Genomic DNA, 56,372 nt, shown 5'->3' on the forward strand with positions numbered 1-56,372 from the left:
CTACTATCCGGCACAGTTTTATTTGCAGGAAAGCGACGATGTAGATTCACAAAATGCAGAAACCAAAAAGCCCCGCTTGCCGGCGGGGCTTTTTGGAAAATCCTGAACAGGCCGTTTGGAAAGGCGGAAACCTGTTCAACACACATAACGTGAGCTGATTATGGCGTTCACTGCGGCTTTGTGCAAGCCGTCAAAAGTGAAGCCTTCAGTTCACCGCTGAACGGTGGACTTATGGAAAAGATTTTTCAGCTGCTGTGCGACCTCGATGACAGCACCCTGCCCCCCCAGTTGACCCCTTGCGTCACACCCTTTCACCGCGTTGGCCAACCAGTTGGCCAAGGCGGTGAAGCATGAGCCACGACAACGCGATCAGTCTTGCCCTCGCGACCTCATCCACGGCCAACACCGATCCGCTGGCCAGCAGCACCCACCTGCCGCCTGCCCGTTTCTTCGAAGACGGCACTGCGCTCAACCGGTTATTGCTGGAAGCGCCGTACATGGCGCGGTGCAGTGACGACAAAACCGCGACTCGCGTCCGTCCTCGTGAATACGCGCTGCGTTATCCCTATATGCAGGTCAATCGCCCCGGCATGGTGTCGTGGCTGGTGTTCGACCTCGACCATGCCAACGCCTTGGCTTGGGACGATGCCGGGTTGCCCGCGCCGAACCTGATGGTGCGCAACCGCAAAAGCGGCCATTCCCAGTTGTTCTATGCCGTGCCGTCCGTATGCACGACAGAGAATGCACGGGCCAAGCCGATTCAGTACATGAAGGCGATCTATGCCGCGTTTGCCGCTCGCCTCGACGCGGACGTGGACTACCACGGTGGCCCCGTGGCCAAAACGCCCGGCCACCCTTGGTGGGAGACGACCGAATTTCACAGCCACGTGTATGAACTGGGCGAACTGGCGAGCGCGGTGGAGTTGACCGTCAAGCCGTGGGCCACCGGCCCCAAGCTGGACCAGGTCAGCCATTCGCGGCACTGCATCCTGTTCGAGCAGCTGCGTTATTTTGCGTACAGCATCGTCAATCGCGAGCGCGAGCTGGGTTCGTTTGAGTCGTTCATGCGCTCGCTCGATGCGTATGCCTACAACCACAACAGCTTTCTAAAACAGGGGTTTTCGGAAAACCTGCCCCTGTCGTCGATACGCGCCACGGTCAAATCCGTAGGCCGCTGGACGTGGGATCGGTACACCGGTGATCGTCGCTGCCATCGAGGCGCAATGCAGCTCGATGGCAGCCTGTCGCTCACCGAGCGGCAGAGCCTGGCGGCCAGGCGCACCCATGAACTACGACACAAAGCCACAGAATCGAAGATACGCGCCGCGTGCCGACAGCTTCAAGACCAGGGCAAGGCGCTGGTACGTTCTGCCATTGCAACACTCGCCGGCGTTTCGGTGAGAACGGTGGCCAGCTACACGCACATCCTCACTGAAGTGGCTCAACCGACCACTGTGAGCGTTCTCAAGGTCAGCCGTAAGGCTGTGCCCATGCAACCTAAGCAAGATCGCTCACCCGCTACCCCACCTGTTCGGGCCCCCGTTGGTCAGCCTGCTGATGGCCGCGCTTCGGGTGTGCAACATGGTGTACATCAGATATCTGCGGTCACGCAGGGGCCGCAAGCTGGAGAGCCCTTAAAAACAGAACATGAGGATGGTTCATGATGGGGAGTGCGCGCATGAATTCAGTGCTGGCAGCGACTGCTTTTCGTGCTGCTGGTCGGCTTGAGTTGACGGGTGATGGCAGCGCGCCGTTAACTGTACGTCTATACAGTTAACTCTGTTTCCAGTTAGGTTCGCCTCATGAACGTCAAAATACTCGGTCGGTTGTGCGAATCCGGTAAGGTCATACCCTTCTACACTTTCAAAATCCCTGCCGGTTTTCCTAATCCTGCAGCGGACCACATCGAGCAAGACTTCTCATTCGACCGGCTGATGGATTTGCGCGCCCCTCACATTTACGTGGCCAAGATCGATGGCGACAGCATGGAGGGTGCAAAGATCTTTCATGACAGCTTGGTGGTTGTAGATCGCTCTCGAAAGCCGTCGAGTGGCAGCATCGTGATCGCGGCACTGAATAATGAGCCTCTGTGCAAAATCCTCATCCTGCAGGGCGACCATGTGGTGCTGAAGTCAGCCAACCCTGCCTATCCGCCTCGGCATATCCTGGAAGGTGAAGAGCTGTCGATATGGGGCGTTGTGCGACATGGCGTTACGAGCTTTGAGTAACAAGCCAACGCCGGTGTTTGGCCTGGTCGATTGCAACTCGTTCTACGCCAGCTGTGAGCGCGTGTTTCGACCTGACTTGGCCAAGGTTCCTATAGTTGTGCTCAGCAACAACGATGGTTGCGTTATTGCCCGCAGCTACGATGCAAAACCGTACGTGAAAATGGGCGCGCCCTATTTCCAGATCAAAGATGTTTTGCGTCGCTATGGAATTCAGTCGTTCAGCAGCAATTTTGGGCTTTAGTAAGTTAAGTGGAATGCTTTTGGGCTACGCTGATTCTGTCGACGTTCTGGGGGATTGCCCATGGCCTCTATTGCCTCTTATGAGCACGTGCTTCACCGCTACCCCAGCGTTCAGCAATGGCTGGCGCTGCTCGGTAACCTGGGAAGAGCACCGGCTACCTTGGATGCCTACGGCAGGGGATTGGCGCATTACTTGCTCCACTGCGAAGCCTCCGGTCTGGAGGCTGAATCCATCACATTTGAGCAAGTCACGCTCTACATCCGTCGGCTACTGCCCGGGCAAGAAAACGCGGTGGCGAATTCGACCTTGCACCAGCGCCTCACCGCGATCCGCCTGTGGTACGACCACCTGGTGTTTCAGGGGCGTTGCGCACAGAATCCGGTACCTCGCGGCCAGCACGGCCGCCTGTGTCAGATCCCTGGACATTCAGGCTTTATGAGAGGGCTGGTGCCTCGCCTGATAAAGCTGCCCGACATCCCCTCGGATGAGCAGTGGCGTTACTTTCTCAGCATCGCGGCCAGGTCGTCTATTCGTGATCGACTTATGCTCTCGTTGGCATACTGCGGTGCGCTCCGTCGTGCCGAACTGGTGGGCCTGAGAATCGAAGACCTGGATCTCGCCCATCGACTCATTTCAGTGCGCGCAGAAACGACCAAAGGCCGACGCAGCCGTGTCGTGTGCTACAGCCCTGACATTGCGCCGATACTTGGAACGCATCTTCATGCCCTTCGTCTGGCCGGTTGGTCGAGAGGAGCCCTGTTTCGATCCGAGTCTGATCGCAATCGAGGTTCGGCACTCACGCGGTGGACGTGGAGTAAAACGGTAGAAAGATGGGCCACGGACTCAAATCTGTCATGCCTGAGTACACACACTTTTCGTCATCTGCGACTCACGCATTTGGCTCGTGCGGGGTGGAAACTGCATGAGTTGATGGCCTATGCAGGTCACCGGGATCCGAAGACCACCTTGATTTATGTGCACCTGTCGGGCGCGGACCTGACTGCAAAAATGGCGCATTCGGTGGGTAGTCTGGACGCCCGACTGTTCGCTGAACTCTTCAAGTCGGAGTAATCGTCACGGGAGCATTATTTACCATGAGCTACGTGCCATTTGATGTGGATCATTATGAGCGTCAAGAGAAACTGTCGGATCTGGAGCGGACTATACTCTCGAATCGTCGGTATCGTTCCGACTGGGCCTATCTACAATCGAGTGTACCCAGACTCGTTATTCCTCTAATTGATCTCGTGGCACACGCTGGCGTTTCAGATCGATTGGCGGTCTCCTCTGTGTCCGTCATTCTCTGGCACGTTAGTAGGACTGATATCCCCTATTGGTCTTGGTCAGAAATGCAGTGGTTGGCTCTCCTCGATACCCAAGCTGGGTCGCGCCCTTATCTGGCAGCGGTCGCATACCACATGGGAGGTTTTCGCACGCCACAGCGCATTACCAAATTTCGCCAATCTGCGATTTATGCATCATTCATTTTCGGGCACAAGATATTCAAGGATGAGCTCACTCGTTTAAGTACGGTTTTGAAATCACTGGGCTACACAGCGCGTCACCTTGAAAAGTTCCTGAGTAGCGTGCTGGGGGCATTGATTTTGGAAAACGGCGACCCTCGGCTTGAGACTTTCACGGAAGGGCTTTTGATTAAAGGCCAAGGCCATCGAAGCGTGGGCATTGCCAGGCTGGTTGGCAAAGTCTCCCACGGTCTAGCTGCACTAGGTATTCTGGATAAACCGTTACGCAAGCGTGGCTATGCTGACTGGCGTGAAAAGAGTATCGAAGGTATTGACCCTGTCTGGGTCAGTTGGTGTCGTCGCTGGCGAGACACCTCAACCTTACGTCCCCGTACACGGGAAAGTAACTACAGCTTCATGTTGAGAACCGGCATCTGGTTGACGCGCGAGCAGCCGTGGGTGAGCTCCCCCGTCGATTGGAACACATCAACCTGCGCGGCCGTCATCGCGGCGATTGACCGGATGACCGTTGGTGAGTGGGCTTTGGAGTCAGCGCTCGGTACGAAGTTGAAAGGACTTGGTCAAGCGATTGCACCGAACTCAAAGCGAGCGTTTCTGCATGCCTTACGCCGTTTTTTCATCGACTTTGAACTGTGGGGCTGGGGACGTCTAAAGTTCAGCCCCCGTCATTACCTGGCCACACCCCGTACTGTGGCGTTCAACTCGGGTATCAATCCACGCGTTATCGACGACTCCAGTTGGCTCAAGCTGGTCTGGGCGAGCCTAAACCTGGAGCGTAAGGATTTGCTCTCGGAAATTCACTACCCCTTGGCGATGGTTCAGGCGGCGGCTGTGGTGTGGACACACACCGGGCTACGCAGTAATGAAATTATGCGGCTGTCCATGGGGTGTGCGCATGCCCAGCTTCATGAGGTGGTACACGAAGACGGAACCACAATTCCACCAGAGACCTTGTGCTACCTCGATATTCCAGCCAGCAAGACATTCAAGGCTTTTGTCAAACCCGTGGCGGTGGTGGTTAAAGAGCGAATCGACGCCTGGCTTAAAGAAAGACCGGTGAACCAGGCACCACTTCTGGATGAACGAACCGGGGAGAAGGTCAGTTACCTGTTTCAGTTTCGGGGCAAGCGCATGGGCGTGGGAGTCATCAACCGTACGATTATCCCGATGCTATGTGCAAAGGCCGGTGTCCCGCTAGACGACAGTCGCGGTCGTATTACCAGCCATCGGGGGCGCGCCTCGGTCGTTACTGCATTGGCGAGTGTTCCGCAGGGCATGTCGCTAATGGAGCTGATGCAGTGGTCTGGGCACAGTTCCCCCAGTTCTACGCTCCATTACATCCGCATCCGCCCCACCAAGCTGGCTGCATCATTTGTCAAAGCTGATCAAATGTCTCACATGGTGTCAGTGCTTATCGACCACGACGTAATCGCACGACGTTCATCTGACCCTTATACCTTTTATGATCTGGGCGATTCGTACTGTTCAAATCCGTTCTGGAGCAGTTGCCCTCATCGAATGGCGTGTGCTGGCTGCGATTTTAATATTCCCAAAGCCAGTGCCAGAGCGCAGGCTCTGGAAAGTAAAGCGTCCATCGGACATTATCTGGAGGCCGTGCCCCTGACGGCCGATGAGCGGGCTATTGTTGAAGGTGACCTGGAAAAATTGGATGGGCTTATACGCAAGCTCGATGATGTGCCGACGCTGGATGGCAGAACGCCCAGTCAAATCGAGGCTAAAAAACACCGATAATCGTGGGCACTCTGATTTGAGTTTTTTAGTCGCCTAGGAAATTATTTAGTTCCCATGACTCACGGTCAGTTAATAACCTCTTGAAATTCAGGTCAACGCTATTTTCGATTTTTACATTATTCAATCCCGATTCGGGAGGTGTGCTTGCCATCATGACGCGTGATTTATGGAAGTCTGCAAAATTGAAGATACTTGTCATATTTTTGCTTTTTAAGTCTACATCTTTAAAGATCACAAATGCAGATTTTATGTCTTTGTTTTTTGTTTCGCTAAGCCACTGGAATTCCTGTTTACAGAAATCAGAACCCAGCCACTCTGGCGTTATGAAGAATGCCATTTTTTTTGCGTGCGCAATTCCGTTTTTGTACCCGACATCCCAAAACGGGTTTTGCATTTTAAATACATCTACATGTTGTAGTTTTTCAAGTTTTGTAAATTTGTTTGATTGCAGGCTGATTGCATCAAGATAATGAGTTGCGGCATCGTGCGGCGAGTTTTCATCCGGATGTTGAGATCTGTATAAATCATGACGAAACTGCATTGCCAACTCGAAGCCTCCTTCCCGAGCTCCAAAAGAGACAATGTTCTTTACGCCATCTGTTAATTTTAGTACATCATGGATTCCGGCTAACTGCTCAAGATTTAAATTTTTCAAGGTGCCAAGTGACTTCTCGAAAAACCATCCACCATCAGGTCTGCCTAAATCACTGAGTCTGTCTGCAACATGTTCTTCAATGTTTTTACTGTCTATATTAGTGGTGGAAGAGGTTCCTGCCGATTTAACTTGGCTGGCCTCTACATTAGTCAGATTGCCATGTTGAGCTCTGTTGAAAGAGCTTAAAGGATTTGCGTGCATGTATGCCTCCAGACGTTGCTTCTAACAACTTAGCTCTTCGTGGCTTTTACCCATGATGTGGTTCCCAAATTGGCGGGAGATCTACTTGAAGGCCTCTCACGTAGAGAATTTTTGTTAGGACGTAAGGGGTTGATTTTCCATTCCACATAAATGGCGACTTAAGCCAGCGCGTGATGACCATCATAGAATCTATGGTGCCTGCTGTTGAGGTTTACAGCATCGATGAGGCTTTTGCAGACCTGACCGGCATCCCAGGCAATCTGACCGAGTTGGGAAGATCGATTCGAGCCAAAGTCCATCGCTGCACAGGTATTCCCGTGGGTGTCGGGATTGCACCGACCAAGACACTGGCCAAGCTGGCCAACTACACGGCAAAGCGTATTCAGGCGCACACAGGTGGGGTCGTGGACATCTGCGACCCTGTAAAACGTGATTGGGTGCTGCGCAATACCTCTGTCGGAGAGGTCTGGGGCATCGGTCGAAAGATGAAAGCGCATCTGGAGGGCATGCGGATCATGTCGGCCAAGGACCTCGCTATGGCGGATCCCTGGATGCTGCGCAAAACGTTTAGCGTTGTGATCGAGAAAACTGCACGGGAGCTTGCAGGCACCGCGTGCCTGGAGCTGGACGAAGTCGAGCCGCCACGGCAGGAGATTTGCTGCAGCAGAATGTTCGGCAAGCGGCTGACCGAGCTGGGGCCGATCAAGGAGGCGGTGGCCACCTACATGATGCGCGCTTCTGAGAAGTTGAGAGCCCAAGGGTCCGTGTGTAAAAAGATCAGGGTGAGCATCCGCACCGGCATGTTCAATCCTGACGAGGCCAAGTACGCGAACGGCGCACTCGTCCAGCTGCCCTACCCCACTAACGATGTCAGGGTGATGACCCAGTTCGCGACGGAGGCGGTTTCGCGGATATTTCGCCCAGGCTTCAGGTACAGCAAAGCCGAAGTGCTGCTGATGGATATCTGCCAACCAGGTGAATTTACCGATGACCTTTTCATGACCAATCAACCGGCGAGTTCAGATCGACTGATGGCCGCTTTGGATTCAATCAACGGCAAGTGGGGACGTGGAACGCTGCGTACAGGCTCAGTACCAGTCACTCCAGATTGGGGCATGCGCCGTGAGCAGATGAGTCAGAGTTACACGACGCGCCTGGATCAGCTATGGGTTGTAAAGGCCAAATGATCAAGCGCGCCAGTGAGGTGATAACTCGTTGGCTTACCTAGCCCGCCAGGTGAAATATGCAATGCCATATCCGCCGAACAGGATGAGAGCCCATCCACCCCACTGAGTATATCCATTTGCCCACCATTCCAAGTCTTGATACTCACTAGGCAGGCCGGGGAAATACAGCGACTTGGTGCCCCAATACTGCATGGCTGGCCACATACCGCTCCAGAGAGTGGAAAATGCCAACGGTAAAAGTGCCCTGAAGCCGAGGAACCCATTTGTCAGCTCGCTCCAGACTGCATAGCCAATCATACCCAGGGCCATTAAAAGCGCTAAAAGTACCCGCCCCCCGGCTGTGATGTCCACGCCCAGGTAGTCTGAAAACGCCTTGGCAACAACGTAACAGACCATGGCAAGGCCCAAGGTAAGTGCAAGTATTTCAGCTCCGCGATTTTGATTTCTATCCATTTGGTTATCCTTTTTCGTTGAAATTATCCAATCTTTGCGCTGATTTTGGTTCACTGGCCCGACGGGGACTCATCAGCTTCTAGGATTTGAGCTTTATCCAAAGAATGCAGGAATGTCAAAAATTCCTGAGCGAGTTTTGTAGCGTCAATTCCCTTTGCACACTTGACCTCAACCCTGTCACCCAGAATACGCAGTGTCCCTATCCCGTCTACTGCACTTTTTTTTGCCTGCTTTGCTTCAGGTCTGCTTAACGAATCAACTTCACGTCTTATCAATTTCAGTGCAGCTTCTTGTGGCAGTCCAGTTGAAGCCATTTTTTCGACCACATTTACTACTAAATCTTCATTGATAGTGGATAGGTCTTTGAAATCTTTAGCGTAATTCGCCGTGATTAGCGCTGGATGCCCGTCCAGTATTGTGCGTATGCTCTCGGGTAATTGTGTCAGCTGCAGGAGACGGCTGATCACTGAATGATTCGTACCTAGTCGCCTTGCTAGAGCACGCATACTCGAATCTTCACCATTTTTGAGAAGACAGTAATAGCTACGAGCTTTCTCATAGTCTGTGAGGTCTTCCTGGTCGTTGTCTGTCAACGCCAAAAGCATTGCGAGATCATCTGACATGGGCTTGACCATAGCTTCTATGGTCATGTTGCCGATGAGTTTAGAAGCTCTCCATCGACGCTCCCCGCCTATCAACTCAAAAAGTCCGTTCGGCAGCGGCCTGACAAGGATTGGCTGTCCCAGACCAATTGTCTGGATTGACGTTCCAAGATCTTCGAGTGCAGCCTGATCGAAAACTAATCTTGGCTGAAATGGTGATTTTACTATCTGGTCAACATTCAGAATATGGATAGCGGTCCTGCTTGAGGCCGCTTCTGAATTCGGCACCTGTAGTTGTGGTGATTCGGAGTCTTGGCTCATTCTTTGAAGCATCGCGGCCCTCCCTGTCGGCTGCGCCGTCGTTGAGTCAGGCGTGGTTATCGGCGTCGGTGCTTTCAGCCCTTTGATGGCTGGGCCGACTTTAGGTTTTCCCGGGAAATCATCGGATTTCATGATTATTTATCCGTTTCTTAGTGGTGCTACTAGCACCAGTCGGTGTTTGTGGTGCTACAAGCATCAGTGAGCGGTGGTGCTAGAAGCACCATGTTTAAAATCAGGCGGCCAAGCTGCGAATCTTCTGCAAGATTTCACCAAAGACAAGCCTTGCAGTGTCGATGGTTTGTGAGTTCGCCCTCTTCCACAACATGAGAGGAATACCATCATCCAGTGACTTCGAATAATCTTCGGAAAAATAGATTTTTTCCTCAGTTACCTGCCCAGGGAAAAGCGTGTTGAGTGATTGAAGATTTGCTAACAACCTAGCGCGCTTGCGAATAAACATCGTAGGAATAGCCATGAGAGCAGGCGCATAGCTGTACTCTTTTGCGAATCGAGCGCACCACTCATGCAACCTTAACAGTGCTCTGAACGAAAATTTGTCCATCCGAACGGGGCACAACAATAGATCGCTAGCTGCAACTGAATTCTTGGTCAATCGAGAGCCAGCAGGCGCGTTGTCAATAATTATCAGGTCATAAACAGAAAGGTCACATCCTGGTACTTTTCCTGCATTTGCGTCTTCGATGAATCGGGCATACCACATATCCGAATTGTTCGAAGCATCGAGCGCAACAGCCAAATCCTCAAGATATGTGTCAGCCGGGATGAGATGAATGCCGTTTTCGCCAAAAGGTTTTTTGATCACATCAGCGAGCACCTTTTCTGAAAAAGGCTTCATTCGAAGCAACGGGCTGAGAAGATTGCCAAAATGTCCATCCACCAGCCGATCTGAAGGAATGTTCATGTCGACGAGATCATCTGGGCTGAGGTCGGGGTCATAACCCAGCATGTTTGAGGTATCACCCTGAGGGTCATTATCGATAATTAGTGTCTTAATCCCTGCAAATTGAGCGCTAATAGCAAGGTTGACCGCGGTAGTGGTCTTGGCAGTCCCGCCCTTTGGCACGAAGGTTGAAGCGACAATTTGACGACCAATTGGTTTGAGATGGCCTAGCGACCGACGCAGCGCGGCGATGTTGAAAAGATCCGAGGCCGTGTAGACCCTGGATGTAGACGACCCACGCTTTATGCGTTTGATGTCCAAGCCGTGTTCTTCTTCAATGGCCATAAGTCGACGCGTAGTCAGACCGAAGCAGCCAGCGGCGTACTGAGGCGTATAAAGAATGGAGTTGAAGTCTACAAAATTCTGCTGTTCAGCTATTTCGTTATCGGCAGGAGTCATGCGCGAGGTCGCCTACTAGATGAGTGAGACTTTCACTATAGTTCGTGATTTTTAATAAATAAAGCCTTTGTTCCGGTATTCATTATTATTTAGCTGTTTTAGCGGAATTTATTTGCTTCTGCCTTTAAATCTAGTGGAATGACAGCGTTCGTGTGATGACCTTAGGGGTCGGATCAAAGACGTTGCTGCGTATTTGGTCCTTGGATCGTGATCCACAGATCTCCTTTAGCAGCCGCGCAAAACCGCTCTTGCCGGTTCCATTCTGTCCGTAGATCACCGAGAGATTGCTTTTGCCGAATGGAAGATTGGCGCCAGCCTTGATTGCGTTCAACCCATGCACATCTAGGATCTCCTCGATCCGAAGCAAAGGTTTATTGGCAACCTGCGATAAAGTGCCAGGAGTAACGATCAGAAATCCTGGATCAGCTTCACCCTTGGCTTCGAGCTTGCAAAGCCTAGCTAGCGTTTTAACTTCATCCGGGTTCAACTGTCGCTTCGAGTCGATGATCATTCGAGCTGCGGTCTGCAACCACTTAGGGCGCGAATTCAGCCATGTCTCGAAATCATCAGCTACTGCCGGTACAGCCTCAATCTTAGTCATGGTGCGCTCATCTCACGGAGGAATTCCTGAGCGTAGGCGCTGAATGGCTGTTTGCCATCATTTGACCGTCACAATTATTGCAAAATGTGGCTGTGAGGCATCTAAGGGGTCGCCTCAGAAAACGGATTTTAAAGTACGTTAAGCTGATTTCAGTCGTCGTAATGGCCGGAATCTTCCTCCACCAACCTTGACGGTGCTGCGCCACAGGTAATCACCAGTTAGGTTGATGTGCTCCCAGCCCAGCGGCGACAGGTACTGCAGCAGCGATTCATCGACAGCGGTGCTATGTCCGCGTAATGCGTTTGCGGACCGCTCCAGGTAAACCGTGTTCCACAGCACTATTGCAGCAGTCACCAAGTTGAGGCCGCTGGCACGGTAGCGTTGCTGTTCGAAGCTACGGTCTCGGATTTCGCCCAGCCGGTTAAAGAAGACAGCCCTGGCCAGCGCATTGCGCGCTTCGCCCTTGTTCAGTCCTGCATTCACACGACGGCGCAGCTCGGCACTTTGTAGCCAGTCCAAAATGAACAGCGTGCGTTCGATGCGACCGATTTCGCGAAGGGCAACGGCTAAGCCGTTCTGCCGAGGATAACTACCCAGCTTGCGCAACATCAGCGAGGCAGTCACGGTACCTTGTTTGATCGAGGTGGCCAGCCTCAGAATTTCATCCCAGTGCGTCCGAATGGCCTTGATATCCAGTTTTTCTTTACTAATCATTGACTTAATCGCGTCATAATCGATATTTCCTTGGGGCACGAACAGCTTGGTATCGCCTAGGTCGCGGATGCGCGGTGCAAAGCGAAAACCCAGTAAATGCATCAGACCGAAGACGTGATCTGTGAAGCCCGCAGTATCCGTGTAGTGCTCCTCAATACGCAGGTCAGATTCGTGATACAGAAGCCCGTCAAGCACATAGGTAGAATCGCGCACGCCAACGTTGACCACCTTCAGGTGATACGGGGCGTACTGGTCAGAAATGTGGGTGTAAAAAGTTCGTCCCGGGCTGCTGCCGTATTTGGGATTGATGTGACCCGTACTCTCGGCTTTGCTGCCAGTTCTGAAATTCTGTCCATCTGACGATGATGTGGTACCGTCACCCCAATGCTTGGAAAAAGGATGTTGGAGCTGCGCGTTTACTAGCTCAGCCAGCGCGGCCGAATAGGTTTCGTCACGGATGTGCCAGGCTTGTAGCCAGGACAGTTTTGCGTAGGTGGTGCCAGGGCAAGACTCGGCCATTTTAGCCAGGCCTAGGTTGATCGCATCAGCCAGGATGGTGGACAACAGTAAGTGCTTATCCTTGGCCAGGTCACCCGATTTCAGATGTGCGAAATGCCGGGTGAATCCTGTCCACTCGTCCACCTCCAACAACAATTCGGTGATCTTGATATGCGGCATAGCCATTGCGGTTTGATCAATCAACGCCTGTGCGGTATCTGGCACTGCCGCATCCAGAGGCGTGATCTTCAAACCAGACTCGGTGATGATGGCATCCGGTAAGTCATTGGCTAGAGCCATGCGGTTCACGGTGGCAAGCTGAGCTTCCAACAGCGTCAACCGGTCGTTCAGGTATTTGTCGCAGTCGGTGGCTACGGCCAGAGGCAATTCATGGGCCAGCTTGAGATGGGCGAATTTCTCGGATGGCATCAGGTAATCCTCGAAGTCCTTGAACTGACGCGATCCCTGCACCCAAATATCTCCAGAGCGCAGCGCGTTCTTTAGTTCCGACATCACGCACAGTTCGTAGTAGCGCCGGTCGATACCGCCGTCGGTTATAACCAGTTTCTTCCAGCGCTTCTTGATGAACCCGATCGGGGCATCGACGGGAACCTTACGGGCGTTGTCAGTGTTCATTGCGCGCAATACCTCAATGCCTTCAAACACGTCCTTGGCTGCGGGCGCAGCCCGCAGCTTGAGTACGTCGAGAAACTGCGGAGCATAGCGGCGCAACGTGGCGTAGCTCTCGCCGATGCGGTGCAGGAAGTCGAAGTCTTCGGGCTGTGCAAGTTTTTGCGCTTCGGTGACACTCTTGGCGAAAGCCTCCCAAGACATGACCGCTTCGATGGCAGCAAACGGATCGCAGCCGTTTTGCTTGGCCTCCAGCAGGGCTTGGCCGATGCGTCCATAAATTCGCACCTTTGCGTTGATCGCTTTTCCGGATGCCTGGAACTGTTTCTGGTGTTTATTCTTGGCTGCGTTAAACAGCTTGCCCAGGATACGATCGTGCAGGTCGATGATTTCGTCAGTGACGGTGGCCATGCCCTCGATGGCCAGTGCCACAAGGGTAGCGTAGCGTCGTTGCAATTCGAACTTGGACAAGTCAGCAGGTGTCATTTGGCCGCCTTCACGGGCAATTTTGAGCAGGCGATTCTGGTGAACCAGCCGCTCAATGCCTGCTGGTAGATCGAGAGCCTGCCATGCTTTGAGGCGCTCGATGTGTTCAAGCATGTGCCGTGAGTTCGGTTTAACTGGCGACTGGCGTAACCAGGCCAACCAGGTGGTCTGGCCTTTGTCTCGGCGTCTAAGGAGGCCATCGAGGCAACGGCGGTGTGTATTCGAAAGAGGCTCGGACAAGGCTTCATAGATCCGCCGATTGGCGCGGGTGATTGCCTCAGCACAAATGCGCTCGATCACACCTGGTGATGGAAGCAATATGTTCTGTCGTCGCAACCCTTCAACCAACTCCGTCGCCAACACGAAGCCTTTGTCGGACTGCCATGCCAGTTCATCCAAACTATGAACGCAGGGACGATAATGTCTTGTTGTGAATGGCTGAAACTCAAAAAGAGCTTGTAATTCCAACAGGTGCTCGCGGCGCGTCTCGGCGCGTTGCCCATAGTCAGCCCATGCTTCAGGCGGCACCTTCAGTTGCGTGGCCACCAAGCGCAGCAATGGCTCGAATGGTTCTTCATCCATAGCAAGTGTTACCCCGGGATAGCGCATGTAACAGAGCTGTACAGCGAAGCCCAGCCGATTTGCAGACCCACGCCGTTGGCGGATGATGGCGAGGTCGGTTTCGCTGAAAGAGTAGTGACGAATCATTTCATCTTGGGAATCTGGCAACGCCAGTAAGCTTTCCCGCTCCGCAAGGGAAAGAATCGAGCGACGTGGCATGCAGTCTCCTTACTCATAAGTTTGTGGACACGGTAAAATGATCCTCCACACACGTCTATAAATTCGTTTGCTTATACTTCGTAGACGGGGTATCTATAAATCGACTTATGAGACATTTCCCATGCGACTTTTTGGTTATGCCCGCGTCTCCACCAGCCAACAGTCCCTTGACGTACAGATAAACGCGCTCAAGGCTGAAAACGTCAGCGCAGCAAGGATTTTTACTGACAAGGTCTCGGGCAGTCATGTGAACCGCGAAGGCCTCAAGCTGCTGCGGCTCAAGGTCGAAGAGGGCGATGTTGTCTTGGTAAAAAAACTTGACCGATTAGGTCGCGATACTGCGGACATGATTCAGCTCATCAAAGAGTTCGACGACATGGGCGTGGCCATCCGTTTTCTGGATGATGGCATCAGTACAGAGGGGACCATGGGAAAAATGGTGGTCACCATCCTGTCTGCGGTGGCTCAGGCCGAGCGCCTGCGCATACTGGAACGTACCAACGAAGGTCGTTTGGAAGCCAAGGCCAAGGGCGTGAAATTTGGCCGTAAACCTAAGGTGAATAAGGCCGATGTCTTCACCCTGCACGATCAGGGTGTCAGTGCGATGGAGATTGCCAGGCAGCTGAAGATCGGTCGTTCGACGGTCTACAAAGCGCTGGCATCGTGAATGAATGGGGCGCTTATTCTTAACGTACGTACTTTAAAATGCGAGTTCAGGTTTCAGACATCTCGTCTCGCCAAGCCTTGAGGAGAGGCGACCTTCACTGCAAGCTCAACCAAAGGTCGGGCTTGTCGAGTAGCGTCCTTGACGCCCTTGGTGCCGAGCGACATTGCGACTCCGACCGCTTCAATATCTACCTGTAGTGCACGCCGCAAATCAGGGGAGGTCAACTTGTCGCTCACTCTGCGGACAAATGCATCATCAAGTACCGATTTTTCTGGTCGATAGCGACCACTTTTGATGGGCGAGACTTGCTCCTGCTGATCCGCCAGGCGTTTCTGCAATCGGGTTGTGACCTGCGTCAAAGCCTTCTCGGCTGTCTCACGCGTAATTTTGCCCGCTTCGGCTGCGGTTGAAAGATTAAACGTATCCGTACGCTCTACAGCATTTCGATTTTTCGCAAACCTACTGTCCTCCGCAAATATGGCTGAACCATTTGACCACGGATCCATGACAATCGTTGAGGTGCCAGACTGGGATTCGTCGGTTTCAGCCCACACATGATCTTCCTCAGTCGATGCAGCCAAGTAGATGTTTTCATATTCAGATCGTCCGTTTTCCTGGGCCAAAGCTCCATAGGCGAAGCTCGCTATACGAGCATGTTCGCCACAGTTGCCCGCGCCGAACACCTGGCCTGACATCGCAACAAGAACATGCCAGTTCATCGGCTCATTCGCAGGCATAGGCTCATGACCGGCGGCCTCGGCATCTTTTCTCAAGCACCTTGCTGCAAGGGTGCGGGCTCCACTTTCCAGATTGGAAAGTTGCGCATCCACATCAATATTGCCTCTTCCAAAGGGCAATGCACGGCGCGCTTCAGCCACAGCCTTGTCTGCCGGGATCAGACTTTTGGTACCTTCCTGATCCACAGGGCGATGGTCCAGCCTTCGCAACAGTAAGTAGCCGGGCAAAGAAGATGGTGTATCAGGCAGCGGTTTCCCAGCAGACGCAACGGGCGGCAACCGTGTTTGTACTGATGAATATGGATAGTTCGCACGCGCCCTATCAGGGCGAGTCTCAGAGCTTTCTGGTGGCAAGCCATAAGAGCCTTGCTGGCTCTGCGGTTGAGTTATTGATGATTGCGCCGCCTTTCCAACGTTTCCATTCGAAATGCCCGGCAAAGGTGGGGTTAGGCCAGCGTTATGTATTTTCATTTTATCTCAACGAATTAAATACTTTCATCATGCTAGCTATGTCGTCATTTGGCCGGGTCAGTTCCCACCAAGCAAGTTCCCTAATCTATGCCATAGCCGCTGAAGCAACATTAATCTGCGCGCAGAGCTTTCACTGATGTGGAAATCCAGCTTTAGCGGCAACAGCGCGGGGAAATTCTGACCATTACGACGAGTGAAATCGCTTAGCGTACTTTAAAATCCGTTTTCTGAGGCGACCCCTGTCAGGCGAGCATGTTGAAGGTTCATGCTCTCACCTCCAGCAGTTGCTCATAAACCGACAGCGGATGCTGCAAGCTCTCGTACGGCAGGACCCGTCCCAGGCGTAGGCCTTGGGCGGGTTGTGGGCGCAGGCTCTGTGTTGGCAGTGGTAATAGTACCTGCTGCTCTTGGGCCAGACGTACCGCCGGTTGAACACCCGTCGTGCCGTGAATCCGCTGATGAGCGACTTCGTCGAGCCATTGGCCGATATGTGCGTTGGCCGTCACCACATCCAGCGTCAGACCCGCACTCTTGAGCGTAGCGGCCAACGGGGTAATGAAACTGCCCTTCAGATACCCGTTGAAGCGCTCAACCTTGCCCTTGGTCTGGGCACGGTAAGGGCGGCAGACCTTGGGAATAAAACCAAACTCATCGGCCAGCGCAGCCAATCGGGGATGCCAACGGTGCTGGCCCTCCCCAAAAGCATCTCGCTCGGTGATGATGGTTCCGGCGTTATCAAACAATGCCTGCTCGGGCACGCCGCCAAAGTAAGCGAACGCCTCCCGAAGCCCTGTCAGCCAGGCTTCGCTGTCCTCTCGCTCGGAGAAACGGACAAAGCTTGCTCGACTAAAACCAAGTGTCGCCACGAACGCCTTAAGCGGCTGACGGCCTCGTCGAATGGTGGTGAAGTCCACCTGTATCTGCTTGCCGGGCAGTGTCTCGAAACGTACCACCGGCTCTTCTGCCTTACGTTTGAAGGGGCGAATATAAGCCTTCAGACGACTGACGCCGCCGCTGTACCCCAATGCCGTGATCTCACGCAGCAGGACGGTCGCCGGAATCCAGTGTGGGCGCGCCGCCTCAATACGCTCGTGCAGGTAGTCCTTGAAGGGGTCGATTTTGCACGGACGTGCGGGTCTCACCTTGTCACTGGGTAGCGACCGGGCCTTTCGCAGGTACTTGCGCACGGTGTTACGCGAAATACCCAGCTCACGGGCGATGAATTTGATGCCATGGCCCTGACGGGCCAACACTTTAATTTCCACAGACTGCTCCTGGGTCAACATATTGGCAGCTCAAAGCCGCCAGTTTTACCCAGGGGGGTCAATTCTAGGTTGGCGTTAGGGGGTCATTTTTACAGTGGCGGTGACACCCAATGACTCAACGAGCTTTTAAAGCTCTGAAGCCTTCTTCATAAAAATGATTGTTGGCTCACGCTGGGCCAACAATAGCGCATCTGGAGGCAATAAATTTATGAGTTTATGAGCTTTTACTTGTTTGAGTTACTGGTATACTCGCTTGAGTAAAAGCACATAAAATCATTTACTCAGGAGGTTTCATGCGAGTCATTGCGGTGTTGAACCAGAAAGGCGGCTCAGGGAAAACGACAATCGCCACGCACCTGACGCGCGCTTTCCAGTTGGATGGGTCCAGTGTGCTGCTGGTGGATTCAGACCCCCAGGGAAGCGCTCGTGATTGGGCAGCGGTGCTTGATGACAACCCTGTGACGGTTGTTGGTATCGACCGCCCTACCATCGACCGCGATCTAAAGGCGATCGGGCACAAAGATATTGTTGTTATCGATGGGGCACCCCAGGCAGCAGACTTGGCTATCTCAGCCATCAAAGCTGCCTCCTTTATTTTGATCCCAGTGCAACCGAGCCCGTATGACATTTGGGCTACAGCAGACCTCGTGGATTTGGTTAAACAGCGCATAGAAGTAACGGATGGTGCCTTGCAGGCAGCATTTGTCGTGTCGCGTGCAATCAAGGGTACGCGGATAGGTGCAGAGATTTCGGAAGCGTTGGCCGGCTATGGCCTCCCTGTACTGGAGTCGCGCATCACTCAGCGTGTGAGCTACCCAGGCACTGCCGCTCAAGGCACGACCATTCTCGATAGCGATCCAGAAAGTGACGGTGCGAAGGAAATTCGCGCGCTGATGACCGAGATAAAACAAAAACTTTTTTGAGCAAAGGAGCTAATGAGTTTATGAGTGAAAAATTAAAAGGTGCTTTGAGTGCCGGCCGGCCAAGCGCGCGAAGCTCGAAGGCAACCACCTTGGCAAGCTTGGCTGATAAGCCTGCGACGGTTCGAGTCAATTTTGACCTGGATCGGGAGCAACACATGAAGCTAAAGCTTTATGCGACGAAGCAGGGAAGGAGTATCAAAGAGGTATTGAGCGATTTTGTGGCCCAACTACCTGATTAGTAAGGGAAGTTCATTTGCTCATTTGAGTTTATGTTTAAAAACTCACTATTTGGTTGAGCGAACGGCAACAGGCCAGAGGTGTGAAAAATTCGAGGGCTGATAGGCTCCATGGCCGAGACGCGTAAAGAAGGGGAGCCCGCAGAATTCGGAAAAAATCGTACGGTAAGCACTTCCGACATGGGACAGGCCCTCGTGCAGCCTGGACTGTGTCCGATTGAAGTACACCTCAACCCGGCGTCAGGCCGCTCACCGGCACCGGGTCAGACTAGGACATTTACTGTATTTCCTGACGGATCGCCGTCAACTTCTAGGACCTCAACCTGACAAAATTCACGCTAGCGTACGATTTTTTCCGTTTTCTCTATTCGCCCCCTCTACACCTTTAAAATCCCCGCCGGTTTTCCTAATCCTGCTGCGGACCACATCGAGCAGGACTTCTCATTCGACCGGTTGATGGATTTACGTGCGCCTCACATCTATGTGGCCAAGATCGATGGCGACAGCATGGAGGGTGCAAAGATTTTTCATGACAGCCTGGTTGTTGTGGATCGATCCAGAAAACCGTCCAGTGGCAGCATTGTCATTGCTGCCGTGAACAACGAGCCGCTGTGCAAAATCCTCATCCTGCAGGGTGACCATGTCGTGCTGAAGTCAGCCAACCCCGCCTATCCGCCTCGGCATATCCTGGAAGGCGAAGAACTGTCGATATGGGGCGTTGTGAGACATGGCGTCACGAGCTTTGAGTAATAAGCCAACGCCGGTGTTTGGCCTGGTCGATTGCAATTGTTCCGGAACGCTGTTAACCGTTACAAGCGATAATTATCATATGAAACAGTTGATTAGGGTTACTAACCGTTTATCGGATGGTGTCCAGCTCAGCCACAGGATGGCGTTTTCAGCTCATATTTGGTCAAAGTGGAAGGCGACAACATGCAGAGCGCCGGTATTTTTTTGGTGACGTCGTCATCGTGGATCGAGGCCGTTACGCTGAGCATGGGGATATGTTCAATCCTGACGAGACCTATTACGCTTGGGTAATTGCACTCCACCTGACCACCCTCTTACGGACAAGATTTAACGAGGCAGCCGGCTGTTTGTATGGTGGGAGGCCTTAACTGACTTCCCTGTTCCATTGCTCCCCGGACCCCAAGTTCACGTGGCCTGGAACCTTACGGAGGTTCACGCCACCAAGTGCTCATTCGAACCTAAAGGTATTCACACCATGCGCACATCCGTTAATGGTCTGCTTGAGCACAGCCTGAAGACCCTGGGCTTTGATACTTCGGCATTGCAGGCCTTGCGCGACGACGGTTATTTACTGTGGCAAGGCAAGGATAAGCAAGCCAGTCTTCTGGTTCCCTCTACTGACGGCGACGCGCTTTTCGCTATCTGTACCTTGAGCCGTGTCGATCCCGAGCACGACGGACGTCTGCTGGCGCTTGCATTGCACCTGAACCTGTCTCCTGTCCACACGATGAGCGCATGTATAGCACTTGATGTCGAGCAAAACACGTTGTGTCTTCGCTACACCCATGACCTTGGCGGGAACGGGGCAGATACCCTGTTGCTTGCGCTCGAAAACGCCCAAGCGCTTGCTGAACAGATCAAGCAGGTAATCGAAAACTTTAGGCACGATCAGGGACGCCGATAGATAAAAGGAGGTTGCTATGAAAATATCCGGCTCCACATCTTCTGCAAACACCCCAACGGATTCAGCGCAGAAGTCCTCTCCAAAGGACTGCTGAGTGGGTTGGCCCGCAAATCAGCAGAGTGAGGGCAGAAATTGGTCCCCAGAAAAGCAAGGTAAGCTCGTTCGATTTAAAAATCGGCTTGAAAAACGAGAACGGCGCGGACGTGTTAATTGTTCAGCGTTTCTTTAAACTTTAAGTGAGTGATTTTATTTATGGGTAATATTTGTGGTACTTCTGGCTCCAATCATGTGTATAGTCCGCCTATTAGCCCTCAACATGCATCTGGTTCGTCCACACCAGTGCCCAGTGCTTCTGGGACGATGCTTTCTCTCAGTCATGAACAAATATTAAGCCAGAACTATGCTAGCAATATAAAGGGGAAATATCGCACGAACCCCCGAAAAGGACCATCTCCTAGGCTTTCTGATACGCTGATGAAGCAGGCGCTGTCTTCAGTGATCACACAAGAGAAAAAGCGACTTAAAAGTCAACCAAAGTCAATAGCCCAAGATATTCAGCCTCCAAACAGCATGATCAAAAATGCACTTGATGAAAAAGACAGCCACCCTTTTGGTGATTGCTTTTCAGACGATGAATTTCTTGCGATCCATCTCTATACGAGTTGTCTTTACAGACCGATCAACCATCATCTGCGGTATGCCCCGAAAAATGATGTCGCGCCTGTTGTCGAGGCAATGAATAGCGGTTTGGCCAAACTTGCTCAATACCCTGATTATCAGGTGTCTGGTCAGCTGCATAGAGGCATCAAGCAAAAGATGGATGATGGTGAAGTTATGAGTCGCTTCAAGCCGGGTAATACTTATCGTGATGACGCGTTCATGAGCACATCGACTAGAATGGATGTTACAGAAGAATTTACTTCCGATGTCACGTTACATCTGCAGTCCTCATCAGCCGTCAATATAGGTCCCTTTTCAAAAAACCCATACGAGGACGAAGCGCTCATCCCGCCCCTGACGCCTTTCAAAGTAACCGGTCTGCACAAGCAGGACGATAGGTGGCACGTCCACTTGAACGAGATCGCAGAGAGCTCTGACGAGTGACTCATATGATGAAAACAGTCAGCAATCACTCGATACCCAGTACAAATCTCGTCGTGGATGCGGGAACGGAAACTTCGGCGCAGAAATCCCAGCCGGTTTGCAGCGAAATCCAGCGTAACAGCAAGATCGAAAAAGCAGTCATCGAACACATTGCCGACCACCCGGCAGCGAAAATGACAATAAGCGCGCTGGTTGACACGTTGACAGACGTTTTTGTCAGGGCTCATGGGGAGGTTAAGGGGTGGGCCGAAATCGTCCAGGCAGTCTCTCGCCCTCATGACAGTAATCGACACGGCAGTGGAGTGCTCAGCCCGCGCTTTGATGTAATGGGGAGTGTTGGTTGGAATGCGGCAGCTATCCGGGCCACCAGTCGCGTCGGGACGCTTCGAGAGAAAGGTACACTGTTCACTAACCTTATGCTCAGTAACAACTTTAAACATTTGCTTAAACGAGTGGTTAACGATCCAGCCTTGCAGCAAAAGCTCGACGGTGGGTTAGACCTCAACTATCTGAAGGCTTGTGAAGGCGATCTTTATGTCATGTCAGGGTGGGCTGCACGGGCTAGCGAAAGTCGTGAACAAATTGGCAAAGCCCGGTATGAAACGGCATCAAATCTTAGCCAGACGCTGATCAGTGCACGTGAGTTGGCTTTTCATCGTCACAATCCGGTTAATCATCCGTCTGCCCAAACGAAAGTGGGCTTCGATAAGGGTTTGCCTGAGGAATCTGATCTGCAGGTTCTGAGAGGCCATGGCAGCAGTGTATGGAGTGTAAAACCGGGCAGCGATTTCGCAAAGCGTGCTGAAGTTTCTGGAAAGCCTATTATCGCCGGCCCGTCCGGTACCGCTTCGCGCATGGTCGCTGTTGCGCGTTTTCTGGCACCGGCTTGTTTGAAAAGCCTGGGTATTGAGAGTGAGCAGAACCTGAAAGAGCTTGTGCGGTATGCCTGCTATGCCTATTTCGGTCAGGACAGCCACCATTCGATGCTTGAAGTGAATCTTGGTGTCGCTTCCCATGGAATGCCGGAACAATGGGACGACACGCTTTATAACGAGCCTTTCAGTAATTCAATTAAAGGTCGCGGGTTTGGTATAGACAATCTCGCGCATAGGCAAGTCGTCAGGCAGGCGGCTCAAAAGTCATGAGCCATTGAGCCTCTCAAGGAAAGGCTTGATGCATAGGAATTTCAAAATGCCTATGCATCCGGCTGACGCTATGACGGAGGCGTCATGCCTTCAAAGCGATGCGTAGGAAGACGCTGATGCGTTACTTATGCAGTGAAAATACCTATCAATCCGCATTAACTCAGGTTATTTTACCGCTGAGCCTAGGTGCGGACGCACCTTCCCCCTGTCAGGGCTTCACGTACCTCATCTGCGCGATCGCCTGAGCGTTGAGGATCAGTCCCTGCACCGTCAGCCCGCTGAGTGCCGCCGTGTATACCATCCGCGCGCCACACAGCACGCAACGGAACAGATCGACGTTTAGAAAGGCTTTGGCCATCTGCGCAAAATACAGCTTTGGTAGGTGTAGCGGCTCGCGTTGGAAAACACGCGTGCTCGCAATCAGCGCCTTTTTCGGCTCAGATTATTTGCATGTATCCGGTGCCGCTGGCTCAGATTATCTGCATTCCAGCTCACGATATTTGCGACCAGCTCAAATTGCAGGTTGCCCGGCTCACGCTTTTTGCAACTGAATGTGCGTGCAGAAACTCGTGGTAATACACATTTTCTGGACGTTGAAATATATACAGATTTGCTGGACTCCGTCACCCAAGCCCTACCATACCTGCGCCTGGAGCGCGGTTTTTGTCCAACAAACCCTCGTTTGTTGGACGTGCTAACCGGCGCGGGTTCAGTTGCAGCTAATGTGAGCCGGAAACGATGGAATGCAAGTCGATGCGGCTGAATGCAAGCTCGCTCGCAATTAATCTGAGCCAGACGGCTCCGTCAGTCGCAGTTAATCTGAGCCGAAAATTGCGCTGATTGCGAGTACGGCTGTTTTCGATTGCAAGCCGCTACACCTATTGGCCTTAACCGACTAACGTTGCGCCAGCTCGTCGCGGACCTTCATGACGGTCGTAGTTGAACACGCAGCGTGCCTCGCTACTGCGCGGATCCCGAGACCTGCAGCCAGCAGCTCACGCACTCGGTTACGCAGCTCTGCGTCTACGGGTCTGCCTTTGTAGACGCCTGAAGCTTTTGCCTTCTCAATCCCTTGTGCCTGGCGCAGTCTTCTTTGCTGATAGTCCTTCCTGGCAATCGCGGCCATCATATCGATCATCATGTAGTTGATGGCCGCCAGCATGCGGTCGGTGAACTCGTCCCCCGACTGGGCCGTCATGCCTTGATGACTGGTAGGCAGATCCACAGAGACGATCCGTATGCCTCGGTTATCGATTGCTGTTTTGAGGGATCGCCAAGCCTGGTCATCCATTCGCGACAGCCGATCGATGCTTTCCACCAGCAGCACGTCACCTCGGCGAGCATCTTTGAGTAGTCGGATTAATTCCGGGCGGTCGGCATGGCTGCCACTGGCATTTTCCATGTAGCACGATGCGATGGCCTTGCCGTAGCCGGAGACAAACGTTTCCAAATAATCGCGCGCTCGACTTGCGTCCTGGTCATCGGTCGATGCTCGAAGGTATGCACGAATGAACATCAGTAGATCCGTCTCATTTTGGGTGTAGTCAAATGATTGTATCAAATTGGGTGTGCGTTAAGTGCGCAAAGCTGAAATCGGGTCGTGCTGATTTTCGTGTCACTTGGGGTATACCCAAAAGTGACAACACAGAAAGGTTACATGTGGTGACATTTTTTGTTCAGCAATTGTGCGCCATTTTGAACACACCCTCCCTGTGCTCAGGACTGGTCTTTTGGCCGCACCTGAAGCCTACAACTGTGTCTTCATACAGGTTACATGTGGTTGCAGTTACGGTAGATTCGACTTTCATCAACCTGGACCTACCACCATGACTGTCGATCCTGACCCGCTTGGTCTTGCAACAAAGATCATCCAACACTACAGCAACGCCCAGATCGCCCAGTTGATCAGGATTATTAGTCCAGTTTCTCCCTGCGCCCTAATGACCGCAGAGGAGTTTGAGCGAGTCATGGTCGTACTTGCCGGCCAGAATCGACGACGAGCGTTCTCCGATCGTTCGATAAATGCTGCCAGGCTTGTCCTGGTTATGGGTGCCAGCGTGTCCGAAGCGGCTTTGGAAACTGGATTGGCCAGGCAGGTGGTTCACAGACTCATGACACGTATTCGGTCGCGCCTGGAGGGTTTGCCGGCTAATTGGGTAAAGGTCGAAGCCTGGCTGCCCCCTGCAACTGCAGGCGATGTTCTGGCATTAGCTCAATCACTCAGATCTGCTCAATCGCAGGAGGAGAGGAGTGGCCTGGCTGTTTGAGCCTCGGTGCAGTTCGATTTGACAACCTCTGACGTGCGTTCCCTTCGCTGCGCTCAGGGCCGGGCTTTCGTGCTGCGCATCGAGCCAGGCCATGAAGCCGGCCCGTCTCGCCCCTTCGGGCTTCAATCCTCGCCGGCAAGCCGGCTCTAACGCCTCCGGCCTCTCGGCCTGCGCGCTCCGCTTGCCGTCGCTGCCTGTACTTCCCGTATCACCTGCAGGCTTTGCTGCGCACCTTTCGCCGTGCGCTTGACGGTAGATCGAGCGCGGCACCTGACAAGGGTTCGGCTGCGCCCGCGACACTCCCCCGTTCAGACTCGCTTCGCTCCCTTAGCTGCGGCCTCGCATCGCGCCCTTGTCACGCACCTATGCGCCCGATCGACCTAAGCGCATCGGCGAAAGGCACTCAGCTAAGCCAGCACAGAGGTGAGACGAAATGAACAGACAAGCAAAGCAACAGCTGATGAAGCGCTTCACAAGCGGTCAGGTCGAGATCTGCAAAAAGCTGCTGAAACTGAGTCGCCAGGTACACAAGTTCAATGCCCGCGTCGAGTTCCTGGTGCTGACGTTCAAGCATGACCTGGCAGACGCCGTAGTCCGGTATGAACTTTGGGACAACGGTTTCGAAGGCCTGGGCGAACGCCAGTTCGACAACTGCTTTGAAATGGGTGACTCGGCCGAGGTGATCGCCGAACTAATCACCACAGCGCGTCGTGAAGGCTTCGTGGAAAAAATTCAGACCTGGTGCGGCAACGAATCGTTTGCCCGCTGGTGCAGCTACGCCGACCGCCAGGGCGACCTTTTCGCCGCTTAACCCCGCTTACGCCCGTCAGGCCGGGCGCTACACCAGGAGAAAAAATATGCGTATGTCCAGCAACTTCCGTAACCCATGCATGATCCGCAGTGACGTCCCACTGAGCAACGATCAGATCGCCCACTATGTGCCTTCCATCTTTGCCGAAGAAGCGCACGACAGCAGGTCGGCACGTTATCTGTATATCCCGACCGTGCAGGTACTTGATGCGCTGCGCGCCGAAGGATTTGAACCATTCATGGCCTGTCAGACACGCGTGCGTGACCAGGGCAAACGTGAGCACACCAAGCACATGCTGCGCTTGCGCCATGCGAGCCAGATCCTGGACCAGGAAGCCAACGAAATCATCCTTCTCAACAGCCACGATGGCAGCAGCAGCTATCAAATGATTGGAGGCAAATTCCGTTTCGTGTGTGCAAACGGACTGGTACTGGGGGACGTTGCCGCTGACCAGAAAGTGCGCCATAGCGGCCGTGGTGATGTGGTAAATGACGTGATCGAAGGCGCCTTCGAAGTGTTGAAGCATTTCGAACAGATCGACCACATAACCGCCGACATGAAGCATCAACAATTAGACCAGGACGAGCAAGAGGCCTTTGCATTGGCTGCCTTGGCGTATCGCTACGATCCGGCAGAAGGACCTGCGCCTGTTACCCCGTCCCAGTTGCTCATGCCCCGCCGTCGTGAGGACCGCAGCAGCGACCTTTGGACCACGTTCAATCGAGTCCAGGAAAACACCATAAAAGGCGGTTTGACCGGGCGCAACAAGCAAGGCCGACGCACGACAACGAGGGCAGTTAATGGCATTGATCAGGATGTGAAATTGAATCGCGCACTGTGGGTGCTCGCACAGGCTCTGCAAGGCCGTCAGCTCGCCGCCTAATCTCAAGCCCGGACATGATCTGTCCGGGCACACAACACCCTAACGGAGGAGAACACCATGGGCCCCTATATCGTAACCTGGACCATGTACAGCGAAAACCCCGGCGACCACAAGGCAGCCGCCCAGGAAGTAGCGGAGCTATATTTTCAAGAACGGATTGCAGCAGGAGAGCCCGATACGGCTTGTACGTTCGTTGTAACAAACAGCAAAGGCGAATCGAAACAAATCGACCTAGCAGCGCATTAGCTGACGAAAAGTGCAGAAAATAAGCCCCACGATGTGGGGCTTTTTTTTGCTCATTTTTTAACGTGAGCGGGCGTCAAGCCGTCTGCGCTTTAACACGAGGGGCTGCGCGTTTGCGAGAAGACGTCAATTCAGTAATTTCCTTGGCAGTCACATTCATGCCCACGTCAGCGAGCGCTTGCTTGACCTCGGTGACTGTGTAGCCCTTCGCAGTGCATAGCTCAACTATTTCCGCTTTCAGTGATTGAAGCACTTCCGCCTGGCTCAGCTTGTCCTGGCTCAGGTCTGGAAGCTCAGCGAGTTTCTGGCGTGCGGCTTCCAACTCTTTTTGGGTGAACGTCTTTTGCTTCGCCATTGCGCGATTCCGAATGATGTTGATCGATACCCAGCACCCGATCATAGGGCAGGGCGCCCGTTAGTCGTCGAGGATATCAGGAAGCGGTCAATCGATGACAGTGTGGTTTTGCAAGCTCAGGCAGATTGTGGTGAGGCAATTAGACGCGCCAACCCTCTACGGGCTTTTTCCTGACGGTCAAAGCATGGCAGCCCGTATGAGCTGTGAGGATCGCCTAGACGTATCGAAAACCCCAACCAGCCACCACCGCAGCCGCTTCTCTGCTTTGGCCCTAGGCGGCATTGAGCCAAAATGCTAGGCTAAAGGCAAAATCGAGGCCATAAGATATGACCGGAAATGTTTTGTACGGACGGCCCGCACGCGGTCCGTCCGACAAAACCCGGATCAGGGCTCCGCCCCGACACCCCGACAGCGTTATTCAGTTAGTTAAGGTTGAGTCAGAGCATGTCGAAAAGCACAGCGCGTCAAGCAACGGTGAGGATCGAAATTCGTTGCACTGAAGAGGATGCGGCCTTGATTCGCGAAAAAGCGCTGGCTGCCGAGATATCTGTTTCAGATCTGATGCGTCGTGCTGCGCTGAATCGCAAAATCAAGACACCGACTGACAAGAAGCTAATGGCCGCGTTGCTACAGCTGGGTGGCTTGCAAAAGCATTTGTTCAACCAGATGCAGGACAGCATGACAACTGATCTTAGCAAGCAATTTTCTGACGTGTTGGTCGCCATCCGAAATGCCGTCAATGCCATCGATCTGTCCCAGACTCGCATCAAGTAGCCAATCAGCCATGAACGTCATCATCCCCCCGAAACGCGGCGATAAGGGCTCCAGCTTTAACCGGCTGGTGAGCTATATCAGCGACCGTGGTGACAAGCCCAAAGATGATGATCTAGTCAGCGCTGCGCCTCGCCAGAATGCTTCGCGCACCAAGAAGGCGATGTTTGATCGGCTTGTCGATTATGCGGATCGAAATGATGGAGACGACCGTGCCGTCGTGATCACCGACGTGTTCCCCGATGGCCGTCAGCGCTTGATCAGTGGGGGCATTTCTTGCGAGACAAACTGCTTCTCCTGGGAGACATCGGCCGCGGAAATGAACATGGTTGCCGCCCAAAGTCGTCGCTGCCAGGACCCGGTCTATCACTTCATCTTGTCGTGGCGCGAAAACGAACTGCCTACTGATGCGCAGATATTCGAATGCGCCGAACACTGCATTCGTCAGCTGGGCATGGAAGGGCATCAGTACGTCACCGCTATTCACCAAGACACAGACAATACGCACTGTCATGTGGCGGTGAACCGAGTCAATCCCATTACCTACAAAGCCGCCGCCTTGTGGAATGATGCTGACACGTTGCAGAAAAGCTGCCGAGTCCTCGAACGCAAATACGGATTCATTCAGGACAATGGGAGTTGGCAGTGGGGTGTCAACGACCAATTGGTCCGTGCTCCTTTTCGGTATGGCAGTGCTCCGCAAGGGACTGTGCCATTGCAGGTCTATTCAAACACCGAGAGTCTCTATCATTACGCCGTGCGTGAGGTGCGCGAAAAGATATCTGAGCTTATCGAATCGCGAGAGATTACCTGGCGTCAAATCCATCTGGCCCTGCATGAACGTGGCTTGGGATTGAGGGAGCAAGGCGAAGGTTTGGTGATCTATGATTTCTTGCGCCCCGAGGGTCCTGTGGTCAAGGCTTCTTCGGTTCATCCGACGCTGACCAAGTTTCGATTGGAGGCCCACATAGGCCCGTTTGAAGGACCACCCACCTTCGAACATGAAGAATGGAGCTATGGTATTTCTTCCTATTACCAGCCTGCATTTGAACTCCGAGATAAAGACGTGCGTTTCGATCGCCGGCAGGCGAGAGCTGAGGCTCGGCTGGACTTAAAAATGCGCTACAAACGCTATCGTGAGGGATGGGAAAAACCTGATCTTCATGTCAAGGATCGATACCAGCAAGTGGCTGCTCGCTACCAGGCAATGAAGGCGGACGTCAAACGCTCTCAGCACGATCCTTTGCTTCGCAAGTTGCTGTATCGAGTTGCCGAGTTCGACCGGATGAAAGCCATGGCTGAGTTGCGCATCGAGCTTCGTGATGAGCGGCAAGCGCTTGCCGAAAAGGGCTTGCTTCGTCCGCTTGCATACCGTCCCTGGGTCGAGCAGCAAGCTCTCAGAGGGGACGTTGCGGCGGTCAGTCAACTGCGTGGATTTGTGTATCGAGAAAAGCGGAAGGAGCGCACTCCGGACGGTGGGTTTGATCGTCTTATCCAGTGCGGCCAGGCAGATGATTCTGCTGTCTATCACCTGCGCTCTTACACGTCACATTTGCATCGTGACGGCACTGTCGAATATCTGCGCGATGGCAGGGCGGGTGTGATCGACCGTGGCGATTTCGTCCACGTAAAACCGGGGTTCAATGACGACGATGAGTTGGACAATTATCGGCTGGCCGCCAACCTGGTATCCACGAAAAGCGGTGACGCTGTGAGGATCATTGGTGATGACCAGTTCGTAGACCAGGTGCTTGATGCGGGATGTGGCGTCAACCATCGCGGAAGTCAGTATGTGTTCCAAGTGACCGATCCAGAACAGTTGGCGCGCTACGACGTGATCGAGAGGGATCACCGTCAGTATTACGGATACGACGAGCCGTCCCGTCCCCAGTCCCCCGTACGTCATGATCCGGTGGATGATGCTCCGGATGATGGTTACCAGCCTCCAAGACCATTTGGCGGTTGAAACCCGAGTCTCCTTAGCGCAGGTCATTATTGCGCAGCGTTTTAGCAGTGATAAACGTTCAGCGGCCACGGGATGCAGGTGCAACAAGCGGATCTTGCTGCCTTTGCCGTGGACCCGTAAGTGCTTGATGCCGCGTCGTTCCTGCAGGCCGTGGTATAGCAGCACGACCAGAATCAACCGGTCGCGCAGTCCTTTCACGGTGTCGGTATTCGGCGCCTCGAGCAGCTGCTTGGCCTGGTGATCGCCGAGGGCCGGGGTCTTGCCTCGTTGCTTTATATCCGGCCCGTTTGATGCCGTGCACCGGAACCGACCGAATTGTTTTCCAACTGGTGATATAAGAGGCAGGCCTGCGCTGCTAAGTATTCAGCCCAAAGTCAGACCTGCTAACGCTTTACGGAGTAGAAGCTTGGGTCAGCGAAATTTCGGCAGCTGGGTCAATTCTGCATCTGCGGCAACATCTTCGGCTTTGTCGTCCAAAAAAACCTACTTTTTTGAACGATAAACATGCTTTCGCAAAATCACTGGATCAAGTACGAACCCAATTAAGATCTACATCAACCTCAATGCCCGCGATGCGACCTTTGTTACTGTGCTGCCAAATTGACCAGCTTTTACCTGCTACCTCCCATGAAGCTGGAACTTTAGGTTCACTGACATCCCAATTAGCGATCCAAAGAGGGTATTCACTAAATGCATATTTTTCTCCTAAAATATGATTCATCCAGAAGTTATTATCGCAATATATAAATGATTTTTGGCTCTTTAGGATTTTTTCGTTATCCAATAAAGTTAGCAGTTTATGAAGGTTGTCAGCCATTTCGTCCGGGGTAGCTTTTTCGTTACCTTCGAGCTCCGCATCGATTGCAAAAAACTCAGTAGATGCATCGAAGCCGGCAGCAGTAAGTGTACTAACTATGTTATCTCGTTGTGCTTCCGGCGAGCTGCTGAGCGCACGAAAGTAATGATATGCCCCCGTTTTAATTCCGACGGCTCTAGCGTCAGTACGATACGTAGTGTATTTATTGTCCTGTACGGTAGCGCCTTCTGTTGTCTTGATAAAGGCATACTCAATGCCAGCCTCAAAAACTTTTTTAAAATCAATATCACCTTGAAAATGCGATAGATCAATACCTTTCTTAATTGTGCTCATGAATCTCTCCTATTTCTCGTGTCTGAGAATTTTAGAACTATTTATAATTGGCGGGCTAGGCGGAATATATGTGTTTTTGTCAAAACTTAGGAAGGCTTTATTTATTAAAAACCCAGTTGCTGCCCCTTTGTAAACCAATGCTCCCAAAGCATTGTTGGGACGAAAACCGAATAAATCTGCAATTCCTTAAACGGCAGCCCAAGCTATGAGTGACTGCTTCTCTACTGTTGGTTCAACGTTATCTACGGCGCGTTGGAGTTTTCGGTGCGGCAAGTGCAGCACAGGTCTTCTTCGGGTTTTTCCATTGGGAATCTCATACAAGGTGCGTACGGGCAAAACTCGCCGCCAGCGGCTCGGCTCTAGCAGCCTGCGTGGCGGTGCATGAAAAGGCGAAAGTTCATCGTCATTTTCCTTTAGATAGAGTGAAGACTGCCGCCAGGCGGTGGCAGGCCAACGGGAGGGGCAGGTAGGAAGTAGGCTTGCTCGGCGTGACTCCATTCGAGGTAGCTTTCAACCCTCCAAAAACGGGGTGGGGTAGGGAGCAATGGAACTGAAAAAAACCAACGTAAGGCATGGTTAGAGTTTGCTAATCCCCTCAGAGTGCGGGGATTAGCGAACTTTGATTTTCTGAACGAGTTTATGGCACCGCTTTTCAGAGTGATATCACCTACCGTGGCGCTCGCTGAGGCGGTATCATAAAACGTGGTTTTATCGTATTGGCCAGTCTGCATTAGGGGGTACGGACAGGCACTGGGCTTAAGTGCACTTTCTGTTAAGTTGTTCCCCAAGCCCCGACAATACAATATTAGACGTCAGCCCAGCGAAGCTTCAGGTAGTCGACCACCTGCTGAGTCTGTGAGGCCCGCAGAAACATATGTCGAAATAACATGCACCCGGAAACCTCAGTCAGAGAATCATTCAGGTCAAGCTGACGGGTAATTTCAGGCACGCCCCCCTCGACAGTCCAGTCGGGCTCGGTTTCTGATGCCGTTCCCACTTTATACAGAGCCATACCAATATATAACGCTGTGCCAGTTCCGCTGACGGTATCCGCCCACCACTGTGTGATGACATCATAACGCGCAACCTCACGAGCAAACGGCCAGTATACCTGCGGGGCGATATAATCAATGATGCCGTCAATGACCCATTTCCGTGTGTCTGCATACGCGAAATCGTAATTAGACGCACCGGCCTGCGTATCAGACCCCAGCGGGTCGTCAGATTTATTCCGCCAGACGCCTGCCGGGCTGACGCCAAACAAGACATTCGCTTTTACGGCGGCTATTTTTTTATGGCATGTATCAACCAGCGAATAAGTGTTATTCCGCCGCCAGTCGGCCTTCGTGGTAAAGTTCGTATTGTATTTCTGATAGGTGGCATCGTCCTGCAGCAGCGAGCTGGCAGTTTCATAATAAAAATAATCATCGAATTGAATGGCATCAACATCGTATTTAGTGACAATTTCTTCAACAATATTACTAACCCACGTCTGAACTTCAGGTATCCCGGGGTTGAGAACAAAGCGGTTCGCTGCGGTTCCCGTCCATTCAGGATGTGTTTTAAACACACTGGCCGGTGAGTCAGATGATGAGTTGTTCAGCTCTTCGATTGTGGCATCGCTGGCGTTCATTGATACGCGGTACGGGTTCACCCATGCGTGCAGCTCAATATTGCGAGCATGTGCCTGCTCGATAGCATAAGCCAGTGGGTCGAAGCCGGGATTCTTCCCGAGCGTACCCGTCAGGTACTTCGACCACGGAAGCAGGTCTGATGCATAGAATGCATCTGCGCAGGGAACAACCTGGAATATGACGGCATTCATTTTCATTGCCACAATTTCATCAAGAATGCCGGTCAATTCTTCTTTCTGTTTACTGACACGTGCAGCCTCATCAGTGATGGCCACAGATGAGACTGACGGCCAGTCAAGATTCGTAACTGTCGCGACCCAAGTCGCCTTGAGGTTTTTGTTCGCAGTTGCCATTGCGGTTTCTCCTTTAGGGTTCTGAGTGAACGAAGAACGCCTGCTCTCACAGACGTTCTTCAGGTATGGGAACGGCGTGTCAGCTCAGTTGCACGTCTTTCATCGCAGGGATATAACCGTAGTCATATTCTTCCTGCACGAACGAGCGATCCCCTTTCAGGAGGATTCTCACCGTCGGCGCTTCGGTCCCGCCGATACGGTAATCCTCACCTGTGGTGGGCACGCTGTCGATGAACGAAGTTACCAGACCGTTTGGCATGACGCAGTGCGAATACGTCTGGAAAGGCTGCTCGGGCGGATTGCCGAGCACCAGGCCGGAAGCGTTCATTGGCCGGTACGGACCGAACAAATGTTCGCCGACAAAACCGTACACCCCGTCTGGCCCTGTAACACCATCGGCATACGTGAACTTGTGACTGATGGTGAACAAGTAATATTTGCCGTCTTGAAAAACATAGTGCGGGCGCTCGGTCTGATCATTCACGCCGACGGCAGTCACCAATGGCGGAAGTATTTCCCACTCTTCGCCACTGAGATCTTTTGCAACCGCCAGACCGATACAACCCACCTGGAATCTGGCACCCCCCACGTCTTCGTGACCCGGTGGCACAGGGCCAAGTTCGGCAACCCCTACTGTGTGCGAACCGCGTTCACCGGCGACATTGCCTTCAAACACCATATACAACTTGCCATCATTAGGATCAATGAACGGACTGGGGTCGCGAAAGTTCCAGCTTGAGTTCTGCGCTTCGGTTTGATAATAGGTGCCGTCGGCCTCAAACAGTTTTTTGACCTGGGTAAAGTCTTTCAACTCCACGCCCTGATCGGACGTCACAATACGGCCACGTACTTTGGCGATCGCTGCGCCGGGCGTGACGCAGGTGTAATAGAGATCAATATCGCCTTTGTCATTCAACAGTATGGGTGTGCCCGCCCACTCTCGAGTGGTGGGCGATACCCCCTCGGCCATTACACGACCACCAAAAATCCAGTCCTTGCCGGTACGCGAGTACCAGTAGCACATGCGTGCGCGGCCATGTCGATCTTCCCAGTCACGCTTGATGTCATAGCGACCGTCGGGCCCCAGGTACTGAGGGTCGTCAGGATGGCGGTCCGCCGTCAGGGTGATGATCACTGACCAGCCGTTGACCGAAACCACCGTGCCGTCGAGCTCTCGCAGCGGCATGGTGTCCCAGATGAATACCGTATCACTCATGACCGGAAAGTCCGCACTGACCAGTGGCTGCGTCGTGGTCGGGTCATTTTCATTGACCTTCAGCGCATCGGCGCGGGACCAGACAGTAGGTGGGTATTTGATGTTATCTACGAGAGGACTATTTTGGAGCTGGCTTACAGCAGAGTTGCTATTGTACATAATTGATACCTTTAAATAGTTGTGGGAGGCAGCAGCGACGCTGCTGTACCTCTGTCGCTCAAAGGCGATAACTCAAGGCTCACGGCCTTCACATGATTCAATGTCCCGCAGCGGGGGCACTTGATCTGGAGTTCGGTGTAGTCACCCATGCGAAGCAGCAGCTTCTTGCACTGCCCGCATCTATAGTCTTTCAACACTTGCACTGGTCTCCTTTTGCTTCGCCCAAAGAAAAACCCCGCCTGGGCGGGGTTTGGGTAATCGCAATTTACCGGTCGGTGCTGTTGAAAAGCCCGTATCCGGCGGCTGCCCTGAGGCGCAAATCGCATATCGTGGTGCCTTTTTACCTCCCTCCGGAAAGGCTGGAAAGGGGCAGTTTCGGGGTGGGTCGAGTTTGGCCGGAGTTCAACACCAGTTCGACCACAGTTGCGCCATTGGCCCGGATAAACGGTACGTGTAGCGGCTTGCAATCGAAAACCGCTGGCTCACATTAATTGCGACTATCAGTAGCCGCTGGCTCGGATTATGTGCCACTCAGCTCATGGTATTTGCGACCAGTGTCGGTTTCTGAAATAAACGCGACATCTGATTGGCGAAGGCCTCAATCGGCTGTGGGCAATTAATGCGACTGTTTAGGGAAGACAGACGTTGAGCGAGTCCGGCTAACCAAACGTGCGCTCGTCATCCGGCGCCTCAATCCACACGAGTGTTTCGGCGAACGTTATCGGCGGGCTGTAGAAGTAGCCTTGGACCATCGTGCAGCCCAGACTCGTCAGCGCGTTCAGCTCGTCCTGCGTCTCGACACCCTCGATCACGCATCCTAATGACATGTCCAGGCTTAGGGCCACCAGCGACTTGACGATCTTGTAGCTGGCCGGATTGTCATGCACGCACCTCACAAAACTGCGATCAATCTTCAGTTTGGTCAGCGGCAAGGCGTGCAACTGGCTGAGACTAGTGTAACCGGTGCCAAAGTCGTCAAGGGAAATCCCGCAACCCAACTGACGGAACCGGAGGATAGCCTGTTGAACCTGGTCAATGTCCTGCATGACAGCCGTTTCGGTGATTTCCAGATCAAGTCGTGAGGCGTCAAAACCACTGTTTTCGATTATATCGACAATTCTCTTGACGCTTTCCCAGGTCGCGCAGTCATGGGCCGACAAATTGAACGACAGCCTGATCGGCGACGGCCAGGACAATGCTCGCTGTAGCGCCTGCGTTAACAAAGGGGCGGTCAGCTCGTTGATCATGCCGATCCGCTCGGCAATCGGAATGAAATGCGCAGGCGATACCGCGCCGAGTACTGGACTGTCCCAGCGTGCCAGCGCCTCGAAAGCCACTGTTTCGCGTGTACAGCTTTCAATGATCGGCTGAAACAAAACGTGAAACTCCGTCTTCAGATTCGCCCGCCGCAATGCCTGCTCGGTTACGCCATCGGCACTAAGTTGTTCACGGTGACTGGCCGAAAATATGCAAGTGGACCCGGGGTTGTGATTCTTGCCTTGGTAAAGGGCGTAGTCGGCATATTCAAACAATTGGGTAGCATTGTCGGCGGTAGCTGGATACGTTGCGAAACCCAGAGTCGCGCCGATCTGGATCGGTATTTCCGAGAGTTCGAAACTTTCATGCATCAACGTGCAAAGGTGCTTGCCGAACATCAGTAACGCCTCGTTACTGGTGTCGCCCTTGATGACCAGCGCGAATTCGTCACCGCCCAGCCTAGACACGTGCACGGTATCGCTCGCAGCAGTGGTCAGCCGTTCGGCGACCAGCATCAACAGCCTGTCGCCAACACTATGGCCATAAAGATCGTTGACCGGCTTGAACCCGTCCAGATCCAGCACACCCACCGCTAGCCCGCTGCGCTGTAGCAGTGCCTCGTTCATCGCCGTATCCAGTGTCTGGAAAAAATGCCGACGGTTAGGCAGGCCGGTCAGGCTATCCCGATTGGCCAACATCAGGTTCGCGTTGCTCAGTTGTTCAGTCTTGAACTGGGCGTTCACCAGGCTGGTGAAGTCGCGGTACTGATGGCGAAGAATGATCAGCATACCGATCGACACCAGCACGATATTTGCAGCCGTGGCGATAAACGTGATGTTGTGTGTTGAGGCGAAGAAAATAACGAACGCTGTATTGACGATCACTGCAGTAATCAAGGCTGCAGACTGCAAATGCATCATGCAGAAAATGCACACAATCACGGTGATGCCCATGAAAAACGCCACTTGCGCCTGGGTATAGGCATCGCCATAGGGGTACATCGACAAAGACCATGCCGCAAATGCGGTGGAGATGATACCCACCAGCCTATTGGTGCCGCGCAGCGTCTCGAGAATAGTGCTTGAAGCTGGCGGCGGCTTGTTTACCGTAAGCAGCCACTTGCGCGCGCGAATGCAGCACCCGATGGTGAGGACTGTCGGTACCAGCAACGTCAGCCACATCGGGGCAGTTGCCCAATGGGTAAAGGCAAGCGCCCAGGTGTTGACCAACAGCACGAAGTACATCAGCGGCAGTTGTCGGGACAATGCGATGTATTGAGCTTGCAGCAGCCGAGGATTATCGGAGGGCACGGACATCAGGGTGCGCAAGGCATCCATCATTTTTTTCAGCATCGCAAGGCTTCTCTGTCAGTACATTCAAAGCGCAAGCGGCTTGCTGCTCATCATGCGAGCCAGGTTGTAACCTGCTCACCTGTAATGCTCTCGGCAGCGGTAATTAATTCTTTACGGTAAAACAGGACTGAGCATTGGCGCGCTATGACGTGATCGAGAAGGATCACCGTCAATATTACGGATACGACGAGCCGGGGGTGAGTACCCATCCCCTAGCTCGGCATGACCAGGTGGATGACGCCCCGATGATGGTTACCAGCCTCCAAAGCCTTTCGTTGGTTGAGGCGAGCCATCAGAAACGCTCAGGACCTACATTCGAAATGTACGACCGTGTCTTGAGAAGGGGGACTTTCAGCTGAATTGAACGTCGCCGCTTATGGGGGGGGGGACACCAGCTACCTCCTGCCTATATGGATTTCTCTGACAAAGATTTGCCAATCCATTCCTCGGATGCCGGCTACCTGATTGGCGAGAAAACCGTATCGTAGGAGCTAGTGGAATCCGTTCTGTCACGGCAGTTCGATACCAAGCATGCTAACTACAACAGCCACTCGTCGGCAAAAATCGCAATTGGATCCTAAGTTTATTAGCCTGATTGTCTGACAACAGGACATAAACTTTATGCTTAGCTTTCCACGTCCTCACTCCCTCGTCGAAGGTGTCGTCTCTGCGATCCGCAGAGAGATTGTGAGTGGACGGCTCCCTGCAGAGTCGAAGATGCCGACAGAGCATGAGTTAGCTGATCAATTCAGTGTGAGCCGGTCCGTGGTACGTGAGGCCATTTCGCAGCTGAAAGCTGACGGCGTTCTAGTTATTCGTCGTGGCAGCGGTTCATTTGTTTCTCAGACTCCTGGTGGAACGGTCTTCCGGCTGCCAGGCAACGAGGACCATTCGGCTGGCTTAGCTAAACTATTTGAATTGCGCTCATGGATTGAAATACAAGTTGCGTCTGTTGCTGCGCAGCGGCATACAGATGCAGATTTGAAGCGGCTGTCTGACGCCATGTTGTTGATGGAGAGTAACGCGGGAAATTTCGAGATATCCTCCAAGGCAGATTGTGAATTTCACTGCGCCATCGTAGCTGCGTGCAAAAACGAATATCTGACTGCCTTCCATGACTTCTTAGGCAGCCAGTTAATCCAGGCTCGTTTCATGGCTTGGGAAAACTCCTCAAAACTTGAAATAGGTCCAAGTGGTGCCATCCGTGAACACCGTGAAATCTTCGACGCAATAGCAAAACGAAATCCCTCTGAAGCCGCTCATTGTGCCCGCATGCATCTCAAGGCTGCCGCGCTACGGCTCAATATCGATCTGGCGGATTAGTGGGCATCCATGAGTACAGACATCGCTCACCAGGTTGTCAGACAACCTGACATTAGAGAGGGAATTTTATGATCTACGATTTCTGTGTGATTGGAGGGGGAATCGTTGGGCTTGCCACGGCGATGCGGCTGCTTGAGGTCTACCCTGGCTGTTCGCTTGTGTTGATGGAGAAAGAGCTTTCACTCGCACAGCATCAGACAGGCCATAACAGCGGAGTGATACATGCTGGGGTTTATTACGCCCCAGGCAGCTTTAAAGCTAAGCTCTGCGCGCGCGGTGCAGAGCTCACGAAATCGTTTTGCACCGAACACAGTATTCCTTACGAAGTGTGCGGAAAATTGGTGGTTGCATCAAACAAGGATAGCCTCGCCAGATTGGGATCGCTTGAAGAGCGGGCAAAGCAAAATGGCCTTGCCACAGAACGCCTTGATGCCCTAGAGCTACGGCGGCGCGAACCCAATGTCGCCGGGGAGGGCGCGTTGTTTGTAAAAAGCTCAGGGATCGTTGATTACGGTGTTGTGTCTAATTCCATGGCCAATGTGATCATCCAGTCTGGAGGGCAAATACTTCTGGGCCAAACAGTCGTCTCTATAGAAGAACATGGAAACCATGTAAACATTGCGTCTGAGGGTTCGTCGTTGTCTGCAAAAAAACTGGTGGTCTGCGCGGGTTTACAATCTGATCGCCTGGCAACGCTTGCGGGCTTGAAATTGGACTGCCAGATTGTTCCATTCAGAGGTGAGTATTATCGGCTGTCTTCACATCTTGATTACAGTGTAAAGCACCTAATATATCCGGTTCCTGAGGTCGGGCTACCGTTTCTGGGCATACATATAACTCGAATGATCAATGGAGGCGTTACGGTTGGGCCCAATGCCGTATTGGGGCTATCAAGAGAAGGGTATAGCAAGTTCTCATTCAATGCGCGTGATTTTTTAGAATATAGTTCGTACCCTGGATTTTGGAAGCTCATTGGGAAAAACATTAGCTCTGGCATTGCTGAAATGAGAAATGCACTTTTCAAAAAGAGTTATTTAGAGCAGTGCCAAAAATACTATCCATCGCTTAAGTTGGAGGACCTTGAACCGTATGAGGCAGGCATTCGTGCTCAGGCGGTAACACGTTCAGGCGAGTTTGTAGACGACTTTCTGTTCGTACAGACAGAAAGAATGTTGCATGTGTGCAACGCGCCATCCCCAGCAGCTACGTCAGCCATTCCGATAGGTCAAATTATTGTAGATAAGCTTACGAAGAATTGCTGAACTCTAGAAAAATAATTATTACACGGTTATGGAAAATAATATGAGCGATGTAACGGATTTGCCTTGTAGTGAAAGTTCAGGTCAGCGAAAAGCTCGGCTGCGCAGGGTTGCTGGAGCAACAATAATTGGCTCAATGTTGGAATGGTACGATTTTTATCTGTATGCAATGATGGCTGCAACGGTTTTTGCGAAAGTTTTTTTTGACCCTAGCGATCCCCAAACGGCAACGCTTATGGCATTTTCAACGTTCGCAATTGGATTCATAGCGCGGCCATTTGGTGGCGTAATATTCGGGCATTTGGGCGATAAGTTCGGTCGCAAGCGAATGCTGATGGTGACGTTTTGCCTGATGGGCATTTGTACGACTGCAATCGGCCTGGTTCCTGGGTATGCCACGATGGGCATCTGGGCTCCAATTCTGCTGGTGCTGATTCGAATTCTCCAAGGCCTTGGTGCCGGTGCTGAACTTGCTGCTGCAGCGGTGACTGCATATGAACATGCTGAAGAAAATAAGCGTGGAAGCCAAGGAGCGTGGCCCGCGCTAGGATTGAACCTGGGTCTGCTTCTCTCATCCCTGACGGTCTATCTCCTTACGATGCCAGGAGAAGAGTTTCTCATTGAGGGAGGTTGGAGAGTACCGTTTATTGGCAGCATCGTTTTAGTTTTGGTTGGTATGTGGGTACGAAACAGCATCCCTGAAACGATTGCATTCCAAGAGATAAGTAATGCGAAGCAAGCTCAAGGTTCATCGGAGATAGGAATAGCAAAAACACCTCTGTTGGCCTTGCTGAAGAAAGATTTTAAAGGTCTAGTAGTCGTGCTTCTTGTTGCAATTGGGTACAACGCACTCAGCTATATATTCAAAACATTTTCACTTGCTTATCTCACTTTGTACAAAGGTGTGTCTGCAAACACTACATCACTTTCGGTAACTATTGCCAGTCTAATAGCAATCTTCACTGTCCCCTGCTTTGGAGCTTTGTGTGACCGTTGGAGCAGCAAAAAGGTGTTGATGGCCGGGGGAGTTCTGTCAGCCATATTTGCATACATCTTCATGCAGCTTCTTGAGACGGGCCAGAACCTATGGATATTCATTGCAATTGGCCTTGCGACTGGTGTGCTGGCTCCGATGATGTTTGCCCCGCAAGGCTCTTTCTTGAGTCGTCAATTCCCTACGCATACAAGGTCTTCAGGCGTAGGCACAGGCCGTGAGATCGGAACTGCAATTGCTGGTGGTTTAGCACCGCTTGGAGCGTTGTCGCTGGTTTCAAACTCACCCAAGCACTCTACAATTGGCGTCGTATGGATTTTAATATTGTCGGCAGTCTTGCTTGTTGTGGCTAGTGCTTTTGATCAGGGTGGAAAGAACTCCAGCTTCAAAAATTGATTTTTCATTAATACTGCTTGCACAGTATGTGGAGAACATAATGCTAATCCAAAAAGATAAAGTTCGAGTCGAAATCAAAGAATTGATTGACCTGATTCGGCTGGACGAAAAATATGCGTCCTTAGCTGCTGATCGTGTGCTTCCAGTCGATCAACAGGCTTTACAGTTCCATTGTAAGCGTAGAAGTCGTATTGAGGAAATAACCCGTAAGTATGGATTAGATTGAATGTCCATATTGAGGTCTACATCATTTCTTATTTTTATTATCGTACTGCGGGTATCTGTTAATGAAGTTAAGCATTTCTTCCAAATATTCTGGCGAATCGACTTCAGCGATGCGTTCTGTGATTTCTTGTCGAAGCGAAAGCAGCCGTGTTCGTAATACATCTTGGCCACCAGGTAGAAGCTCTCCTGGTGCGACGTTGAAAACTGTAGCGATTCTTATCAATTGCTCAATACCTGGAAGCGTAGAACCTCTTTCGTATCGACTTACCAACGGCGCATCGCACCCTATCATTTCTGCCAAATCAGCTTGGCTCAGGGTTGTCGACTTGCGGAGGGCCTTTATTTTTGCCCCGACCACGCTCCTTAGAGTGTCCACTGTGTCTCCAGAAAAAATCAATAATTTCATCTGCTTGCGCTTCGTTAAAGGCATTTGAGTATAAAATTTGTATTTAGGTGTTTACTTTTTGTTTTAACCGATTTATTTTGTCTTCTAGAAATCCATCACCTGCTGGCCAACCCTGGCCCAGAGGTGGATAGAGCTGGTTCTCATCAGCACATCACTCGCCCCTGCGCTCAGCGGTTTGGGAATTCGAAAGAGCGCCTGATCGAAAGGTTCTGAGTATGAAAAATTGGCGTGTTTTGATGCACAATTCTTCCGTTTATCAGTCGCTTATCACGTCGATCGAACGATTGGATGTGGAGGTGTATTCCCCCGAAAGCATTACCTACCGCAAACGTCCTGATCGCCCTTCATCGACAGAGAAGGTGGTGCGTTTGTTTCCTGGCTATCTGCTGCTGCGCTTCGATCCCCAAGTGACGCACACCACCACCATCACAGCGTTGAACGGCGCCCGTGGGTTTGTTCAGTTTGGCGGTCAAACGTGTGAGTTCGGCGGTCAAGCGTGTGTCATGCAGGACAGCACAGTAGAGGGCTTGAAGGCAGCGGCTTTGGTTCGTTCCAACCGTGCGCTTGATTGCGTCGAGTTTCGTAATTTGCCGACAGAGCTGGAAAAAACGCTGCGTCTGATCATCGACATGAAATCTGAAGCTGCGCGTAGAGCGGCTTTCCTTGCGCTCCTGGCCCAGGACGCAGCGCTGGAGCGCCTTGTCAGGCGCCACGGAACCCTTTGCTATTCGAGGGTACGTGCCGCCTAGGCTTTACCACTTCCCACGATTTCCCATTTCACCGCCTGGTTTAGCCAGGCGGTGTTTTTTTGCGTTCTCACAGCCCTTAGGAGTTCCCATGGCGTCATCTGAAGATGAAGCAACCACCAAGACATCAAGCGTTTATATCCGCCCGATCAGGGTTGAGGCGCTCAACAAAGCCGCGATACGGGTGAGTTATGAAACCAACAGCAGCAGGCAGATTTCACCCTCGGAACTTGCTCGCTACCTGATCGATAACTTCCTGGAAGCGGCTATCCAAAAAATGGTTGATGACTCCAAAAGGTAGTCATTGAGGAGGTCGCAATGCAAAAGAGACTCCTTTTTTCCGTGCTGCTCATCTCTCTGTCAGGGTGCAGCCAGCCGACGGCCCAGTTCGCACAGGAACCGGCGGGGGAACGGGTGGATGAGCTGATCCGACAGAGCGCTTCTTCGGTGAGCCAGGCGCAGAGCCGGTTGCACCAGACCAGCGCTGTTCCTTCCTTTGCTCCCGTGTCAGCACAGGTCAAACCGACCGCTAAAGCACAGGCTCCCGCAGTCAAAGCTCCCGTCAGGCCTGTGCCTGTTGCTGGGGGTTAGCCATGCGCTGCCTATGGCTGGTTTTGGCATTGTCGGCGCCGATGCAGGCCTCTGCTTTCTGCTTCCAGGAGGCTGGCCAGCGCTATGGAGTTGATCCGGTGCTACTGCAAGCGATCGGCATACAGGAAAGTAAACTGCAGCCTGGTGCAGTGAACCTTAACCGCGATTCGTCTGGAAAAGTGCTCAGCACCGACTACGGCGTCATGCAGATCAGCACGCGCAACGCTAACCGGCTGGTCAGGATGGGACTGATCACGCGAGCGGAGGACCTGCTCACCAACGCCTGCTTTAACGTTCAGGCGGGGGCTTGGGTACTGGCTCAACATCTTCGTGTGTGCGGCAATACCTGGCGTTGCCTAGGTTCGTATAACGCAGGCTTTGACCCTTCGCAACGCCAGGAGCAACGGCGCCTGCATTACGCGCAGCAAGTGCGCAACGTCTACGACCGCCTCAAAGCATTGGGCGCTGCACCGGCCCACCTCGCTATCCGTTAATGACTGCGCCCGGTTTGGGGTGTCAGGAGACTATCGATGAAATACTCCCTTTGGGCTGCGCCGGCGGCGGCATTGCTGCTGTCTGGCTGCCAGAGTTTTTGTGAGAAGCCGCCGGCGGCTCCTACGCCTTCTGCGACAGCTGCGCCGGTACTTGATCGGGTTGCGTTACAGCAAGAAACGCTGTGGATGGAAGGTGCGATAAATACCCGGTCAACCCTGCCGACCGATGCTATCCGTGCTCGGAGCGACCTGGTCGCGGTTGACTGGAGCGGTGACGCGATTGAGCTGCTGTCCCATCTGGCCCGCCAGCGCGGTCAGACGTTTGCCTGGACCGGCGTGCGCCTGCCCTTGCCGGTGAACCTCAAGGTCAATGGAATCTCCTATGCGAATCTGTTGCGTCTGATCGAGATGCAAACAGCCTGGCGTGCGACCCTGACCCAGCTTCCAGGGCAACTGACCCTGGCCTTTGCGCAGGCGGAGCCTACCAAGAAGGCGGGAGGGCGTCAGTGAAAAAATCAATTCTGACGCTTGTCCTGTTGCAGGGCCTGCAAGGGTGTGGACATACGCCACCTTCCACACCCGCCGACACGCCGGCGCCACTGGAAAGCTATCTTGTCCCCGCTGACCCGCCGTCAGCAGACGTGACCGAATCGCGGCGACAACTGCTGGAGGAATCGGGACGCAATACAGGGTTTCGTGGCGGTAAGGCTGAGCGCGTGTGGGAATTACGCCAGGCATTGGAGGGGCAGATCGGACGGCTCAACACCTTGTATGACTTTCGGACCCTGATCAGCCGTGAGGGCTGGCTACCGCCAGTCATCGACGAGGCGGTGGACGTGGCCCATATCACGCCACGGCAGATACGCACTGCAAGCCATGTTTACGAAATCATTGTGCCCGAACGGTTCGTCAGTAACCCACCGTCGTGGCGTACCTGGTTGATGGCGGGCCTGTCATCGTCGGGCCCTGATGAAACCGTGGCAGTCACACCTGAAAACCGTTTGCAGAAGGCGCTTTGGCAAGCGGCGGTCCGCCAGGGCTGGGGTGAAGGGCGGCAAAGTGCCGATCAGACCCTTGAAGCCAATTTCAACCGCCTGACCCGAGATTACCGGGGCATGCTGATGTACTCGCAGTTACTGCGCCAGGGGTTCATCACGGCGCCGGTAGTCACGGATCAACAGCAGACCGTGACGGGGGATCGGCAGAAGCTGACCACCGGCGATCGCGTACGAAGCCTCAAGGAGAACGCCGGCTTTGTTCCCGACAAAACTCAGTGGCATCCGGTGATACGCAAGGTGCAGCCATGACCCAGACGGCCCAGACAATGGAGTTTGCCCCCTACGCTTTTGAAGACGGGCTGAATGCAGACACCTTGCGCGATTTTTTCGTCTGGTGTGAACGGCAGTCAGCCAGCGACATTCACATCCAGGGCGGTAACCACCTGGTGGTAGGGCATCAAGGTCGCTTGCGCCAGGCCAGCCGGTTTGTGCTGGCTGACGATACGTGGTCCAAGCTCCTCGATGATCTGTTCAGCCCTGAAATCCGGCCGACGGTACGCGGTGGTCGGCCTGTAGACCGGGCCATACAGCTGGATGGCGACATCAACCAGCGCTACGGCCTGGAGCGTGGCGAGCGATTACGCTTTCGCTGCAACTTTGTGCAGGCCACTGCTGGGCGACTGGACACCACCATCGCACTGACGATGCGGATCATTCCATCTGATATCCCGGATCTAACAAAGATGGGGCTGGAAGAGGATCTGTTCGAAGCGTTGTTGCCGTCCAATGGTCTAGGACTCATTGGTGGAATCACGGGGTCGGGTAAAAGTACCCAGGCGGCCGCTATCTACCGCTTTTGCCTGGACACCGATCCTGACCGCAAGGTGACCACGATCGAAGACCCGATCGAATTCATTCTCGCGCGTCCAGGGGATGTATTGGCCTCGACGCAACTGCAGATAGGTCGAGACGTTGCCAACTATGCCGAAGGCATTCGGGCAGATCTTCGCCGGGCACCGTCGATCATCGGGGTGGGTGAAATGCGGGATTTGGAAACCTTCCAGGCGGCCGTTTTGGCCGGACAGGTGGGCCATTTCAATCTCAGCACCTTGCACATCCATTCGCCTGGAGAGGCCATTCCACGGTGCCTGACCATGGTGCCCTCGGAAATGCGCGAGGCTACGGCCCACGATCTACTGAGCGTTCTGCAATACATCATCGTGCAAAAGCTGCTGCGCACCACCGATGGCAAGCGCCAGGCCGTGCGCGAATACATCATCTTCGATGATGGGCTGCGCGCCAAGCTGGCCAGCATGCCTTATCCCGAATGGGGTCGGCATATCGACTCCATTATTCGCCTGGAGCAACGACGCTTCGCTGATCAGGCCTGGCGTCTTCATCTGGAAGGGCGCATTGACCGGCGTGAACTGGCGGTGGCCATGACCGCCTCTCAATTGCGGGAACTCGAACAGCGGGCAAAGCCATGATTGAGCTTTTGGTGCATTTCAGTCCCGCCAGTCTGGCAAACAAGGCGTGGCCCAGTTCGGGTGGAAGCACTGCTCGACCTGAAGCCGACCTTCGAAATGCAGGCAAGGATGCCCCCCATCCCTAGGTAATGCGGAAACCACAAGGCCTGCTCGACGCAGCGTCAGACCCTCTATGCGCAACGCGCGAAGGAATTGAAATGAGCAACGAATTCGAAGAGATAGAGACACTTCGCTGCCTCCTGGCAGGCAGTCGGGACCGGATCAAATTCCTGCAAGGCGAAATCGCCAGATTCGAATCCATCTTTGAGCCGACGCATCTCATGTGTCTGCGCGGCGGAGAGAAGTTACTGGAGCTGTGCGCTCCTGATGGAAAGTTCATAGGTGTTTCGTGGAACGACATGGCGCAGGTACTGGCAGCAATGGTGCAGGCTTCGCCAATTGGATCTGGCAAGGCTCCGAAAATCGTCGACTCACTCCAGGCCGAGATCGAGCAGCTGAAGGCCGAACTGGCTGGGTCGGAGAAGGATAGTCGGGAGCAGATCGATCAGGTCAAGAAAGCCTATGAGTTTCTCATGTTGTGCCGCCAGGACAAGACCGACACAGCAATAGACGCCGGTGCCATGCGTGATGCAAACGAATGGCTCAAGGTTGCCGCTGAAAATCTCGGTGCAGCCCTGTGCAAGCCTGCCAAGAGGGGCCACGCCATGACTGAGCCTTTGGTGCAACAAGCACAAGCGCATCGAGAAGTACCCAGCGCTCTTGAACAGAGTGCCGAGTCATGACTGCCCTATCGGCGTTAACCAGACCGCTCAGTCGTGGGCTGCTGGCCTCGGTGCTGCTGTGCAATCTGTCCTTTACCGTTCAGGCGGCGGAAATACAGGTGGGTTTTTCACCCGAGGGCAGCGCGGAGCAGTTGGTACTCAATGTGATCCAGCGAGCCCGGCAGCAGATACGGCTGATGGCCTACAGCTTCACCTCTCCGAGCGTAGTCAAGGCGTTGGTGCAAGCCAAACGGCGCGGCGTCGATGTACAGGTGGTGGTCGATGCCCATGGCAACGACAACAGGGCCAGTCGCGCTGCGATGAACCTGCTGGCCAACGCGCAAATCCCTGTGCGCACCAACGGGGTGTACAAGATTCAGCACGACAAGGTGATCATCACCGATGGCCAGAACGTCGAGACCGGCTCGTTCAACTACTCGGCCTCCGCTGCCAAGGCCAACAGCGAAAATGCGGTGGTGATGTGGGACGTTCCTGCGGTGGCCAGCGTGTACCTGGAGCATTGGCAATCACGCTGGGTACAGGGCCAGCCTTATCAGCCGACTTACTGAGGAAGGTGTGGTGAAACTACTAGGGAGGGGAACGTCATGTGCCAATACGCTCAGCAGTGCTGCTCAACCCCAGACGAATGCAAGGCCTTCCGAGACATTGAGGAACAGATCGGCCATTGCACGCCCGATCAGGCCTGGGGCATGTACTTCGTATCGACAGGGAGCGTGCGTGAAAACATCAGACTGGCAGTAATGAAACACATCGCCCAGGGCAACAAGGCATTGCTGGTTGAGTTCCCGGAACTCGCGCCGGCAAAAATAGGAGATCACGAATCGGGCTAGCGGCCCAACCGCAGCATAGGAGTCATCCATGTCTGACCAGCAACTGCAACCGGGATATTGGCGCGACGCCTCACGCCTTCTCAATCTCTACGGCATACCAGCCCCCTTGTTCTTGTTGTACCTGGCGTGGTTTCGCTTCCCCAGCATGATCACGCTCTGCGTCATCACCGCCATTATTTGCGGCTTTCGGCTGCTCTCGTCCTTTGGATGGACGTTCCAGGTCCTGGTGATGCGACTGGCTTACCTGATGCGCGGCAAGCGCATGTCCGGTCGGCCCTGGTGGTATCGACGCTTTACCGAAAGGGGGGAGCGATGAACTTGCTATTGCAAATGGCGCCCATAATGGAGGCGAGAGACAATGACGTTAACCATTGATCATGCGAAGAAGTTAGTTATTGAATTCTGTGCGACCTACCCGGTAGCGTCCACCATCAGCTACAAAATCAGAGAAACCCAGGAGGAGCTATATGAAGATTGAAACAGCCCCTCGCACATCCGAATACCCGGTCTGGTTGGCAGTGCCGCCTGACGATCGTGAAAAAGCACGTCTGTCTGCTGGACGACTCAGTGACGGTCGTGCGGCTATTGCCTGGAACAAAGAAGAAAAGCTTTGGTTTGCCAGACCTGGATGTGACCTTGATCGCATCACCGCCTGGTTGCCTGATCCAAGCCGCCGTGCCGGTGGTGGTGACGCCGAATCAGAGTTTCTAGATGTACTGACTCAAGCCGGCCTGGTGGTCAAAGGCATGCCGGTGATGGACGGTAGTCGGCAGCGTGTCGCGACGGTCGATGACAAGCACGGCAAGAAAAGCGGCGTCTATTGTGGCTTTCTGGATCGTCGCCCTGCAGGCTGGTTCATCAACTACCACCGTGCCGATTCGCCCAAGGATGTAACCAACTGGGCGGCGACTGGCGGTGAATCTGATCCGATCACCCGCCTGCACATTCGGGCCGGGGCCAAGCAAGCCCAGGAAGACGCCGCTCGTGATCGCGCTGTTACCTACGCCAAGCAGACGTTGGCTGCCAAGAGACTTTACGACCGGCTGCCCGCCGCAGACCCTGCGCACCCCTACCTGGTGCGGAAGGGAATACCCCCGACGCCCGACATTCGTCAAACACGAAACGGTGCCCTGGTGGTGCCGTTTTTTAATGCCTCGGGAACGTTCAAGACGCTGCAGTACATCCCACCCGAGGGTGAGAAGTTCCTCTTCAAGGATGCCCCCAAACAAGAGCATTTCCTGGTGGTGGGCGGCTCGCTCGATCCGGTCAACCCCATCCTGTATGCCGAGGGCTATGCCACTGCGCGCAGCCTGAACCTGGCCACCGGCCTGCCGGTGGTGATGACCATTGACGCCGGCAACATGGTGGCGGTGGCCAAGGTGCTGCATCAGCAGTATCCCGACAGTCGGCACCTGTTCATGGCGGATTTCGATCATGCCAAGGACGTGAACAAGGGGTTGATCATGGCCAATGAGGCGGCCATAGCGGTGGGGGGCCAGGTTCTGTATCCAACGTTCAACGACGCCGAAATTGCCCGTGGGTTCACGGACTTCAACGACCTTCACCAATCACGAGGACTGGACGCGGTGCGCGAACAGACCGCTCCCCTGATTCGACCGTATGAAGAGGTAACTACCATGCCGACAGATTCGAACACTCAGTCTCCGGACAATACTGCGCAAAAGGTAGCAACTCCCGCGCAAGAAACGCTGGAACTGGATGCAGCGCCTGCAGCTTCAATACAGGTCCCGGATCAATCCGCACCGCCGCAGACCCGTAGTGCTCAACCGGTTGCATCTGAAGCGTCATCTGTTGAAAGCCAGTCGCCCGAAACTGCCCAGGTCACTGAAGCACCTGTTGGCATTGATGATGCGCAGGTATCCACCCAGCCACCTTTGGCGTTGTCACCTGCTGAGCAACTGGCGTCGGTAGAGGCCGATCCTGACGCTTCCGCGATCGTTGACGAACAGCCCAAAGCGACAATGTCTGTGGCGACAGACCGCAACACGCCGTCTGACGCGCCTGAACTCACCCAGCCTACCTCGGCGGAGGTCGTGCCAGAGCAGTCTAACGAAACCGCTCAACCAGATGCGCGCTCTGCTCAACAACAGGCACCGGGAGAGGCCGACCCAGGCTCTTCTGCCAACGTGGATGATCAGAAGAGGGCGGCACCACCTGCGGCGACAGACCAAGAAATGTCCTCTGACGCGCCTGTACTCAACCAGCCACCTTTGGCGGCGGCCGAGCCAGAGCAGTCGAACGAGACTGCTCAACAACAGGCACCGGGAGAGGCCGACCCAGGCTCTTCTGCCAACTTGGATGATCAGAAGAGGGCGGCACCACCTGCGGCGACAGACCAAGAAATGTCCTCTGACGCGCCTGTACTCAACCAGCCACCTTTGGCGGCGGCCGAGCCAGAGCAGTCGAACGAGACTGCTCAACAACAGGCACCGGGAGAGGCCGACCCAGGCTCTTCTGCCAACGTGGATGATCAGAAGAGGGCGGCACCACCTGCGGCGACAGACCAAGAAATGTCCTCCGACGCGCCTGTACTCAACCGGCCACCTTTGGCGGCGGCCGAGCCAGAGCAGTCGAACGAGACCGCTCAACCAGCTGCGCCTCCTGCTAAACAACAGGCGTCAGTAGAGGCTGATCCTGACACTTCCCCCGTCGCTGAGGATCAACCGATAATCGCACCGGCAGGGCCTGCTCAAAACGAAGACAATGAAAGCCTTTCAGACGTGGAGGTTCCGGTGTCAGGGGCCCTGCCGCGTCGTTTCACCACAGCACGCAAGACCGGCCCGGCGGTCGTACCGGATGCTATCTTCGTAGGGGCTCCGATAGGTGCCGACGAGCCACAACTGCAAGCCAGCAACATCGACAAAGACGCTCTGTTGGCCCGCATCAGCCGTGAGGTTCAAGGTGACAATTCGGTGCTCTACAAGCTCGATGCCGAGCCTGCTTTCGTTGACCGTGGGTCGCGCCTGGAGATGGTCCAAGGCGCAGGTCAGGAAGATGAGAAGGTAATAGCTGCGTTGCTCACGGCAGCACAGTTCTACCGGGGGCGCATCGAACTGACCGGCAGTGACGAATTCAAGGCAAAAGCCATCGAGCTGATTGCTCAGCACCAGATCAATGTGGAGATGAAGAACCCTGCGCAGCAAATGTTGCTGGACGATGCCCGTAACGCGTTGAAGCAGCCACCTGTAACGCTTGATGCCATTCATGGTGATACCCCACCGCCGTATGGTGGTCCACAGCCGTCACAGGCGAAGCCCTCGGCACCGCAACCTCAACAAGCCGCGCCGGCACCGGTGCATTCGTCTGCGCCCGCGCCGGCGAGTACCGCTTACCAGCCTCTGGAGGTTGAGGGTCTGCAACGGCGGCCGGCTCAATCTGCCCCACAGGCACAGGCCCCGCAAGCGGGCGTTGCACCGCAACCTCAACAAGCCGCGCCGGTACATTCGTCTGCGCCCGCTTCGGCAAGTACTGCTTATCAGCCGCTGGACGTTGAGGGTCTGCAGCGGCCACTGGTTCAACCTGCACCACCGGCACAGCCGGACGCACCGGTCATCAATCCGCCCTCGGCAGCTCCAGCATCGGATCAGCCTGCAACGTCAGCGAATCAGCAGGTGTCGCCCGCCATCCATCAGCCTTTCCAGGCGGCCAAGGATGGCGTGACAGGCAAGATCCTCAAATTTGGCCAGAAGCCGTTTCGTTTTGAGCCAGACAAGCCCGAGAGCACCTTCATCACACTGCGTACCGTGAACGGTGTTCAGACTTTTTGGGGCAAGGAGCTGGCGGGGCTGCTGCGCCAAACCCGTGTGCAGCCAGGCAAGATGGTGACGTTGCAGTGGCTGGGCAATCATCCGGTTACCGTCAAGGTGCCCCGCAAAAACGAGCAGGGCGTCACCGTGGGTTACGACGATAAAGACGTTCATCGCAACCAATGGGCCCTTAAGGTAGAGGGTAACCCCGCAGTGCGTTCTGGCCAGGATGAGGGCGTCAAACTCGGCGCCTATGACGCCGGGCGTTTCGCCGTGGTGCAACAAGCCTGGCTTGCGCAACTGGGCGTGGAGGCTCCCTTGCCCACGCCACCCACGGATGGCCTGTATTGGTTGACCCCAAACGGTGAAGGCAGCGCAAAAACGGGTGATGAGCTGTCAGCCCCTCGGCCGCCGATCGACCCCAACAACACAGCGGGACAACCCGTCATCAGCAGTTGGTCACGGGATGGCCATCTGGACATGTACCTGGTGCGCGGCGATGGTCCCTATCTGCAAGGTGTGGTGCGTCAGGGGGATCAGATGCAGCATGTATTGGTGAGTCTTCCAGGCCGTGACGATGGGCCTTCGATGGTGTTTAACGCCATTACCCCCGAGGGACTGCTGCCGATCGGCACGGGCAATGGCATCAACCGCTCTGGTGGCGAGCCGGTGTCGAGAGAGCACATTGCCTTCAAGCTTGAAGGCGACAGCGCTGTGCGCATTGGCAAGCTTGATGCGCCTGGCGAGGTGCCCCCGACCTTGCACAACCTATTGGGCTTCGATCAGCGCTGGAAAGAGGAAAACACCCTCCCAAAGTCAGCTCCCACAGCGGCACCGTCAGTACAGCCGAGCGATCCACGTCCGGTGTAAAACGCAAACAGCAAAGGAACTCATCATGAAGAAAAGCATGTGCGGTGCACTGCTGATGGTTGTGTGCTGCCTGCCCGTTGTGGGAAACGCAGCAGTGTGCCGCTCAGGACAAGCGGCCAGTGTGGGCAGTCAGACTGCGTATGAGCGGGCCAAGAAGGCGTCGGACGTGTGGGCAGAGCGCGAGCGCACCGTCTCAGACGAACTCCAGGATTGCTTGTCGCGCATTCGCACCACCAGCATCAGCCTTCCCTCGTTTCCAAGCCTGGAAGACCTGATGAACCAGGTGGCCGATCAGGTATGCCAGGCGGCGGTGGACAAGATCAACAGCCATATCCCCAGCGGCTCGGACCCTTGGCAGTCGGTAGGAGGTTCATTGTGACTGACTCATCAGAGAAGTTGCTGCCCGTGGAAGAGTCTCTGGAAATACCTCACCTCCCCACGGCGGAAGATCAGCACACGTTCGAGCATGCCATGCAGTTGCAGCGTGACCGTGCGTTAGGTGCGGCATTCGCCCATCGCTGTCTGACCGCAGTGCTCTGGATGGCACCTGCACTGGTGCTATCGGTCAGCGTGAATGGCTACTTGGGCTGGCAGGTCGCTCATCCTCCGGTGAAGTACTTCGCGGCCGAGGGTGGTCGCGTGACCAAGATCATCCCTACGGACAAACCAGGGCATAGCAGGCGTGACGTGTCGGCCTTTGGGGCCGACACCATTCGCCAGAGCTTCACTCTGGACTTCGTGCATTACCGCGATCAGATGACCCAACTGGGCGAACGCTACTCGGAAGTGGGCTTCCAGGACTATTACAAAGCCTTGGTGGCCTCGAACCTGCTCAAAGCGGTCAAGGATCAGCGCATGAACCTCTGGGTAGACGTTGGCCCAGGTGTGATTCGCGGTAGCGGGACGATCGGGGACAAGTTTGCCTGGGAGTACCAGTACCCGGTGACTTTGAAGCTGGATGGTCAGCAATCGGGCAGTCCGCCTCAGCGCTTCATTTTTACTCTGCGCATTCAGCAGACGGACGTACGCGTGAAAAACGCAGGATTGGAAGTCACGCAAGTGATTACCACCAACGCTAACTGATACGCACTGGTGCATTTGGTGCGCGTTTAATCGGCTCCGCTAGACAGGAACCTCCTATGAAAACTTCAATTGCGCTGGCCCTATGGCTAGCGGCAAGCGGCTACGCCTGGGCGGATGAAACTGTCAGCCCAGAGGCCGCTCCGGCTAAATCTGCGGTTCCCCCCTCTGCCCCTGTTACGCCTGCTGCGGGGGCTGCACCTTCGGGCTGGGCTACGGGCGTGGGTGTAAACCCAGCAGCACAGAAAGCCGGATCGCCGGCACAAGGTAATGGCCCTGTGAATGCAGCACCAGCTCAGCAACCGTCTGGAAATGATCCGCTCCCTCCGCCGCCATCCGAGCTTTTTCAAAAGGCTCAGGACAGCGTTTCTCCGCTGACTCCCCAAGAGATTCGGCAACTGCGCGGGCAGGTTGGAGAGGTTGACAAGGCCATGGCCGCACCGCAGGTCGCCATTGTGCCGAGAATCAGCGCACAAACGGTGAATCTGTCGCCGGGGGCCAGTTTGCCGCTGGTGCGCACGGCGGTGAACTACCCCACTTCCTTGACCTTTATCGACAGTACCGGCGCGCCGTGGAACCTGGGCGCCGCGCCCATCAGTGGCAACCCCGATATCACGCCGTATTACGTGCCCAATAGCCCGGTCATGGTCTTGTACGCCGCAAAGCCTTTTGCCAGCGGAAACGTCACGGTTTACCTGAAAGGTTTGGCCGTGCCGATCATGCTCTACGTCAGCAGCGGGGAGTCGGATACCAAGGCCCAGACGTGGGCAGTGGACGCTCGCCTGGACTTGCGTGTGCCCAGGCGTGGGCCAGGTGCTCAGCCAGGCGCCGCTCCCGAGGTCCGTATCGGCTTGCACGATCGGGTGCTGCAGGGGTTTCTCGATGGCGTTCCACCCAAGGAGGCCAAACAGCTCAAAACCACCGGCAACGTGCCAGACACCACGGTGTGGCAAATGGGTGACGATCTGTACATCCGCACGCGGGCTGATATCCGGGACGAGTTCGAATCCACGTTGTCGTCGGCAGACGGTACGCATCTCTGGAAATTACCCGTGACGCCCTATGTGTCGTTCTCAGTCATGGGCCACACAGCGGCCCTCAACGTCGCCTTGGAGTAAGCATCATGGCAAACGAAAACGATGCCAAACGCGACATGAAACTCACCGCAGCGCTGGTTGGAGGCGCATTGGTGGTCGTTTTTGGCGGTGCCTATTACCTTTGGGACTGGCTGGCCAGGCCTGAGCCGGCGCAATCGAAGGTAGACCTGGGTCGAGTAGCACAAGCTTCGCGCAGCCACAGCACTGAAAGCCCTGCCTATCGCGATCTGCTCAAGCAATACAACGAGGAAGGGGCCAGCACGGCTAAAAACGAAAACAGCAGCTTCATTGCCAGTATGCCCATGGAGCAGACGAGCGTGATGCTGCCTGTGACGAAGGCCAAGCCTGCCCCTCAGGCAGAGCCTACCGCCCGGCGTAGCCATACTCGTCAGGACGAGAACTCAAAAGACTCCGAAAAGAAGGAAGACCCGCGTCTGAAGGCATTGCTAGAACGGATCAATCCTGAAAAAAAAGCCGAAGAGCGGCAGTCCGGACTGGTCTTCGCCCATGTTTTAGGGGGAACTAACGCTTTGAATGGCTCAGGCGATACGAACACGGGTTCTGCTGGAGGCTATGACAGCTGGAGTGAAACCCTGCCGGGAGGTGCCAAGCTGAAAACCGCTTCCATGAAAAGCACCGCAGAACCCTATTCACCTGTCGAAGTGGTGCCGCCCTACTGGCGCGGGGCTGGCGTGATCGATATCGGTGTGGACTCGGACAACAGCACCACGCCGGTGCTGGGCAAGCTGTCCGGGCCTTATGCCGGGGCTGTGCTCAAGGCACCCGAGGGCGCCAGGTTGGCCGGTGATGGTGTGGTGATCCACTTCACTGAAATGGCCTTCAATGGCGTCAATTACAAAGTCGATGCCTATGCGCTTCAGGACGACACCCTGTTGGCCAACGTGGCTTCTGAAGTGAACCACCGCTACATGTCACGCATTGTGTTGCCAGCGGTACTGGGCGGCATTGGCAATATCAGCGATATGTATTCGCAGGCCAATACTCAGGTCCTCAGCAATGGCTTTTCCACCCAGACCGCCCGACCGGGCATGCCGGATGGTACCGCCGTCGCCGGCACCATTCTGGGCGGTGCCGCCGGTCAGGCGGCCAAAGTGCTGACTGAAGACGCCGCCCGCACCCCGGCTACCCAAGTCAATGTGTTCAAGGGGCAGGTGGTCGCGATTCAGTTCATGCGAGGCGTATACGCAGGTGATGCCGTTGCCCCAGGGCGAAGCGGTGAAACGGTGCAACCTGCGGCTCCCGCTCAGGCCGTCATGTCGGCACAACCCCAGTCCCCAGCCCAACCGCTGACGCCTGATCAATGGCGTGCGCAGACCCAGACGCGAATCCAGGCGCAGCGCAAGCTGCAGGAGAGTCAACAATGAGCGAGTTCAGTCCAGCAGAGCCCAAGGCATCGACGATTGAAATGCCGGCTCCCACCCAGGCTCCCAGTCGTAGCGTGTGGCAACGCCCGATCGTCATGGGGCTTTCACTTCCCTGGCTGATCGGCATTGCCCTGGTATTGGCACTGGCTGGCTGGTACTTGTTTGGCCCCGAGAAAACCGCGTCAGTCAATCGTCTGGCCTTTGAAAATGACTTCGAACAGCAACCTTTGCCCGCTGAACAGTCGAGTACCCCCCCTGTTGCAGCCGCTGCCGAGTCTGATTTGGGCCAGTTCAAGAACGAGGTTGCGGCCATGATCGGCGGGGTGCGTACCTACGCAGAGGTGAATCGCACCGCGATCCAGCGCTTGTCCGAAACGATCAAGACTCAGGGGGTTGCACAACAGGCGTTGCAACAGCAACTGGCCGAGGCACAAGCGCAAAACAGCGTCTTGTCAGCACGTCTGTCCTTCCTTGAAGGACGACCCGGCGCGACGACCACGACACAGCAGGCCAGCAAGCCAGTCGCTAAAACACGTTCGCCGTTGAATGGTATGCGCGTGCAAGCCATTCAGAACGGCATGGCCTGGGTGTACTGGCAGGACAAGACCTGGGCCGTCAGTCCCGGCGAGAAACTGGGCCAGGTGACTGTCACCGGCATCAATCCCCAGGCCCGCGAAGTGCTGACCAGCGCGGGCACAATCAAATGAGGTAAATCATGGACGGCAGTACTGACGCGATTCAAATGTTGGTCAATCTGTCCCACAACCTGCTGACTTCCTTAGTCAACTTTGCCTTCACGCTGGGCAGCTTGTTTGCGGTCACTGGCGCTG

The 56,372-nt window shown here is 54.1% G+C and carries 57 protein-coding genes and 2 pseudogenes (1 of these 59 running past the window's edge); 41 read left to right on the top strand and 18 right to left on the bottom strand.

Going from position 1 to position 56,372, the window contains the following annotated elements; all coding sequences use genetic code 11:
- The first annotated feature begins 350 nt into the window (after positions 1-350).
- The 5 genes from PSPTO_RS29455 to PSPTO_RS29475 all read left to right on the top strand — a co-directional run bounded on the left by PSPTO_RS29455 (position 351) and on the right by PSPTO_RS29475 (position 5,705).
- Positions 351-1,664 carry a replication initiation protein gene (locus PSPTO_RS29455; RefSeq protein WP_011107001.1) on the top strand — a complete coding sequence of 438 codons (1,314 nt, stop codon included), beginning with the start codon at positions 351-353 and terminating at the stop codon, positions 1,662-1,664.
- A 138-nt stretch (positions 1,665-1,802) separates the two neighbouring features.
- On the top strand, positions 1,803-2,228 hold the full coding sequence (locus tag PSPTO_RS29460) for a LexA family protein (protein ID WP_010209623.1): 426 nt from the start codon (positions 1,803-1,805) through the stop codon (positions 2,226-2,228).
- Positions 2,221-2,469: a hypothetical protein gene (locus PSPTO_RS29465; RefSeq protein ID WP_046463832.1), complete on the top strand. Its 249-nt coding sequence runs from the start codon at positions 2,221-2,223 to the stop codon at positions 2,467-2,469. The genes PSPTO_RS29460 and PSPTO_RS29465 overlap by 8 nt, the downstream gene beginning before the upstream one ends.
- A 60-nt stretch (positions 2,470-2,529) precedes the next feature.
- Complete coding sequence (locus tag PSPTO_RS29470; RefSeq protein WP_011107002.1) at positions 2,530-3,540, top strand: tyrosine-type recombinase/integrase; 1,011 nt, start codon at positions 2,530-2,532, stop codon at positions 3,538-3,540.
- Positions 3,541-3,563: 23 nt separating this feature from the next.
- Positions 3,564-5,705, top strand: coding sequence for a tyrosine-type recombinase/integrase (locus tag PSPTO_RS29475; protein WP_011107043.1), 2,142 nt, complete (start codon positions 3,564-3,566; stop codon positions 5,703-5,705).
- 25 nt (positions 5,706-5,730) lie between these two features.
- Here PSPTO_RS29475 and PSPTO_RS29480 read toward each other — a convergent pair whose 3' ends face one another.
- Positions 5,731-6,561, bottom strand: a complete 831-nt coding sequence (locus tag PSPTO_RS29480; RefSeq protein WP_005770909.1) for a type III effector — start codon at positions 6,559-6,561, stop codon at positions 5,731-5,733.
- A 146-nt stretch (positions 6,562-6,707) separates the two neighbouring features.
- Between PSPTO_RS29480 and PSPTO_RS29485 the strand changes: the two genes are divergently transcribed.
- Entirely contained in the window at positions 6,708-7,748 is a 1,041-nt protein-coding gene (locus tag PSPTO_RS29485) for a DUF4113 domain-containing protein (RefSeq protein ID WP_193383858.1), read from the top strand.
- 33 nt (positions 7,749-7,781) lie between these two features.
- Here the strand turns inward: PSPTO_RS29485 and PSPTO_RS30470 are convergent, their stop codons facing one another.
- From PSPTO_RS30470 to PSPTO_RS29510, 5 genes are all read right to left on the bottom strand, one after another.
- On the bottom strand, positions 7,782-8,201 hold the full coding sequence (locus tag PSPTO_RS30470) for a hypothetical protein (protein WP_226992718.1): 420 nt from the start codon (positions 8,199-8,201) through the stop codon (positions 7,782-7,784).
- Positions 8,202-8,251: 50 nt separating this feature from the next.
- Positions 8,252-9,256 (bottom strand): ParB/RepB/Spo0J family partition protein, encoded by a 1,005-nt coding sequence (locus PSPTO_RS29495; RefSeq protein WP_046463942.1) that lies wholly within the window; start codon positions 9,254-9,256, stop codon positions 8,252-8,254.
- Positions 9,257-9,356: 100 nt separating this feature from the next.
- Positions 9,357-10,484 carry a ParA family protein gene (locus PSPTO_RS29500; protein WP_005615816.1) on the bottom strand — a complete coding sequence of 376 codons (1,128 nt, stop codon included), beginning with the start codon at positions 10,482-10,484 and terminating at the stop codon, positions 9,357-9,359.
- Between the two features lie 130 nt (positions 10,485-10,614).
- Positions 10,615-11,085, bottom strand: a complete 471-nt coding sequence (locus PSPTO_RS29505) for a hypothetical protein (RefSeq protein ID WP_057443197.1) — start codon at positions 11,083-11,085, stop codon at positions 10,615-10,617.
- 138 nt (positions 11,086-11,223) lie between these two features.
- Positions 11,224-14,193 (bottom strand): Tn3 family transposase, encoded by a 2,970-nt coding sequence (locus PSPTO_RS29510; protein WP_011107005.1) that lies wholly within the window; start codon positions 14,191-14,193, stop codon positions 11,224-11,226.
- 121 nt (positions 14,194-14,314) lie between these two features.
- Between PSPTO_RS29510 and PSPTO_RS29515 the strand changes: the two genes are divergently transcribed.
- Positions 14,315-14,860, top strand: a complete 546-nt coding sequence (locus PSPTO_RS29515) for a recombinase family protein (RefSeq protein ID WP_011107006.1) — start codon at positions 14,315-14,317, stop codon at positions 14,858-14,860.
- 53 nt (positions 14,861-14,913) lie between these two features.
- Here the strand turns inward: PSPTO_RS29515 and PSPTO_RS29520 are convergent, their stop codons facing one another.
- Positions 14,914-15,783 carry a hypothetical protein gene (locus PSPTO_RS29520; RefSeq protein WP_044393506.1) on the bottom strand — a complete coding sequence of 290 codons (870 nt, stop codon included), beginning with the start codon at positions 15,781-15,783 and terminating at the stop codon, positions 14,914-14,916.
- A 47-nt stretch (positions 15,784-15,830) separates the two neighbouring features.
- Here PSPTO_RS29520 and PSPTO_RS29525 point away from each other — a divergent pair, with 47 nt between their 5' ends.
- Entirely contained in the window at positions 15,831-16,205 is a 375-nt protein-coding gene (locus tag PSPTO_RS29525) for a hypothetical protein (RefSeq protein ID WP_044311047.1), read from the top strand.
- 126 nt (positions 16,206-16,331) lie between these two features.
- Here PSPTO_RS29525 and istA read toward each other — a convergent pair whose 3' ends face one another.
- On the bottom strand, positions 16,332-17,354 hold the full coding sequence (istA, locus tag PSPTO_RS29530; RefSeq protein WP_002551322.1) for an IS21-like element ISPsy4 family transposase: 1,023 nt from the start codon (positions 17,352-17,354) through the stop codon (positions 16,332-16,334).
- Positions 17,355-17,626: 272 nt separating this feature from the next.
- Here istA and parA point away from each other — a divergent pair, with 272 nt between their 5' ends.
- The 6 genes from parA to PSPTO_RS29560 all read left to right on the top strand — a co-directional run bounded on the left by parA (position 17,627) and on the right by PSPTO_RS29560 (position 22,395).
- Positions 17,627-18,256 carry a ParA family partition ATPase gene (gene parA / locus PSPTO_RS29535; protein WP_004666923.1) on the top strand — a complete coding sequence of 210 codons (630 nt, stop codon included), beginning with the start codon at positions 17,627-17,629 and terminating at the stop codon, positions 18,254-18,256.
- A 20-nt stretch (positions 18,257-18,276) separates the two neighbouring features.
- On the top strand, positions 18,277-18,495 hold the full coding sequence (locus tag PSPTO_RS29540) for a plasmid partition protein ParG (RefSeq protein WP_004666922.1): 219 nt from the start codon (positions 18,277-18,279) through the stop codon (positions 18,493-18,495).
- A 345-nt stretch (positions 18,496-18,840) separates the two neighbouring features.
- Positions 18,841-19,242: a LexA family protein gene (locus PSPTO_RS29545; protein WP_057443138.1), complete on the top strand. Its 402-nt coding sequence runs from the start codon at positions 18,841-18,843 to the stop codon at positions 19,240-19,242.
- A 475-nt stretch (positions 19,243-19,717) separates the two neighbouring features.
- A complete protein-coding gene (locus PSPTO_RS29550; protein ID WP_005783154.1) occupies positions 19,718-20,146 on the top strand; it encodes a CesT family type III secretion system chaperone in 429 nt (142 codons plus the stop codon).
- Between the two features lie 360 nt (positions 20,147-20,506).
- Entirely contained in the window at positions 20,507-21,250 is a 744-nt protein-coding gene (locus PSPTO_RS29555; protein ID WP_162273801.1) for an ADP-ribosyltransferase domain-containing protein, read from the top strand.
- 5 nt (positions 21,251-21,255) lie between these two features.
- On the top strand, positions 21,256-22,395 hold the full coding sequence (locus PSPTO_RS29560; RefSeq protein WP_057443140.1) for a hypothetical protein: 1,140 nt from the start codon (positions 21,256-21,258) through the stop codon (positions 22,393-22,395).
- A 208-nt stretch (positions 22,396-22,603) separates the two neighbouring features.
- Here PSPTO_RS29560 and PSPTO_RS29565 read toward each other — a convergent pair.
- Together PSPTO_RS29565 and PSPTO_RS29570 are read right to left on the bottom strand one after the other, a co-directional pair.
- Positions 22,604-22,771: pseudogene (locus tag PSPTO_RS29565) on the bottom strand (IS91 family transposase); the annotation flags it as partial.
- A 519-nt stretch (positions 22,772-23,290) separates the two neighbouring features.
- Positions 23,291-23,911, bottom strand: coding sequence for a recombinase family protein (locus tag PSPTO_RS29570; protein WP_005747119.1), 621 nt, complete (start codon positions 23,909-23,911; stop codon positions 23,291-23,293).
- A 310-nt stretch (positions 23,912-24,221) separates the two neighbouring features.
- On the opposite strand from PSPTO_RS29570, the gene PSPTO_RS29575 reads away from it, so the two are divergent.
- From PSPTO_RS29575 to PSPTO_RS29590, 4 genes are all read left to right on the top strand, one after another.
- Complete coding sequence (locus PSPTO_RS29575) at positions 24,222-24,662, top strand: TrfB-related DNA-binding protein (RefSeq protein ID WP_003344293.1); 441 nt, start codon at positions 24,222-24,224, stop codon at positions 24,660-24,662.
- 433 nt (positions 24,663-25,095) lie between these two features.
- Complete coding sequence (locus PSPTO_RS29580) at positions 25,096-25,473, top strand: hypothetical protein (RefSeq protein WP_003344294.1); 378 nt, start codon at positions 25,096-25,098, stop codon at positions 25,471-25,473.
- Positions 25,474-25,519: 46 nt separating this feature from the next.
- Positions 25,520-26,356, top strand: coding sequence for a DUF932 domain-containing protein (locus PSPTO_RS29585; RefSeq protein WP_011107012.1), 837 nt, complete (start codon positions 25,520-25,522; stop codon positions 26,354-26,356).
- 57 nt (positions 26,357-26,413) lie between these two features.
- Positions 26,414-26,602, top strand: coding sequence for a hypothetical protein (locus PSPTO_RS29590; protein ID WP_011107013.1), 189 nt, complete (start codon positions 26,414-26,416; stop codon positions 26,600-26,602).
- A gap of 73 nt (positions 26,603-26,675) precedes the next feature.
- Here the strand turns inward: PSPTO_RS29590 and PSPTO_RS29595 are convergent, their stop codons facing one another.
- Positions 26,676-26,954: a mobilization protein gene (locus PSPTO_RS29595; protein WP_011107014.1), complete on the bottom strand. Its 279-nt coding sequence runs from the start codon at positions 26,952-26,954 to the stop codon at positions 26,676-26,678.
- A gap of 444 nt (positions 26,955-27,398) precedes the next feature.
- Between PSPTO_RS29595 and mobA the strand changes: the two genes are divergently transcribed.
- Together mobA and traI are read left to right on the top strand one after the other, a co-directional pair.
- Positions 27,399-27,728, top strand: a complete 330-nt coding sequence (gene mobA / locus PSPTO_RS29600; RefSeq protein WP_003344297.1) for a plasmid mobilization protein MobA — start codon at positions 27,399-27,401, stop codon at positions 27,726-27,728.
- Between the two features lie 10 nt (positions 27,729-27,738).
- Positions 27,739-29,691, top strand: a complete 1,953-nt coding sequence (gene traI / locus PSPTO_RS29605) for a TraI/MobA(P) family conjugative relaxase (protein ID WP_011107015.1) — start codon at positions 27,739-27,741, stop codon at positions 29,689-29,691.
- A gap of 51 nt (positions 29,692-29,742) precedes the next feature.
- Here the strand turns inward: traI and PSPTO_RS30475 are convergent.
- The 6 genes and pseudogenes from PSPTO_RS30475 to PSPTO_RS29630 form a co-directional block, all read right to left on the bottom strand.
- A pseudogene (locus tag PSPTO_RS30475) lies at positions 29,743-30,050 on the bottom strand (integrase); the annotation flags it as partial.
- 167 nt (positions 30,051-30,217) lie between these two features.
- The gene (locus tag PSPTO_RS29610) at positions 30,218-30,841 is read right to left on the bottom strand and encodes a glycoside hydrolase family 25 protein (protein ID WP_011107016.1); all 624 of its coding nucleotides are present in this window, start codon (positions 30,839-30,841) and stop codon (positions 30,218-30,220) included.
- A gap of 805 nt (positions 30,842-31,646) precedes the next feature.
- The gene (locus PSPTO_RS29615) at positions 31,647-32,828 is read right to left on the bottom strand and encodes a glycoside hydrolase family 10 protein (RefSeq protein WP_011107017.1); all 1,182 of its coding nucleotides are present in this window, start codon (positions 32,826-32,828) and stop codon (positions 31,647-31,649) included.
- A 79-nt stretch (positions 32,829-32,907) separates the two neighbouring features.
- Positions 32,908-34,203, bottom strand: a complete 1,296-nt coding sequence (locus PSPTO_RS29620) for a glycoside hydrolase family 68 protein (RefSeq protein ID WP_011107018.1) — start codon at positions 34,201-34,203, stop codon at positions 32,908-32,910.
- A gap of 11 nt (positions 34,204-34,214) precedes the next feature.
- Complete coding sequence (locus PSPTO_RS29625; protein WP_010209989.1) at positions 34,215-34,400, bottom strand: Com family DNA-binding transcriptional regulator; 186 nt, start codon at positions 34,398-34,400, stop codon at positions 34,215-34,217.
- Between the two features lie 462 nt (positions 34,401-34,862).
- Positions 34,863-36,812: a putative bifunctional diguanylate cyclase/phosphodiesterase gene (locus tag PSPTO_RS29630; RefSeq protein ID WP_011107020.1), complete on the bottom strand. Its 1,950-nt coding sequence runs from the start codon at positions 36,810-36,812 to the stop codon at positions 34,863-34,865.
- Positions 36,813-37,433: 621 nt separating this feature from the next.
- Between PSPTO_RS29630 and PSPTO_RS29635 the strand changes: the two genes are divergently transcribed.
- The 4 genes from PSPTO_RS29635 to PSPTO_RS29650 all read left to right on the top strand — a co-directional run bounded on the left by PSPTO_RS29635 (position 37,434) and on the right by PSPTO_RS29650 (position 41,010).
- Positions 37,434-38,135 carry a FadR/GntR family transcriptional regulator gene (locus PSPTO_RS29635; protein ID WP_011107021.1) on the top strand — a complete coding sequence of 234 codons (702 nt, stop codon included), beginning with the start codon at positions 37,434-37,436 and terminating at the stop codon, positions 38,133-38,135.
- Positions 38,136-38,203: 68 nt separating this feature from the next.
- Positions 38,204-39,397: an L-2-hydroxyglutarate oxidase gene (gene lhgO / locus PSPTO_RS29640; protein ID WP_011107022.1), complete on the top strand. Its 1,194-nt coding sequence runs from the start codon at positions 38,204-38,206 to the stop codon at positions 39,395-39,397.
- A 40-nt stretch (positions 39,398-39,437) separates the two neighbouring features.
- Positions 39,438-40,784: an MFS transporter gene (locus PSPTO_RS29645; protein ID WP_011107023.1), complete on the top strand. Its 1,347-nt coding sequence runs from the start codon at positions 39,438-39,440 to the stop codon at positions 40,782-40,784.
- 40 nt (positions 40,785-40,824) lie between these two features.
- On the top strand, positions 40,825-41,010 hold the full coding sequence (locus PSPTO_RS29650) for a hypothetical protein (protein ID WP_010215822.1): 186 nt from the start codon (positions 40,825-40,827) through the stop codon (positions 41,008-41,010).
- Positions 41,011-41,031: 21 nt separating this feature from the next.
- Here the strand turns inward: PSPTO_RS29650 and PSPTO_RS29655 are convergent, their stop codons facing one another.
- Positions 41,032-41,415: a helix-turn-helix domain-containing protein gene (locus tag PSPTO_RS29655; RefSeq protein ID WP_003344338.1), complete on the bottom strand. Its 384-nt coding sequence runs from the start codon at positions 41,413-41,415 to the stop codon at positions 41,032-41,034.
- A 215-nt stretch (positions 41,416-41,630) separates the two neighbouring features.
- On the opposite strand from PSPTO_RS29655, the gene PSPTO_RS29660 reads away from it, so the two are divergent.
- The 17 genes from PSPTO_RS29660 to traQ all read left to right on the top strand — a co-directional run.
- The gene (locus tag PSPTO_RS29660) at positions 41,631-42,164 is read left to right on the top strand and encodes a transcription termination/antitermination NusG family protein (protein WP_011107025.1); all 534 of its coding nucleotides are present in this window, start codon (positions 41,631-41,633) and stop codon (positions 42,162-42,164) included.
- Between the two features lie 88 nt (positions 42,165-42,252).
- A complete protein-coding gene (locus PSPTO_RS29665) occupies positions 42,253-42,462 on the top strand; it encodes a hypothetical protein (RefSeq protein WP_003344343.1) in 210 nt (69 codons plus the stop codon).
- A gap of 292 nt (positions 42,463-42,754) precedes the next feature.
- Positions 42,755-43,246, top strand: a complete 492-nt coding sequence (locus PSPTO_RS29670; protein ID WP_010209157.1) for a lytic transglycosylase domain-containing protein — start codon at positions 42,755-42,757, stop codon at positions 43,244-43,246.
- Between the two features lie 36 nt (positions 43,247-43,282).
- Positions 43,283-43,756: a DotD/TraH family lipoprotein gene (locus tag PSPTO_RS29675; protein WP_011106980.1), complete on the top strand. Its 474-nt coding sequence runs from the start codon at positions 43,283-43,285 to the stop codon at positions 43,754-43,756.
- Positions 43,753-44,553, top strand: coding sequence for a type IV secretion system DotC family protein (locus PSPTO_RS29680; RefSeq protein WP_011106981.1), 801 nt, complete (start codon positions 43,753-43,755; stop codon positions 44,551-44,553). The genes PSPTO_RS29675 and PSPTO_RS29680 overlap by 4 nt, the downstream gene beginning before the upstream one ends.
- Positions 44,550-45,731 (top strand): plasmid transfer ATPase TraJ, encoded by a 1,182-nt coding sequence (gene traJ, locus PSPTO_RS29685; RefSeq protein WP_011107026.1) that lies wholly within the window; start codon positions 44,550-44,552, stop codon positions 45,729-45,731. The genes PSPTO_RS29680 and traJ overlap by 4 nt, the downstream gene beginning before the upstream one ends.
- A gap of 197 nt (positions 45,732-45,928) precedes the next feature.
- Positions 45,929-46,513, top strand: coding sequence for a hypothetical protein (locus PSPTO_RS29690; protein WP_005769783.1), 585 nt, complete (start codon positions 45,929-45,931; stop codon positions 46,511-46,513).
- Positions 46,510-47,061 carry a phospholipase D family protein gene (locus tag PSPTO_RS29695; protein ID WP_011107028.1) on the top strand — a complete coding sequence of 184 codons (552 nt, stop codon included), beginning with the start codon at positions 46,510-46,512 and terminating at the stop codon, positions 47,059-47,061. The genes PSPTO_RS29690 and PSPTO_RS29695 overlap by 4 nt, the downstream gene beginning before the upstream one ends.
- 36 nt (positions 47,062-47,097) lie before the next feature.
- Positions 47,098-47,343 (top strand): hypothetical protein, encoded by a 246-nt coding sequence (locus tag PSPTO_RS29700; protein WP_057443196.1) that lies wholly within the window; start codon positions 47,098-47,100, stop codon positions 47,341-47,343.
- A 28-nt stretch (positions 47,344-47,371) separates the two neighbouring features.
- Positions 47,372-47,659, top strand: coding sequence for an IcmT/TraK family protein (gene icmT / locus PSPTO_RS29705; RefSeq protein ID WP_011107029.1), 288 nt, complete (start codon positions 47,372-47,374; stop codon positions 47,657-47,659).
- Between the two features lie 151 nt (positions 47,660-47,810).
- Entirely contained in the window at positions 47,811-51,980 is a 4,170-nt protein-coding gene (locus tag PSPTO_RS29710; protein WP_011107030.1) for an LPD7 domain-containing protein, read from the top strand.
- Between the two features lie 25 nt (positions 51,981-52,005).
- On the top strand, positions 52,006-52,359 hold the full coding sequence (locus PSPTO_RS29715; protein ID WP_005622158.1) for a conjugal transfer protein: 354 nt from the start codon (positions 52,006-52,008) through the stop codon (positions 52,357-52,359).
- Entirely contained in the window at positions 52,356-53,063 is a 708-nt protein-coding gene (locus PSPTO_RS29720) for a DotI/IcmL family type IV secretion protein (protein ID WP_011107031.1), read from the top strand. Before PSPTO_RS29715 ends, PSPTO_RS29720 begins: the two co-directional genes overlap by 4 nt.
- Positions 53,064-53,119: 56 nt before the next feature.
- Positions 53,120-54,178: a DotH/IcmK family type IV secretion protein gene (locus PSPTO_RS29725; protein ID WP_011106987.1), complete on the top strand. Its 1,059-nt coding sequence runs from the start codon at positions 53,120-53,122 to the stop codon at positions 54,176-54,178.
- 5 nt (positions 54,179-54,183) lie between these two features.
- Positions 54,184-55,542 carry a conjugal transfer protein TraO gene (traO, locus tag PSPTO_RS29730; protein WP_011106988.1) on the top strand — a complete coding sequence of 453 codons (1,359 nt, stop codon included), beginning with the start codon at positions 54,184-54,186 and terminating at the stop codon, positions 55,540-55,542.
- On the top strand, positions 55,539-56,249 hold the full coding sequence (gene traP / locus PSPTO_RS29735) for a conjugal transfer protein TraP (RefSeq protein ID WP_011106989.1): 711 nt from the start codon (positions 55,539-55,541) through the stop codon (positions 56,247-56,249). Before traO ends, traP begins: the two co-directional genes overlap by 4 nt.
- 8 nt (positions 56,250-56,257) lie before the next feature.
- Positions 56,258-56,372: the beginning of a conjugal transfer protein TraQ gene (traQ, locus tag PSPTO_RS29740; protein ID WP_003344373.1), read on the top strand. It continues 428 nt past the right edge of the window; 115 of the gene's 543 nt are visible here — the first part of the coding sequence; the start codon lies at positions 56,258-56,260; its stop codon lies off the right edge, out of view.

It is taken from the genome of Pseudomonas syringae pv. tomato str. DC3000 (assembly GCF_000007805.1).
GTDB classification, from domain to species: domain Bacteria; phylum Pseudomonadota; class Gammaproteobacteria; order Pseudomonadales; family Pseudomonadaceae; genus Aquipseudomonas; species Aquipseudomonas avellanae.

Excerpts from the sequence above, each read along its gene's own strand:
- PSPTO_RS29455 (WP_011107001.1), top strand. The coding sequence starts at position 351 with ATGAGCCACGACAACGCGATCAGTCTTGCCCTCGCGACCTCATCCACG.
- PSPTO_RS29460 (WP_010209623.1), top strand. The coding sequence starts at position 1,803 with ATGAACGTCAAAATACTCGGTCGGTTGTGCGAATCCGGTAAGGTCATA.
- PSPTO_RS29470 (WP_011107002.1), top strand. The coding sequence starts at position 2,530 with ATGGCCTCTATTGCCTCTTATGAGCACGTGCTTCACCGCTACCCCAGC.
- PSPTO_RS29475 (WP_011107043.1), top strand. The coding sequence starts at position 3,564 with ATGAGCTACGTGCCATTTGATGTGGATCATTATGAGCGTCAAGAGAAA.
- PSPTO_RS29480 (WP_005770909.1), bottom strand. The coding sequence starts at position 6,561 with ATGCACGCAAATCCTTTAAGCTCTTTCAACAGAGCTCAACATGGCAAT.
- PSPTO_RS30470 (WP_226992718.1), bottom strand. The coding sequence starts at position 8,201 with ATGGATAGAAATCAAAATCGCGGAGCTGAAATACTTGCACTTACCTTG.
- PSPTO_RS29495 (WP_046463942.1), bottom strand. The coding sequence starts at position 9,256 with ATGAAATCCGATGATTTCCCGGGAAAACCTAAAGTCGGCCCAGCCATC.
- PSPTO_RS29500 (WP_005615816.1), bottom strand. The coding sequence starts at position 10,484 with ATGACTCCTGCCGATAACGAAATAGCTGAACAGCAGAATTTTGTAGAC.
- PSPTO_RS29505 (WP_057443197.1), bottom strand. The coding sequence starts at position 11,085 with ATGACTAAGATTGAGGCTGTACCGGCAGTAGCTGATGATTTCGAGACA.
- PSPTO_RS29510 (WP_011107005.1), bottom strand. The coding sequence starts at position 14,193 with ATGCCACGTCGCTCGATTCTTTCCCTTGCGGAGCGGGAAAGCTTACTG.
- PSPTO_RS29515 (WP_011107006.1), top strand. The coding sequence starts at position 14,315 with ATGCGACTTTTTGGTTATGCCCGCGTCTCCACCAGCCAACAGTCCCTT.
- PSPTO_RS29525 (WP_044311047.1), top strand. The coding sequence starts at position 15,831 with ATGGTGTATCAGGCAGCGGTTTCCCAGCAGACGCAACGGGCGGCAACC.
- istA (WP_002551322.1), bottom strand. The coding sequence starts at position 17,354 with ATGTTGACCCAGGAGCAGTCTGTGGAAATTAAAGTGTTGGCCCGTCAG.
- parA (WP_004666923.1), top strand. The coding sequence starts at position 17,627 with ATGCGAGTCATTGCGGTGTTGAACCAGAAAGGCGGCTCAGGGAAAACG.
- PSPTO_RS29540 (WP_004666922.1), top strand. The coding sequence starts at position 18,277 with ATGAGTGAAAAATTAAAAGGTGCTTTGAGTGCCGGCCGGCCAAGCGCG.
- PSPTO_RS29550 (WP_005783154.1), top strand. The coding sequence starts at position 19,718 with ATGCGCACATCCGTTAATGGTCTGCTTGAGCACAGCCTGAAGACCCTG.
- PSPTO_RS29555 (WP_162273801.1), top strand. The coding sequence starts at position 20,507 with ATGCTTTCTCTCAGTCATGAACAAATATTAAGCCAGAACTATGCTAGC.
- PSPTO_RS29560 (WP_057443140.1), top strand. The coding sequence starts at position 21,256 with ATGATGAAAACAGTCAGCAATCACTCGATACCCAGTACAAATCTCGTC.
- PSPTO_RS29570 (WP_005747119.1), bottom strand. The coding sequence starts at position 23,911 with ATGTTCATTCGTGCATACCTTCGAGCATCGACCGATGACCAGGACGCA.
- PSPTO_RS29575 (WP_003344293.1), top strand. The coding sequence starts at position 24,222 with ATGACTGTCGATCCTGACCCGCTTGGTCTTGCAACAAAGATCATCCAA.
- PSPTO_RS29580 (WP_003344294.1), top strand. The coding sequence starts at position 25,096 with ATGAACAGACAAGCAAAGCAACAGCTGATGAAGCGCTTCACAAGCGGT.
- PSPTO_RS29585 (WP_011107012.1), top strand. The coding sequence starts at position 25,520 with ATGCGTATGTCCAGCAACTTCCGTAACCCATGCATGATCCGCAGTGAC.
- PSPTO_RS29590 (WP_011107013.1), top strand. The coding sequence starts at position 26,414 with ATGGGCCCCTATATCGTAACCTGGACCATGTACAGCGAAAACCCCGGC.
- PSPTO_RS29595 (WP_011107014.1), bottom strand. The coding sequence starts at position 26,954 with ATGGCGAAGCAAAAGACGTTCACCCAAAAAGAGTTGGAAGCCGCACGC.
- mobA (WP_003344297.1), top strand. The coding sequence starts at position 27,399 with ATGTCGAAAAGCACAGCGCGTCAAGCAACGGTGAGGATCGAAATTCGT.
- traI (WP_011107015.1), top strand. The coding sequence starts at position 27,739 with ATGAACGTCATCATCCCCCCGAAACGCGGCGATAAGGGCTCCAGCTTT.
- PSPTO_RS29610 (WP_011107016.1), bottom strand. The coding sequence starts at position 30,841 with ATGAGCACAATTAAGAAAGGTATTGATCTATCGCATTTTCAAGGTGAT.
- PSPTO_RS29615 (WP_011107017.1), bottom strand. The coding sequence starts at position 32,828 with ATGGCAACTGCGAACAAAAACCTCAAGGCGACTTGGGTCGCGACAGTT.
- PSPTO_RS29620 (WP_011107018.1), bottom strand. The coding sequence starts at position 34,203 with ATGTACAATAGCAACTCTGCTGTAAGCCAGCTCCAAAATAGTCCTCTC.
- PSPTO_RS29630 (WP_011107020.1), bottom strand. The coding sequence starts at position 36,812 with ATGCTGAAAAAAATGATGGATGCCTTGCGCACCCTGATGTCCGTGCCC.
- PSPTO_RS29635 (WP_011107021.1), top strand. The coding sequence starts at position 37,434 with ATGCTTAGCTTTCCACGTCCTCACTCCCTCGTCGAAGGTGTCGTCTCT.
- lhgO (WP_011107022.1), top strand. The coding sequence starts at position 38,204 with ATGATCTACGATTTCTGTGTGATTGGAGGGGGAATCGTTGGGCTTGCC.
- PSPTO_RS29645 (WP_011107023.1), top strand. The coding sequence starts at position 39,438 with ATGAGCGATGTAACGGATTTGCCTTGTAGTGAAAGTTCAGGTCAGCGA.
- PSPTO_RS29650 (WP_010215822.1), top strand. The coding sequence starts at position 40,825 with ATGCTAATCCAAAAAGATAAAGTTCGAGTCGAAATCAAAGAATTGATT.
- PSPTO_RS29655 (WP_003344338.1), bottom strand. The coding sequence starts at position 41,415 with ATGAAATTATTGATTTTTTCTGGAGACACAGTGGACACTCTAAGGAGC.
- PSPTO_RS29660 (WP_011107025.1), top strand. The coding sequence starts at position 41,631 with ATGAAAAATTGGCGTGTTTTGATGCACAATTCTTCCGTTTATCAGTCG.
- PSPTO_RS29665 (WP_003344343.1), top strand. The coding sequence starts at position 42,253 with ATGGCGTCATCTGAAGATGAAGCAACCACCAAGACATCAAGCGTTTAT.
- PSPTO_RS29670 (WP_010209157.1), top strand. The coding sequence starts at position 42,755 with ATGCGCTGCCTATGGCTGGTTTTGGCATTGTCGGCGCCGATGCAGGCC.
- PSPTO_RS29675 (WP_011106980.1), top strand. The coding sequence starts at position 43,283 with ATGAAATACTCCCTTTGGGCTGCGCCGGCGGCGGCATTGCTGCTGTCT.
- traJ (WP_011107026.1), top strand. The coding sequence starts at position 44,550 with ATGACCCAGACGGCCCAGACAATGGAGTTTGCCCCCTACGCTTTTGAA.
- PSPTO_RS29690 (WP_005769783.1), top strand. The coding sequence starts at position 45,929 with ATGAGCAACGAATTCGAAGAGATAGAGACACTTCGCTGCCTCCTGGCA.
- PSPTO_RS29695 (WP_011107028.1), top strand. The coding sequence starts at position 46,510 with ATGACTGCCCTATCGGCGTTAACCAGACCGCTCAGTCGTGGGCTGCTG.
- PSPTO_RS29700 (WP_057443196.1), top strand. The coding sequence starts at position 47,098 with ATGTGCCAATACGCTCAGCAGTGCTGCTCAACCCCAGACGAATGCAAG.
- icmT (WP_011107029.1), top strand. The coding sequence starts at position 47,372 with ATGTCTGACCAGCAACTGCAACCGGGATATTGGCGCGACGCCTCACGC.
- PSPTO_RS29710 (WP_011107030.1), top strand. The coding sequence starts at position 47,811 with ATGAAGATTGAAACAGCCCCTCGCACATCCGAATACCCGGTCTGGTTG.
- PSPTO_RS29715 (WP_005622158.1), top strand. The coding sequence starts at position 52,006 with ATGAAGAAAAGCATGTGCGGTGCACTGCTGATGGTTGTGTGCTGCCTG.
- PSPTO_RS29725 (WP_011106987.1), top strand. The coding sequence starts at position 53,120 with ATGAAAACTTCAATTGCGCTGGCCCTATGGCTAGCGGCAAGCGGCTAC.
- traO (WP_011106988.1), top strand. The coding sequence starts at position 54,184 with ATGGCAAACGAAAACGATGCCAAACGCGACATGAAACTCACCGCAGCG.
- traP (WP_011106989.1), top strand. The coding sequence starts at position 55,539 with ATGAGCGAGTTCAGTCCAGCAGAGCCCAAGGCATCGACGATTGAAATG.